This is a genomic window from Streptomyces sp. NPDC021115, assembly GCF_044333065.1.
Taxonomy (GTDB): Bacteria; Actinomycetota; Actinomycetes; order Streptomycetales; family Streptomycetaceae; genus Streptomyces.
Genome location: NZ_JBIRQF010000019.1, coordinates 57,672 through 115,342 on the forward strand (window position 1 = coordinate 57,672; position 57,671 = coordinate 115,342).

The 57,671-nt window shown below is 71.5% G+C and carries 43 protein-coding genes and 1 pseudogene (2 of these 44 cut by a window edge); 31 read left to right on the forward strand and 13 right to left on the reverse strand.

Translation table 11 applies throughout. From position 1 onward, the window contains the following. A protein-coding gene (locus ACH4TL_RS36925; protein ID WP_398327885.1) for a LacI family DNA-binding transcriptional regulator crosses the window boundary here: on the reverse strand, positions 1-812 show its 5' portion. It extends 262 nt beyond the left edge of the window; 812 of the gene's 1,074 nt are visible here — the first part of the coding sequence; it begins with the start codon at positions 810-812; its stop codon lies beyond the left edge, outside the window. Positions 813-992: 180 nt separating this feature from the next. On the opposite strand from ACH4TL_RS36925, the gene ACH4TL_RS36930 reads away from it, so the two are divergent. From ACH4TL_RS36930 to ACH4TL_RS36975, 10 genes are all read left to right on the forward strand, one after another. Then, positions 993-4,094, forward strand: a complete 3,102-nt coding sequence (locus ACH4TL_RS36930; protein WP_398327887.1) for an alpha-mannosidase — start codon at positions 993-995, stop codon at positions 4,092-4,094. A 59-nt stretch (positions 4,095-4,153) separates the two neighbouring features. After that, entirely contained in the window at positions 4,154-5,449 is a 1,296-nt protein-coding gene (locus tag ACH4TL_RS36935; protein WP_398327890.1) for an ABC transporter substrate-binding protein, read from the forward strand. Further along, positions 5,446-6,327: a carbohydrate ABC transporter permease gene (locus ACH4TL_RS36940; RefSeq protein WP_398327893.1), complete on the forward strand. Its 882-nt coding sequence runs from the start codon at positions 5,446-5,448 to the stop codon at positions 6,325-6,327. The genes ACH4TL_RS36935 and ACH4TL_RS36940 overlap by 4 nt, the downstream gene beginning before the upstream one ends. Beyond that, positions 6,327-7,196 (forward strand): carbohydrate ABC transporter permease, encoded by an 870-nt coding sequence (locus ACH4TL_RS36945; protein WP_398327896.1) that lies wholly within the window; start codon positions 6,327-6,329, stop codon positions 7,194-7,196. The genes ACH4TL_RS36940 and ACH4TL_RS36945 overlap by 1 nt, the downstream gene beginning before the upstream one ends. A 1-nt stretch (position 7,197) precedes the next feature. Continuing rightward, positions 7,198-8,499 (forward strand): glycosyl hydrolase, encoded by a 1,302-nt coding sequence (locus ACH4TL_RS36950; RefSeq protein WP_398327899.1) that lies wholly within the window; start codon positions 7,198-7,200, stop codon positions 8,497-8,499. Beyond that, positions 8,486-10,825 carry a glycoside hydrolase family 3 protein gene (locus ACH4TL_RS36955; protein WP_398327902.1) on the forward strand — a complete coding sequence of 780 codons (2,340 nt, stop codon included), beginning with the start codon at positions 8,486-8,488 and terminating at the stop codon, positions 10,823-10,825. Before ACH4TL_RS36950 ends, ACH4TL_RS36955 begins: the two co-directional genes overlap by 14 nt. Further along, the gene (locus ACH4TL_RS36960) at positions 10,741-13,419 is read left to right on the forward strand and encodes an endo-beta-N-acetylglucosaminidase (RefSeq protein WP_398327905.1); all 2,679 of its coding nucleotides are present in this window, start codon (positions 10,741-10,743) and stop codon (positions 13,417-13,419) included. The genes ACH4TL_RS36955 and ACH4TL_RS36960 overlap by 85 nt, the downstream gene beginning before the upstream one ends. A gap of 276 nt (positions 13,420-13,695) precedes the next feature. Beyond that, complete coding sequence (locus tag ACH4TL_RS36965; protein ID WP_398327909.1) at positions 13,696-15,756, forward strand: flavin monoamine oxidase family protein; 2,061 nt, start codon at positions 13,696-13,698, stop codon at positions 15,754-15,756. After that, positions 15,753-17,612: a thiamine pyrophosphate-binding protein gene (locus ACH4TL_RS36970; protein WP_398327912.1), complete on the forward strand. Its 1,860-nt coding sequence runs from the start codon at positions 15,753-15,755 to the stop codon at positions 17,610-17,612. The genes ACH4TL_RS36965 and ACH4TL_RS36970 overlap by 4 nt, the downstream gene beginning before the upstream one ends. A gap of 4 nt (positions 17,613-17,616) precedes the next feature. Next, the gene (locus ACH4TL_RS36975; RefSeq protein ID WP_398327915.1) at positions 17,617-18,120 is read left to right on the forward strand and encodes an inclusion body family protein; all 504 of its coding nucleotides are present in this window, start codon (positions 17,617-17,619) and stop codon (positions 18,118-18,120) included. 63 nt (positions 18,121-18,183) lie between these two features. On the opposite strand, the gene ACH4TL_RS36980 is transcribed toward ACH4TL_RS36975, so the two are convergent. After that, positions 18,184-18,495 (reverse strand): hypothetical protein, encoded by a 312-nt coding sequence (locus ACH4TL_RS36980; RefSeq protein ID WP_398327918.1) that lies wholly within the window; start codon positions 18,493-18,495, stop codon positions 18,184-18,186. A gap of 187 nt (positions 18,496-18,682) precedes the next feature. On the opposite strand from ACH4TL_RS36980, the gene ACH4TL_RS36985 reads away from it, so the two are divergent. Further along, positions 18,683-19,435: an MBL fold metallo-hydrolase gene (locus ACH4TL_RS36985; RefSeq protein WP_398327921.1), complete on the forward strand. Its 753-nt coding sequence runs from the start codon at positions 18,683-18,685 to the stop codon at positions 19,433-19,435. Here the strand turns inward: ACH4TL_RS36985 and ACH4TL_RS36990 are convergent. The 4 genes from ACH4TL_RS36990 to ACH4TL_RS37005 all read right to left on the reverse strand — a co-directional run bounded on the left by ACH4TL_RS36990 (position 19,413) and on the right by ACH4TL_RS37005 (position 24,725). Further along, positions 19,413-20,936 carry an aldehyde dehydrogenase family protein gene (locus ACH4TL_RS36990; RefSeq protein ID WP_398327924.1) on the reverse strand — a complete coding sequence of 508 codons (1,524 nt, stop codon included), beginning with the start codon at positions 20,934-20,936 and terminating at the stop codon, positions 19,413-19,415. The genes ACH4TL_RS36985 and ACH4TL_RS36990 overlap by 23 nt on opposite strands. Before the next feature lie 72 nt (positions 20,937-21,008). Continuing rightward, positions 21,009-21,902: a dihydrodipicolinate synthase family protein gene (locus tag ACH4TL_RS36995; protein ID WP_398327927.1), complete on the reverse strand. Its 894-nt coding sequence runs from the start codon at positions 21,900-21,902 to the stop codon at positions 21,009-21,011. A 46-nt stretch (positions 21,903-21,948) separates the two neighbouring features. Further along, complete coding sequence (locus ACH4TL_RS37000) at positions 21,949-23,340, reverse strand: protoporphyrinogen/coproporphyrinogen oxidase (protein ID WP_398327930.1); 1,392 nt, start codon at positions 23,338-23,340, stop codon at positions 21,949-21,951. A 41-nt stretch (positions 23,341-23,381) separates the two neighbouring features. Continuing rightward, positions 23,382-24,725: an MFS transporter gene (locus ACH4TL_RS37005; protein ID WP_398327933.1), complete on the reverse strand. Its 1,344-nt coding sequence runs from the start codon at positions 24,723-24,725 to the stop codon at positions 23,382-23,384. A 318-nt stretch (positions 24,726-25,043) separates the two neighbouring features. Here ACH4TL_RS37005 and ACH4TL_RS37010 point away from each other — a divergent pair, with 318 nt between their 5' ends. After that, a complete protein-coding gene (locus ACH4TL_RS37010; protein ID WP_398327936.1) occupies positions 25,044-26,891 on the forward strand; it encodes a helix-turn-helix domain-containing protein in 1,848 nt (615 codons plus the stop codon). A 53-nt stretch (positions 26,892-26,944) separates the two neighbouring features. Here ACH4TL_RS37010 and ACH4TL_RS37015 read toward each other — a convergent pair whose 3' ends face one another. Further along, positions 26,945-27,610, reverse strand: a complete 666-nt coding sequence (locus tag ACH4TL_RS37015; RefSeq protein ID WP_398327939.1) for a GntR family transcriptional regulator — start codon at positions 27,608-27,610, stop codon at positions 26,945-26,947. Positions 27,611-27,705: 95 nt separating this feature from the next. Here ACH4TL_RS37015 and glyA point away from each other — a divergent pair, with 95 nt between their 5' ends. The 6 genes from glyA (at position 27,706) to ACH4TL_RS37045 (ending at position 35,264) form a co-directional block, all read left to right on the forward strand. Then, entirely contained in the window at positions 27,706-29,028 is a 1,323-nt protein-coding gene (gene glyA, locus ACH4TL_RS37020; RefSeq protein ID WP_398327942.1) for a serine hydroxymethyltransferase, read from the forward strand. Positions 29,029-29,041: 13 nt separating this feature from the next. After that, positions 29,042-30,262 carry a sarcosine oxidase subunit beta family protein gene (locus ACH4TL_RS37025; RefSeq protein ID WP_398327945.1) on the forward strand — a complete coding sequence of 407 codons (1,221 nt, stop codon included), beginning with the start codon at positions 29,042-29,044 and terminating at the stop codon, positions 30,260-30,262. A 10-nt stretch (positions 30,263-30,272) separates the two neighbouring features. Further along, positions 30,273-30,578 carry a sarcosine oxidase subunit delta gene (locus tag ACH4TL_RS37030; protein ID WP_398327948.1) on the forward strand — a complete coding sequence of 102 codons (306 nt, stop codon included), beginning with the start codon at positions 30,273-30,275 and terminating at the stop codon, positions 30,576-30,578. Further along, complete coding sequence (locus ACH4TL_RS37035; RefSeq protein WP_398327951.1) at positions 30,575-33,472, forward strand: sarcosine oxidase subunit alpha family protein; 2,898 nt, start codon at positions 30,575-30,577, stop codon at positions 33,470-33,472. Before ACH4TL_RS37030 ends, ACH4TL_RS37035 begins: the two co-directional genes overlap by 4 nt. Then, complete coding sequence (locus ACH4TL_RS37040; protein WP_398327954.1) at positions 33,465-34,094, forward strand: sarcosine oxidase subunit gamma; 630 nt, start codon at positions 33,465-33,467, stop codon at positions 34,092-34,094. The genes ACH4TL_RS37035 and ACH4TL_RS37040 overlap by 8 nt, the downstream gene beginning before the upstream one ends. A 69-nt stretch (positions 34,095-34,163) precedes the next feature. After that, entirely contained in the window at positions 34,164-35,264 is a 1,101-nt protein-coding gene (locus ACH4TL_RS37045) for a winged helix DNA-binding domain-containing protein (RefSeq protein ID WP_398327957.1), read from the forward strand. Positions 35,265-35,273: 9 nt separating this feature from the next. Here the strand turns inward: ACH4TL_RS37045 and ACH4TL_RS37050 are convergent, their stop codons facing one another. Beyond that, complete coding sequence (locus ACH4TL_RS37050; protein ID WP_398327960.1) at positions 35,274-35,693, reverse strand: nuclear transport factor 2 family protein; 420 nt, start codon at positions 35,691-35,693, stop codon at positions 35,274-35,276. Positions 35,694-35,815: 122 nt separating this feature from the next. Between ACH4TL_RS37050 and ACH4TL_RS37055 the strand changes: the two genes are divergently transcribed. Together ACH4TL_RS37055 and ACH4TL_RS37060 are read left to right on the forward strand one after the other, a co-directional pair. Then, entirely contained in the window at positions 35,816-36,508 is a 693-nt protein-coding gene (locus ACH4TL_RS37055; RefSeq protein ID WP_398327963.1) for an HAD family hydrolase, read from the forward strand. Between the two features lie 119 nt (positions 36,509-36,627). Then, positions 36,628-37,824: an FAD-dependent monooxygenase gene (locus ACH4TL_RS37060; protein ID WP_398327966.1), complete on the forward strand. Its 1,197-nt coding sequence runs from the start codon at positions 36,628-36,630 to the stop codon at positions 37,822-37,824. A 16-nt stretch (positions 37,825-37,840) separates the two neighbouring features. Here the strand turns inward: ACH4TL_RS37060 and ACH4TL_RS37065 are convergent, their stop codons facing one another. The 3 genes from ACH4TL_RS37065 to ACH4TL_RS37075 form a co-directional block, all read right to left on the reverse strand. After that, on the reverse strand, positions 37,841-38,467 hold the full coding sequence (locus ACH4TL_RS37065; protein ID WP_398327969.1) for a hypothetical protein: 627 nt from the start codon (positions 38,465-38,467) through the stop codon (positions 37,841-37,843). 141 nt (positions 38,468-38,608) lie between these two features. Then, positions 38,609-39,799 carry an MFS transporter gene (locus tag ACH4TL_RS37070; RefSeq protein WP_398327972.1) on the reverse strand — a complete coding sequence of 397 codons (1,191 nt, stop codon included), beginning with the start codon at positions 39,797-39,799 and terminating at the stop codon, positions 38,609-38,611. A 123-nt stretch (positions 39,800-39,922) separates the two neighbouring features. Then, a complete protein-coding gene (locus tag ACH4TL_RS37075) occupies positions 39,923-40,717 on the reverse strand; it encodes an SDR family NAD(P)-dependent oxidoreductase (RefSeq protein ID WP_398327975.1) in 795 nt (264 codons plus the stop codon). Positions 40,718-40,882: 165 nt separating this feature from the next. Here ACH4TL_RS37075 and ACH4TL_RS37080 point away from each other — a divergent pair, with 165 nt between their 5' ends. Further along, the gene (locus tag ACH4TL_RS37080) at positions 40,883-42,106 is read left to right on the forward strand and encodes a PucR family transcriptional regulator (protein ID WP_398327978.1); all 1,224 of its coding nucleotides are present in this window, start codon (positions 40,883-40,885) and stop codon (positions 42,104-42,106) included. 118 nt (positions 42,107-42,224) lie between these two features. Continuing rightward, the gene (locus ACH4TL_RS37085) at positions 42,225-43,526 is read left to right on the forward strand and encodes an MFS transporter (RefSeq protein ID WP_398327981.1); all 1,302 of its coding nucleotides are present in this window, start codon (positions 42,225-42,227) and stop codon (positions 43,524-43,526) included. Between the two features lie 14 nt (positions 43,527-43,540). On the opposite strand, the gene ACH4TL_RS37090 is transcribed toward ACH4TL_RS37085, so the two are convergent. Together ACH4TL_RS37090 and ACH4TL_RS37095 are read right to left on the reverse strand one after the other, a co-directional pair. Beyond that, entirely contained in the window at positions 43,541-44,710 is a 1,170-nt protein-coding gene (locus tag ACH4TL_RS37090) for an aminotransferase (protein ID WP_398327984.1), read from the reverse strand. 111 nt (positions 44,711-44,821) lie between these two features. Next, positions 44,822-45,710 (reverse strand): annotated as a pseudogene (locus ACH4TL_RS37095) (LysR family transcriptional regulator). A 118-nt stretch (positions 45,711-45,828) separates the two neighbouring features. On the opposite strand from ACH4TL_RS37095, the gene ACH4TL_RS37100 reads away from it, so the two are divergent. The 9 genes from ACH4TL_RS37100 to ACH4TL_RS37140 all read left to right on the forward strand — a co-directional run. Further along, positions 45,829-46,224 carry a VOC family protein gene (locus tag ACH4TL_RS37100; RefSeq protein ID WP_398327987.1) on the forward strand — a complete coding sequence of 132 codons (396 nt, stop codon included), beginning with the start codon at positions 45,829-45,831 and terminating at the stop codon, positions 46,222-46,224. A gap of 496 nt (positions 46,225-46,720) precedes the next feature. Next, entirely contained in the window at positions 46,721-48,568 is a 1,848-nt protein-coding gene (locus ACH4TL_RS37105; protein ID WP_398327990.1) for a phage tail sheath family protein, read from the forward strand. Between the two features lie 7 nt (positions 48,569-48,575). After that, complete coding sequence (locus ACH4TL_RS37110) at positions 48,576-49,100, forward strand: phage tail protein (protein WP_055554563.1); 525 nt, start codon at positions 48,576-48,578, stop codon at positions 49,098-49,100. Positions 49,101-49,131: 31 nt separating this feature from the next. Further along, positions 49,132-49,884 (forward strand): hypothetical protein, encoded by a 753-nt coding sequence (locus ACH4TL_RS37115; protein WP_398327994.1) that lies wholly within the window; start codon positions 49,132-49,134, stop codon positions 49,882-49,884. Beyond that, on the forward strand, positions 49,877-50,590 hold the full coding sequence (locus ACH4TL_RS37120) for a hypothetical protein (RefSeq protein WP_398327997.1): 714 nt from the start codon (positions 49,877-49,879) through the stop codon (positions 50,588-50,590). The genes ACH4TL_RS37115 and ACH4TL_RS37120 overlap by 8 nt, the downstream gene beginning before the upstream one ends. Before the next feature lie 6 nt (positions 50,591-50,596). Next, the gene (locus ACH4TL_RS37125) at positions 50,597-51,490 is read left to right on the forward strand and encodes a DUF4255 domain-containing protein (protein WP_398328000.1); all 894 of its coding nucleotides are present in this window, start codon (positions 50,597-50,599) and stop codon (positions 51,488-51,490) included. Positions 51,491-51,526: 36 nt separating this feature from the next. Next, the gene (locus ACH4TL_RS37130) at positions 51,527-53,740 is read left to right on the forward strand and encodes an ATP-binding protein (RefSeq protein ID WP_398328003.1); all 2,214 of its coding nucleotides are present in this window, start codon (positions 51,527-51,529) and stop codon (positions 53,738-53,740) included. After that, positions 53,731-54,024, forward strand: a complete 294-nt coding sequence (locus ACH4TL_RS37135; RefSeq protein WP_398328006.1) for a hypothetical protein — start codon at positions 53,731-53,733, stop codon at positions 54,022-54,024. Before ACH4TL_RS37130 ends, ACH4TL_RS37135 begins: the two co-directional genes overlap by 10 nt. Next, positions 54,021-57,671, forward strand: the 5' portion of a protein-coding gene (locus ACH4TL_RS37140) for a DUF4157 domain-containing protein (RefSeq protein WP_398328118.1). Its footprint extends 2,967 nt past the window's final position; only the first 3,651 of its 6,618 coding nucleotides appear in the window; its start codon is at positions 54,021-54,023; its stop codon lies beyond the right edge, outside the window. Before ACH4TL_RS37135 ends, ACH4TL_RS37140 begins: the two co-directional genes overlap by 4 nt.

Below are 57,671 nucleotides of genomic sequence, written 5' to 3' on the forward strand. Positions count from 1 at the left end.
GCCATGACGTCGTTGTCGTAGACGACCGCCGTATGGCGGGGGTCGGCTTCGAGGAGACGGCGGGTCGCCGACGCGCCCTGGGCGTCGGAGTAGTCGGTGGCGATGGACGTCACGTCGATGCCGGTGGCGTCGCGTACGTCCTCGATGGCCCGCAGGCGGCGCTGGGTGTGCTGGTAGGCCACCGTGCCGCTGACGTGGCCGATGCGCCGGTGTCCGAGGGTGACCAGATGGCGCAGGATGCTGACCGCCGCCGCGTGGTCGTCCACCCAGACGCTGGTGAGCGGCAGGGGATTCCCATGGCTTCCCAGCACCACCGCGGGAATGCCCAGATCGGCGACGAGTTGAGGCCGGACGTCGTCGACCGCGAGGTCGAGCAGGACCAGGCCGTCCACGCGCTGCTCGGCCGCCCAGCGCCGGTAGACCGCCACCTGGGCCTCGATGTCCTCGACGATGAGTAACTGCGTGGCGATCCCCCGGTTGGACAGGCAGGACTGGAGACCGGAGAGGAACTGCGCGAAGAAGGGCTCCACGCCGAGCGTGCGCGCGGGACGGGCGATGACGATGCCGACCACGTCGTTGGCCGCGCCCTTGAGCGCGCGGGCGGCAAGGTGCGGGCGCCAGTTGAGCTCGTTCGCGACATCGAGGATGCGCTTGCGGGTGGCGTCGCTCAGCCCGGGGCGCCCGTTGACGGCGATGGACACCGCCGCGACGGAGACGCCAGCGAGCCGTGCGATGTCGGTGCTGCGCAGCCGGGCCGGTGACGCCTCGGCCTGGCTTCCCGCTTCTGACGAGGCATGGTTCTTCGGTGGCATCGGCCCTCCATCGTGACCCGCGTCGAACACCCGCGTGGACTTTACGCAACCGTGATGATCCGCCGCGGTGACGGGCGAACTGAAACGTATTAATCTGCGGCCACTCGCGATCCTACTAAAACGTATTAGACGCACCGTGTGAGACGACCTGTTGCTCCTCCTCCGCGATGAGGATCAGACATGCACCGTCACTTCAGCAGGACACTTGAGCGGCTGGACCGCGTACGCCGTGAGCGCATCCTTCCCCGGCTCCACAGCGGTCTGGGGGACGTCGGGATCGAGGCGTGGACGGTCGGGGACGACGGCGAACCGGTGAGCCCCGGCCACGCCCTCGGGCTGACGGCGGAGCCCGGTCGCAGCCGCCCCGACTACCGTCCCTTCGCCCTGGGCGAGGCCTGGGGGCCCGCGTGGTCCACGACCTGGTTCCGCGTCAGCGGCCGGGTCGCGCCCCGGCCGCCCGGGCCGGTCGACCTGCTGCTCGACCTGGGCTGGTTCGACCACTCCGTGGGCGGCCACTGCGAGGGGCTGGTCTTCACACCGGACGGCACCATCGTCAAGGGCCTGCACCCGCGGCAGACGGCGATCCGGCTCCACGAGGGCGACACCGGCCCCGGACTGCTCGACGCGGACGGCCACTTCATGCTCCACGTGGAGGCCGCGGCCAACCCCCTCCTGCTGGGCCTGCCGCCCTTCGTCGCCACCGAACACGGCGAGAAGGGCGCACGGGAACCGTTCGATGAGTTCCGGTTACGCCGCGCCGAAACGGCCGTGTTCTCACCGGAGGTGCACGCCCTCCTGGCCGACCTGGACGTCCTCGGCGGCCTGGCCGCCGAACTCACCGAGGACGAACCGCGCCACTGGCGCCTGCTGTACGGCATCGAGCGCGCCCTCGACATCTACGACGCCGCGGACGCCGAAACCAGTGCCCGCAGCGCCCGCGCCCACCTCGCGCCCCTGCTTGCCGCTCCCGCCCACGCCTCCGCCCACCGGATCACCGCCGTCGGACACGCCCACATGGACTCGGCGTGGCTGTGGCCGCTGCGCGAGACGGTACGCAAACTCGCCCGGACCGTCTCCAACGCCCTCGCCCTGCTCGACGCCCACCCGGACCTCGTCTACACCATGTCGGCGGCGCAGCACTTCGCCTGGCTCGAAGAGCACTACCCCGACCTCTTCGCCCGGGTACGGCAGCAAGTGGCACAAGGTCGGCTGATACCCGTCGGCGGGATGTGGGTGGAGCCGGACGGCGTCATCCCCACCGGCGAGTCCATGGTGCGCCAACTCGCCTACGGGAAGAGGTACTTCCGCAGCCGCTTCGGTCTGGAGGCGCGGGAGGTGTGGCTGCCCGACTCCTTCGGCTACTCCGGAGCGCTGCCACAGCTGGCGCGCCGCGCCGGGGCACGCTGGTTCCTGACGCAGAAGATCTCCTGGAACGACACCACCACCTTCCCCCACCACTCCTTCTGGTGGGAGGGCATCGACGGCACCCGGATCTTCACCCACTTCCCGCCCGCGGAGACCTACGCCGCCGAGGTCACCGCCCGCGAACTGCGCCACGCGGTGGCCACCTTCAAGGACAAGGCCATCGCCTCCCACTCGCTCCTGCCCTACGGCTACGGCGACGGCGGCGGTGGCCCCACCCGGGAGATGGCCGAGCGGCTCCACCGCTTCGCCGATCTGGAAGGCGCGCCGCGCGTGGTGTCCCGCACTCCGGCGGAGTTCTTCGAGGACGCCGAGGCGGAGCTGCGCGAGGTCGAGTCGGTCGCCCGGCCACTGGCGCCCGTCCACAGCGGCGAGCTGTACCTCGAACTGCACCGCGGCACCCTGACGTCCCAGGTGGCCATGAAGCGGCACAACCGGGCTTGCGAATCGCTGCTCAGGGCGGCCGAATACCTCAGCGCTGCGGCCACGGTCCTGCGCGGAGAGCCCTACCCGGGGGAGACCCTGGACGACATCTGGCGCACCGTGCTGCTGCACCAGTTCCACGACATCCTGCCGGGCACCTCGATCAGCTGGGTGCACCGCGAGGCCCGCGACACCTACCGGGCCACCGAGTCCCGGCTGCGCGCTCTCATCGAGCGGGCGGTCAAGGCGCTGGACACTCCGGCCGAGGGCCGGACGGCAGGGCTGCTCCCTCCGTTCGTCCCCGTGCGGGAGCGGGACACGAATGCCGTCCGCGTCACCGACGGGGAGGCCGGTGCCACCGTGCTGGACGACGGCCTGCTGCGGGTCGTCATCGATGCCGACGGCCATGTCAGCTCGCTCCACGATCTGCCCGGTGGCCGGGAGGTGGTGCCGCCCGGCCACCGCGCCAACGTGTTGCAGCTGTTCCGCGACGAGCCGGTGCGATGGGACGCATGGGACGTGGACCGCCACACCCTGCGCGACTTCCAGGTGATCGACGAGGTCACCAGCCGGACCGTGGTCCATGACGGACTCGATGCCGGTGTCCGGGTCGTCCGGCGGTTCGGCGCGTCGACCGTCACGCTCACGATGTGGCTGAGGGCGGGCACCGGCCGGTTCGAGACGGAGTGCGCGGTGGACTGGCGGGAGCGCGAGCGCCTGCTCAAGGTCGCCCTGCCGGTCCACGTCATGGCGCGCACGGCACGGTTCGAGACCCAGTACGGGTACGTCGAGCGGCCGCTGCTGGTGAACACCGAGGCGCAGGACGCGATGTACGAGGCCGCCATGCACCGCTACATCCAGGTGAGCGACGGCGCCTACGGTGTGGCCGTCCTCAACGACACCATGTACGGCGCCGACGCGCGCGCCGACCGCGACGCCACCGTCGTCCGGCTGTCGCTGCTGCGCGGCAGCCGCTTCCCCGACCCCGAAGCCGACGCGGGAACCCACCACTTCCGCTGGGCGCTGCTTCCCGGCGCGGACGTCCCCGCCGCGGTCGAGGCCGCGTACGCCTTCAACGCGCCCGGCATCCCGCCGCTTCCGCCACTCGAACCCCTGGCGGGAATCGAGCTGCTGCAAGGGCATGCGGCCGTCGACTGGATCAAGCTCGCCGACGACGGTTCGGGGGACGTCGTCGTACGGATCTACGAGACGCAGGGCAGCCGGGCGAAGGCCCTGCTCCGCCCCTGCGCGGAACTCGGCGCGGGCGCCGTCGTAGCGGAGACCGACCTGCTGGAACGCGCGCTCGCGCCCGAGGACGACCTGCCCACCGCCCTGCCCCGGACACCGTCCGGTACGCCCCGTCCCGCCGACGGCGCGGCCCTGAGCCTCGGCCCCTTCCAGGTGGCGACCCTGCGGATCGCCACCGGCACGCGGTAGACGTGCGGCCCCGCCGCATGCGAAGACGCCACCCCACACCCCAGATGAGGAGACGACGAATGACGCCAGCGGGAAGACGCACCGCGCTCGTCGCGGGACTCGCTGCTGGATCCCTGATGCTGTCCGCCTGTGTGATGGGCGGCGGCGAGACGAAGAAGGCACAGGACGGAAAGGTGTCCGGCAAGATCACCTTCCAGACCTGGAACCTGAAGAACGACAAGTTCACCTCGTACTTCAACGGCCTCATCGCCTCGTTCGAGAAGACCCACCCGGGCACCGACATCAAGTGGGTCGACCAGCCCGCGGAGGGCTACCAGGACAAGCTGTCGGCCGACGCCGCGGCCGGGTCCCTCCCCGATGTGGTCGACATGGGCCCGGAGTCCGCCTACACCCTGGCCAAGGCGGGTGTCCTGCTCGATGTGAACAAGGCCGACCCGAAGGCCAAGGGAAAGTACGCCGGCAAGGCGTGGGAGGCCATGACCTTCAAGGCTCTGGACGGCGGCACCTACGGCTACCCGTGGTATCTGAACACCGGACCGTCCTTCTTCAACAAGGCTCTGTTCACCAAGTGCGGCCTGAACCCCGGCAAGCTGCCCGCCACCTACGACGAGCTGTTCGACCAGGCGGAAACCATGGCCGAGAAGTGCTCGGACACGATGATGATCGCCAGGATGCCCGCCATCGAGACCTTCGGCGAGTACGGCGTGCCGCTCATGGACGCGCACGGAGCCAAGTTCACGTACAACAACGCCAAGGGCGTGGAGTACGTCGAACGGTTCCGCAAGCTCTACGCCAAGAAGGGCATCGGCGAGGAGGCGCTGAACAACCTCCAGACGAAGGAGGTGGAGGAATTCAAGGCGGGCCGCCTGGCCTATCTGCCCGGCAGCTCCTACACCCTGGACGACCTGAAGGCCACCGCTCCGGACGTCTACAAGAACCTGGGCATCGGGCCGCGCATCAGCAACAGCGCCCCCAACATGTACCTGGAGTCCCTGGTCGTCAACGCCGCGAGCAAGAACCAGACCCTGGCCACCGCCTTCGCCACCTATGTGACGAACTCCGCCAACCAGCTCGGCTTCGCCAAGAAGGCTTCCGTCTTCCCCTCGTCCGCCGGGACGCTGGACGACCCGTACTTCACCAAGGACGACGGGAGCCCGGCCACCAAGGTGCGGCGGGAGAGCGCCGACCAGGTGAGGAAGGCCGTGGTGTGGTGGCCGCCCGCGTTCTCCGGGGCGGCCGACAGCCAGACACTGCGGGAGCAGATCGCCCAGGCCCTGCTGGGCAAGAAGTCGGTGAAGGCGGCGCTGGACGCCTCCGTCCGCTACTCCAACGAGCGACTGAAAGCGGACAAGTGACCACTACGCACCGCTGGCGCCTGACCCCGTGGCTGTTCCTGCTGCCGGGACTGACCGTCATCGTCTCGATGGTCCTGGTGCCGTTCGCGAACACCCTGGGGCTGTCGTTCACGGACTCCACCCTGCTGCGGCAGGGGGAGTTCGTCGGCTGGGACAACTTCCGCCGGATGTTCGCCGACGAGCGCTTCACCACCGCCCTGCTGAACTCCACGCTCTACACCCTGTGCGTGGTGCCCTGCATGGTGGTCCTCCCGCTCATCCTCGCCACGTTGGTGAGCAGCGCGGGGCGGCTGTCCGGCTTCTTCCGCACCACCATGTATCTGCCCGTGGTCATGTCGCCCGTGGTCGTCGGCCTGATCTGGACGAACATGCTCGACAAACGAGGTCTGGTCAACGCCCTGTTCGCCACGCTCGACATGGTGGCCGAGCCCGTTCCCTTCCTCACCGACCGATGGCTGCTGCTCTTCAGCGCCATGTTCGTCACCGTGTGGACCGGCCTCGGCTACTACATGGTCATCTACCTGGCCGCCCTGGCCAACATCGACAAGAGCCTGTACGACGCGGCCGCGATGGACGGCGCCGGTGCGGTGCGCAGCTTCCTGGCCGTCACGGTCCCGGGTGTGCGGTCCACGATGACACTCATCGCCGTGCTGTCCTCCGTGGCGGCCTTCCGCGTATTCGGCGAGGTCTACGTCCTCACCGGCGGCACCGGGGGAGTGGGCGGCGGCGACCTCACCATGACCATGCTGATCCAGCGGGAGGGCACCGGGTTGCAGGCGCGCACCGGGTACGCGGGCGCCATCAGCCTCTTCATGTTCGTGATCCTCGGCGGGATGCTGCTCGCGCAACTCGCCCTCCAGCGCAAGAGGAGTTCCTGATGCCCCGGCCCTCTTCGGGTACGCGCGGTGTCGCCGCCCGGCGGCGCAGGGCCTCGCCGGGCTCCGTCGCCCGCTGTCTCATCCTTCTGCTGATGGCCGTGCTCCTGGCGGGACCGCTGGTGTGGCAGCTGTCGCTGTCCCTCAAGGGCGCCGGGGAACCGCTGTACACCCGGCCGCCCGAGCTGATCCCCGAACACCCCACGCTCGACCACTTCGCCACCGTGCTCGACCGCATCCCCGTGCCGCGCTATCTGCTGAACTCCCTGGCGGTGGCGGCCATGGCCGTGGTGGGCAACGTCGTCGGCGCCACCTGCGCCGGATACGCGCTGGGCACGCTGCGCTTCCGCGGCCGGGGCGTGGCCACCGCGATCTGCGTCGCCGCCCTGCTGGTGCCGTCCGAGACCGTCCTGATCGCGCAATTCCTCACCGTCAGGGCCACCGGGCTGGTGAACACGCTGTTCGGGGTCGCCCTGCCGACCCTGGTGGCGGCGCTGAACGTCCTGCTCATGCGCAACGCCTTCCGCAACCTGCCCCGCGAGCTGGAAGAGGCCGCCGTCGTCGACGGCGCCAACGCCTGGCAGCGCTTCATCCGGATCTCCGTGCCCCAGGTCAAGGGCGTGATCGCGGTGGTGGCGATCTTCGCGTTCGTCGGCTCGTGGAACGACTTCCTGTGGCCCCTCATCGTCCTGTCCGACGAACAGAACTACACCCTCACCGTCGGCCTGAACCGGCTGCGCGGCACCTTCTACGAGGACCCGCGCCTCATCGCGGCGGGCACCATCATCGCCCTGGTGCCCATCGTGGCGTTCTTCGCCGTCCTCCAGCGCTACTTCTTCCGCGGGCTGGAAGCCGGCGGCCTGAAAGGTTGAGATGCTGAGGTTTGGAGTCAACTACACCCCCTCCCAGGACTGGTTCTACTCCTGGCTGGCCCCGGACCCGGAGAGCACCCGCCGTGACATGGCGGCCCTGGCGGGGCTGGGGATCGACCATGTGCGCGTCCTGCCGCTGTGGCCCGTCGTCCAGCCGAACCGCACCCTGATCCGCCACCGCGCGCTGCGGGACATCCGTACGGTCGTGGAGATAGCCGGTGAGGCCGGTCTCGACGCGAGCGTCGACGTCCTCCAGGGGCATCTGTCCGGCTTCGACTTCGTGCCCAGCTGGCTGACGGACTGGCACCGGCGCAGCATGTTCACCGACCCCGACGCCATCGCCGCCCAGGCCCGGCTCGTGGAGGCGTTCGAGGAGCAGCTGCACGACCTGCCCAACTTCCTCGGGCTGACCCTGGGCAACGAGGTCAACCAGTTCACCTCGGCCGTCCACCCCAGCCCGATGGCCGCCACCCCGCACCAGGTGACCGCCTGGCTCGACGCCCTGCACGGCACCGGGCCGCGCGACCCCCGCCACTTCCGGCTCAACGCCGAATACGACGCGGTCTGGTACGCCGACGGCCACGCCTTCGTCCCGGCCCACTCCGCACGCCACGGCCACATGAGCGTCGTCCACTCGTGGATCTTCAACGGCACGGCGCAGGGGTACGGTGCCCTGTCCCACGAGAGCGTCCACCACGCCGCGTACCTCATCGAGCTGTCCCGCGCCTTCGCCGCCGACCCCGCCCGCCCGGTGTGGCTCCAGGAGGTCGGCGCACCGCTCAACCACCTCACCGAGGACCAGGCGCCCGACTTCCTCGAACGGACCGTACGGGCGGCGGCCGACAGCGAGGCGCTGTGGGGCGTCACCTGGTGGTGCTCCCACGACGTGGACCGGCGGCTCGGGGACTTCCCGGACCTCGAACACAGCCTCGGCCTGATCGACGCCGATGGCGCGGTGAAGCCGATCGGACGGCGCTTCGCCGCACTCGCCGCCGAACTCCGCGACCGGCCCCGCCCCGCACCCCGGCGCGAGGCGGTCGTGGTCCCGGTCGACGGCGAGGACGTCCCCGTGTACCGCGCCGAACTCTCCCCGGGCGGCGGGGTGTTCGAGACCTGGATGCGACGCGCCCGCGCAGGGGCGCGCCCCGCCCTGGCCACGTCCACGACCGCCGCCGACCCGGGCGCGCTGAGCGCCCGCGGCATCACCTCCCTCATCCACGCAGAGCCGACCGGGCACACCTTCTACACCTCGGTCAGCGACGCGGACGTACTGAACCGGAAACGCACCCATGCAGAACACTGACCACGCGGAGGCCCCGGCGCCCGCCACCACCGTCGAACGCCTTCTCACCGAGCTGTCGCCGAGGGAGAAGGTCGGCCAGCTCAACCAGCGCCTGTACGGCTGGCAGGCCGTCGAACGCGGCCCCCGGGGCGGCTTCCGGCTCACCCGCCGGGCCCGCGCCGAAATCGAGCGCTGGGGCGGCCTCGGCGCCCTGTACGGGCTGTTCCGCGCCGACGCCTGGTCGGGCCGCTCGTGGCACGACGGCATCCGGCCCGAGGAGCGCGCCGAGGTCGCGGCCCTGGTCCAGGAGGAAGTGGCCGCGGGCGGACGCCACCGCATCGGGGTGCTCCTCTCCGAGGAGGCGCCCCACGGCCACCAGGCCCTCGGCGGCACGCTGCTGCCCACCAACCTGGCCGTCGCCGCCGGATGGGACCCGGCCCTGCTGACCGAGGCGGCGGCGGCCGTCGCCGCGGAACTGGCGGCGAGCGGAGTGCATCTGGCGCTGGTGTCGGCTCTGGACCTGCTGCGCGACCCGCGCTGGGGGCGGGCCGAGGAGTGCTTCGGGGAGGACCCGCTGCTCGCCGCCGAACTCACCCGCGCCGTGGTGACCGGGATGCAGGGCGGCCACGACGGCGCGAGCGGTGTCGCCGTCGTACTCAAGCATCTGGCCGCCCAGGGCGAGGCGGTCGGCGGCCGCAACGGCCAGTCCTCCGTCATCGGCCCCCGCGACCTGCGCGAACTGCATCTGCCGAGTGTCCGTGCGGCGGTCGAGGCGGGGGCGCTCGGCTTCATGGCCGCCTACAACGACATCGACGGCGTGCCCTGCTGCGCCAACCGCGACCTGCTCACCGCCTTCCTGCGCGCCGAGTGCGGATTCGACGGCATCGTCATGGCGGACGGCCGGGCGGTGGACCGTCTGACCGCGATGGCCGGAAGCCCGGAGGCCGCGGCCGTGGCCGCGCTCGACGCCGGGGTGGACCTCTCGCTGTGGGACGAGTCCTTCGCCCTGCTGGAATCCGCCGCGGCCGAGGACCCCCGCGTCGCCGAGCTGGTCGACGCCGCCTGCCGCCGGGTGCTCACCCTCAAACACCGCCTGGGCCTGCTGCCGGACACGGGCACGGGCACGGGCACGGACACCGGCCATGCCCTACCCGCACCCGGGCGCGATCGGCTCACCCTGGCCGCCCGCACCACGGACCGGCTGTCCCGGCGCCTGGCCCGACAGTCCCTCGTCCTGCTGCACAACGCGGACCACACGCTGCCGCTCACCCCGCAATCACTCACCAAGGTGGTGCTCGCCGGGCCCAACGCCCACGACGCCACCGCGATGCTGGGCGACTACGTACCGCCGCTCCCCGCGTCGTCGCCCGCAGTCCCCCTGGGACACGCGCTGCGTCGGGCGCTGCCCCATGCCGAGATCGTGTGCCCGCCAGGACTGCCGTCCCGGGCCGAGCTGAGCGGCGCCGACGTCGTGATCCTCGCCCTCGGCGGGACCAGCCACCGCGCCTACGACGACGCCTTCGCCGACAACGGGGCCGTCGCGGGACCCGCCACGGTGGCGACCTGCGGAGAGGGCGTCGACCTCGCGGACGTGTCGCTGCCCGGAGGCCAGGACGACCTGGTCACCGCCGTACGCGCCCGGTCCGCATGCCCCGTCGTCGCCGTGGTCGTCGCGGGCAGGCCGCACGTCCTCACCACCGTGGCGGACCACACGGACGCCGTGCTGTGGGCCGGATACCCCGGCCCCCACGGCGCCGACGCCATCACCGCCGCGCTGCTCGGCGGCCACGAGCCCGTCGGCCTGCTGCCGTTCACCGCGCCACGCCACTCCGGGGCCGTGCCCGTGCGGTACAACGACCGTCACTCGGCCACCGACGTCTACCGGGACGCGCCGGACCCGGTGCTGTTCCCCTTCGGCTTCGGCCTGCGCTACGGGACCGTCACCTTCGACCACCTCACCGCCGACGTCACCGGGCGGTCCGTACGCGTCGACGTGGGTCTCACCAACCCCGCCCCCACCGGGACCGAGGTCGTCGTCCCGCTGTTCGGCCACCGCACCGGCGGGGCGGTCCTGCCCCGGCGACGGGAACTCCTCGCCTTCCGCCGGGTCACCGTCCCGCCGCGCAGCCGCATCGCCGTCGTCTGGGAGCTGCCCGCCGCGCGCTGCTTCGCCGAGGGCGCCACCGCACGGGCCCGCACCGAGCTGTACGTGAGGGATCTGAGCACCACGATCCGCCCCCACCAGGGAAGCGAGGACATGGCATGGCACGACAACGGCCACCACGACGACACCACACCACCGGAAGACGCCCCCGCACCGGTGTGCTGGCAGCGGTCCTGGCCCTGACCCTGGGCGCCGGAACCGCCCTGGCGAGCGACACCCTCCCCTGGCCGGGGGAGAGCGCCGTCGGCGCCCACCAGCCCTACCAGCACGGCTACTCCTCCACCGATCTGCTGCGGTGGAACCCCGCGGACGACACCGACGCCGAACTGCTGCGCGCCAAGGTGCCCCTCCAGACCCGCATAGCCCCCGACGCCGCGACCCAGCGCACACCGGCGCTGCCGTCCGACACCCAGATGCTCACCCTCGCGGGCGACTACGGCAACGCGTTCTTCGAGAGCCACCCCTACACCAATGAGTTCAGCCAGTACCTCTTCAACTACTGGCAGTACGCCGATGTGTACGCGTCCTGGCACGGCATGCCCACCGAGGGCGTGCCCGTGGATTACTACGACCCCGACCTCGACTGGAAGGAGAAGTGGTTCGAGTTCGGGGCGGTCAACCTCCCCAACCCCGGCTACACCAACGCAGCGCACGCCAACGGAGTGCGCTCGCTCGGCTGCGTGTTCTTCTCCCCGAACGACCGCGGCGACCAGACGTACTCCGAACTGCTCCAGCGGGACGCCAGCGGCCGCTTTCCCGCCGCCGCGAAACTCATCGAGGTCGCCCAGTACTACGGCTTCGACGGCTACTTCATCAACCAGGAGGACGCGGTCGCCCCGGCCGACATCCCCGCCTACAAGAAATTCCTCAAGCAGCTGCGCGACGGCGGCATGTACCTCCAGTGGTACGACTCCATCGACAACTCCAGCGGCAGGGTCTCGTACCAGAACGAGTTCAACGCGGTGAACGCCCCGTTCGTCCGGGACACCACCGAGGGCGATGTGTCCGACTCCATCTTCCTCAACTACTGGTGGAACAAGACCAAGCTCACCCGCTCCAAGACCCAGGCCAAAAGCCTGGGTCTCGATCCGCGCAAGAGCGTCTTCGCCGGTGTCGAGGCGGGCATGTACCAGTTCGACCAGCCGTACAACCTCGACGACAACCTCGATGCCGACGGCGCGCCGATGAACGGCATCGCCACGCTCGGCGCCGACTTCGTCTCCTCCGACTACGCCAAGAAGACCGACGACAAGGCCCAGTCGGCCGTCTTCGACCGGGAACGCCGCTGGTGGACCGGCTCCTCCCAGGGGACCACCGCACCGGAGGGCACCTGGAAGGGCATGGCGAAGTACATCGCCGAGCGCTCCGTCATCAAGGGCAGCACCTTCGCCACGTCCTTCAACACCGGACACGGCCTGTCGACGTGGAGCGACGGCAAGCTGTCCAATGACGCCGAGTGGGGCAACATCAACCTCCAGGACATCCCGGTGACCTGGCAGTGGTGGATCGACGCCGCACGCTCGCCCCTCAAGGCCGACTTCGACTACGGCCCGGAATACACGCCCGCCGACCGCTTCTCCTACCGACAAATCGGCGGCTACAACGGGGGCAGCTCCCTGGTCCTCAGCGGCACGCTCGACAGCGACAACACCGTACGCCTCTACAAGAGCGACCTGAGTGTCACTTCCGCGTCGACGCTCGCCCTGACGTACAACAAGCCCTCCGCGGACGACGACTCCCAGCTCCGGCTCGCGCTGGTGCTCGCCTCCGATCCGGGCAGGGTGGTGCAGGTGCCGCTGTCCGGATCCGGCAAGCGCACCGACGGCTGGACCACCGTCTCCGCCGATCTGTCGAAGTACGCCGGGCAGCGCATCGCCTCCCTCGGCCTCGTCGTGGCCGCGGGGGCCCAGCCGATCAAGGACTACCAGGTCAACGTGGGCGCCCTGGCCCTGCACGACGGCGTCGACCGCACCCCGGCGACACCGAAGAAGCTGCGCATCGACCAACTGCTGCCCGGAAGCGACGAGCTGTTCCTGTCCTGGCAGCGCAGCGGCTACGACACGGTGCGCCGCTACGACGTCTACCTCGACGACACCTACCTCGGCGGCATCTACGACGACGTGTACTACGTCAAGCGGTTCACCGCCACCTCCGGGACGATCAAGCTCGTCGCCGTCGGCCCCGACGGCACCCGGAGCAAGCCAGCGACCGTGCCGTTCGACCTGTCCACCGCCCCGTCCGAGGTGACCGCGAAGGCCGCACCGGACGGCACCCTGAAGGCGACATGGTCCCCGGGACGGACCAGCGGGCCCGTCACCGTAACCGTCCGCAGCCTCGACACCTCCAAGCCCTTCACCAAGGAGGTCACCGTGCCGGGCAAGCGATCGGATGTCACCCTCACCGATGTGCCGGTCAACGGGGACAAGTACCTCCTCACCGCGAAGACCGCCGACGGCACGGCCACCGGCGTACGCGGCACCTTCGCCGACGCCGACATCAGCGCCTATCCCAAGTCCGCCGTGAAGATCGCGGGGAACACCTTCACCTTCTCCCGCCCCACCCTCCCGGACTGGCACACGCTGACGGTCCTCGAGGACGGCAAGCCGAAGTCCTTCGCCACGACCTATGGATCGGGCAGCAAGCCGTACATTGTCCGCGGCCGCACGACCCTTCCGGCGATGACGGTGACCATGTCGGGCCCGAGCAGCAAGGTCGTCGCGGTGCTGGAGGACTACGCCGGGAACAAGGCCACCACGGTGCTGCGCGGCACTCCCTGAGCTTCGCGCTGAATTCTCGTTCGACCCGGCGATAACGCGTCGTATGACGGTTGATATTCGCTGTCCAGTTCGAAGAACCGGCAGGTGAGCGGGTATGGTGGCCCCGGTGCCGCTTAATTTTCCCATCCGCCCCTGCCGGATCTTCGGTCCCTCCTCGAAAAATATCGGCAAGCGGGAATTGCGCCAACCGGGTGTTCGATATTTTTAGGACTTTGCCAATGCATTACCTGGTGGAATAATCGGTAAATCGTTTCTGCATATCTACGATCGCAGGCTATGACCGACACTCCACGCGGCAACTCCGCCACCCGTGCGCGCTGGCAGACGTGTCTCAGGCTGGCCCGTGAACTTCTTCTCGTCGGGCCCGACAACAGCGATCTCAAGCTCGGTTATCTCCACACGCTGATCGACTCGGGTGGCCTCGGCTCCACCCCGCACCCGCGCAAGAAGATCCTCATCATCGGTGCCGGTGTCACCGGTCTCGTCGCCGGCCGGCTGCTCAAGGACGCCGGTCACGACGTCACCATCCTGGAGGCCAACGCCAGCCGCGTCGGCGGACGCGTCAAGACCTTCCGCTCCACCAAGCACCACCAGCCCTTCGACGACTCCGCCCAGTACGCCGAGGCCGGGGCGATGCGGCTGCCCGACTTCCACCCGCTCGTCCTCGCCCTGGTCGACAAGCTCGGGCTCGGCCGCCGCCAGTTCTACAACGTGGACATCGACCCCGCGACCGGCAGCGGCTCCGACGTCCCCGTCCCGCCGGTCACCTACACCTCGTTCACCGGCCACACCTGGACGTACGGCGCCGACAGCCCCGGTTTCCGCGAGCCCGACAAGCGCGGCAACTCCTGGATCCGCGCCAACCGCGTCCAAGTGCGGCGCGCCGACTACGGCACCGCGCCCGAACGCGTCAACGAGGAATTCCACCTCACCGGCGACGAGGTCCGCGCCCCCGTCGTGAAGATGGTGGACGACGCGCTGGAGACGGTCCGCGACTACTACTCCGACATCGTCGGCGGGAAGCGCGTCAACAAGCCGTTCGACCAGTGGGTCGAGGGCTGGGCCCGGGTGATCCGCGACTTCGACGGCTACTCCATGGGCGGCTTCCTGCGCGACGTCGGCGGGCTCAGCGACGAGGCGATCGAGGCCGTCGGCACCCTGGAGAACATGTCCTCGCGGCTGCACCTCTCCTTCTTCCACAGCTTCCTCAGCCGCAGCGACATCAACCCCGGGGTGCGCTACTGGGAGATCCCCGGCGGCAGTTGGCGGCTGCCGCACGCCCTCCACCAGAACCTGCGCGACGAGGTGAAGCTCGGCCACCGCATGATCCGCCTCGAATACCGCGATCCCAGCCGCGACGCCGACCCCGAGGGCACCGGCGCCGTCGGGCCCGACGGATGGGGCGTGGCCGTGCAGACGGTCGCCGAGAACGCCCCGCAGGCCCCGCCGCGCCTGTGGACCGCGGACCTGGCGATCGTCACGATCCCGTTCTCCGCCCTGCGCTTCGTGGAGATCGTCCCCTCGATGTCGTACAAGAAGCGCCGCGCCATCATCGAGACCCACTACGACCAGGCCACCAAGGTGCTGCTGGAGTTCAGCCACCGGTGGTGGGAGTTCACCGAGGAAGACTGGCGCGACGAACTGGAGCGCATCGCCCCGGGCCTCTACGAGCAGTACCAGCTGAGCGGCGCACAGGCCATCGATACCGGCACCGAAGCCGCCGCCTCCGCCCTCGCGTTCGCCGGGGCGGGCGCCGGCGATCTGCTGGGCGCCGCGGTCAAGGACAGCAGCGTCACCGAGGACATGCGGAAGCTCAACAGCGGCATGCCGCTGCGCGGCCCCGCCGTCCGTCCCGCCTCCCACTGCTTCGGAGGGGGCTCCGCCACCGACAACCCCAACCGGTTCATGTACTACCCCTCGCACCGGGTCGAGGGCAGCACCGGCGGAGTGGTGCTCGCCGCGTACTCCTGGTCCGACGACGCCGCGCGCTGGGACTCCATGCGCGACGACGAGCGCTACGTCTACGCCCTGCGCAACCTCCAGGCCGTGCACGGTCGCCGCATCGAAGTGTTCTTCACCGGCCGGGGCGCCACCAAGAGCTGGGCCCGCGACCCGTACGCGTTCGGCGAGGCCGCCATCTACACCGCGCACCAGATGACCAGCTTCCACCTCGACGTCTCCCGCCCCGAGGGCCCCGTCCACTTCGCCGGAGAGCACACCTCCCTCAAGCACGCCTGGATCGAGGGCGCCCTGGAGAGCGCCGTCCGCGCCGCCACCGCCGTCCACCAGGCCCCGCCGGTCACCACCCCGGGCCCGGACCAGAAGGGCCGTTCATGACCGCGATCAACCCCGAGTGCACGGTCGCCCGCTATCTGGCCACCCGGCTGTCCGAGCTGGGCATCACCCATCTGTTCGGCGTCCCCGGCAACCACCTGGGCCCGTTCCTCACCACCCTGCGGGCCGAGGGCGACATCGAGTGGGTCGGCACCCCCACCGAGGGCGGCGCGGGCCAGGCCGCCGACGCCTACGCCCGCATCCACGGCATCGGCGCGGCCGCGGTCACCTACAGCGTCGGCGCGTTCAACCTGCTCAACGCCTGCGGCGGCGCGTACGTCGAGCACATACCGCTCGTCGCCATCAACGCCTGCCCGCCTTACGAGCAGTGGCAGAACTACCGCGCCATCGGCCTGCTCACCTCCCATATGAGCCCGCGCCGCGAAAGCAACCTGGACGTCTACCGGCAGGTCACCGTGGAAGCGCAGGTCGTCTCCAACCCGGGCCTCGCCCCCGGCCAGATCGACGCCGCGCTCACCGCCTGCCTGTCCGAGCGCAGGCCCGTCTATCTGGAGGTCATGGAGGACCTGTGGGACGAGCCCTGCGTAAGCCCCTCGCAGCCCCTGCTCCGCCGTGAGCGCCCGTTCAGCACCCGCAACCAGAACATGCTGGACAACGCGGTGGACGCCGTCCTCACCCTGATCGACGAGCATCCCGGCCCGGACGGCAGGCCACGCCCGATCATCTGGGCCGGTGAGGAGATCGGCCGGTTCCGCCTCGGCGAGCAGCTCATCGACCTGACGGAAGCCACCGGAGTGCCCTTCTGCACCACCGTCGGCGCCAAGGCCGTCGTGGACGAGGAACTGCGGCAGTTCCACGGCGTCTACAACGGCGGGGCCAGCCACCCTGATGTGCGCTGGATCTTCAAGGAGTGGGCCACCTGCCGGATCGGCCTCGGCGCCTGGTCCACGTCGAAGAACCTCGGTGGGGAGCAGTGCGTCGGCACCGACTGGGTGATGGCCGCCCAGGGCGGCGTCAGCGTCGGCACCCGCTACTTCCCCGACGTCCAGCTGGAGCGGCTGCTGCCCGCCCTCCAGGACGCGCTGGTCAAGCGGTTCGGCTCCGGGGGCCTGACCGCCGACTACTACGCCGAGGCCCACGCCCACCACGGCGCGCCCGAGGACCGCCCCGCGAGCCTGCGGAGCCACCGCGCCACGCTCAGCACCGGCGGTTCGCGGTCCCGCCGCTCCGACACTTCCGAACGGCTCACCTACGACGGGGTGTTCGACCGGATCAACCACTTCCTGGGCCATGAGACGCGGACGAACTGGACGGTCGTCTCCGACGCCGCGTTCTCCCTCATCGGCTCGATGAACCTGAGCCTGCCGGCGGGCGGGTTCCTGTCGCAGATCAGCTGGCTGTCCATCGGCTGGTCCGTCGGCGCGGCCACCGGCGCCGCGCTCGCCCCCGAGCGCGAGCACGCCCGCCCGATGGTGTTCGTCGGCGACGGCGCCTTCCAGGAGACCTGCCAGGAGATCTCCACCCACACCAGGCTCGGCCTGCGGTCGGTGGTGTTCGTCATGGACAACGGGCACTTCTACGGCATCGAGCAGATGCTGGTGCACCCGTCCTACTACGCCGACCGGGACTCGCACGACGGGGACGCTACGGACGAGGCCGACTTCTACAACGTCCTCCACCCGTGGCACTACGACCGCCTCGCCGATGTCTTCTCCGGCAAGAAGACCCCGGTCAACGGGATCAGCATCGCCCACGCCGCCGACCTGGACGAGCTGCTGACCCGCCTCGCCGACCCCACCGACCCGCTCAACGCCGGACCACTGCTGGTCCGCGTCCGCCTGCACCGGCACGACTACCCGCGGGCGATGGCCTACAAGGTGCCAGAGAAAAGGGGTTAGGAACATGTCCGAGTTCATCAACGTGATGATCGCGTTCGACGCGGTCTCCATCGCCAAGCGCTACCCCGACGCATCGAAGAACCCCGACCAGCCCACCTATTGCGACCAGAGCCTGATCTACATGACGACGCGGCAGGACCGCGTCGTCGGCACCTCGGGGGCCGAGCTGAACTTCCGCGCCAACCCCCGGGACATCATCCGCTGGCGCGAGACGACGCTGTCGCTCAACAGCGAGTACTGCGCCCTGCTGTACCGGTACGTCAGCAACGACCACCTCATCAGCAAGCCGCGGGTCGTGATCGGTGACGGCACCTATCCGATGCCGAAGGACGGGAGCGTCGACCAGCCGGACTTCGTCACCCAGGACTACGAGGACCACTACTGGGAGGCGGACGTCGAAAAGACCGGGCAGGTCACCTACCACTTCTACTTCCAGATCCTGGACAGCGAGCAGAATCTGGTGGGCTACTTCCAATGGGACCCGTTCATCACCATCGACAAGCGCTGACGGCCGCCGACGCGGTCGGGTAGCAGCGGCGGGGCCGGGCCCCTGGCCCGGCCCCGCCGTTCGTCAGTTGATCCAGACGGCTCGGCCCAGAACGGCGATCGCGCCTCCTTGGGACTGGCCACCGGGCGGGATCACATCGATGACCGGCCCGGTGCAGTTGCTGTTCTGGTAGGCGAGAGCGTATTCGTTGGTCTGGTTGTAGACGTGGAACCTGTTGCTCTCCAGCGGTACGGCGACGCAGCCGCTGGGGTTGGTGACGCGCCAGGTGCTGTTGAAGAGGTCGCCGTGGGCGGCGGAGGCCGAGGGGGCCATGCCGAGGACGAGGGCTCCCGCGGCGGCCAGGATTCCTGCTGTGGTGGTGAGGCGGCGCATCATGCCTGACTCCTTCGGAGTGCTGCGGTCGGTGTGGCAGTTCCAGACCGACTGACCACCTCTCTGGATACCTGACCCCGCACGATTTTCGGTGGAGCGGCCGGCGGGCGTGAGGTGACCCCCTGACTCCCCGCCTCTGCCCAGGGCAGAGGCGGGCGCCGGGCCGCGGTGGGTCTGCCACGCTGGGGCCATGGCGAACGACATCCGGATCCGGCGGCTCGGCCTCGGCTGCTTCATCCGCCCGTCCGCCGAGACGGGCGGCCCGCACCCGAGGGTCGAACCGGTCCTCGGCTATCTGGTGCGGCACGAGCGGGGTCTCCTCCTCTTCGACACGGGCATCGGCAGCGGCAGCCCCGAGACCGACGCCCACTACCGCCCCCACCGCCGCGCACTCCCGGCCGCCCTGGCGGCGGCCGGTGCCGCCCTCGCCGACATCACCCTCGTGGTGAACTGCCACCTCCACTTCGACCACTGCGGCGGCAACCTCCTGCTGCCCGGCACCCCCGTCCTCGTCCAGGCCACGGAACTGGCCACCGCCCGCCGGGGCGGTCACACCATCGACGAGCTGATCGACTTCCCGGGCGCGACGTATACGGAACTCACCGGCGAGGCCGAGGTCTGGCCCGGCGTCCACATCGTCCCCACCCCCGGCCACACCGACGGCCACCAGTCCCTCGTCGTCCTTCGGCCGGGCGGCACGGTAGTCCTGGCGGGCCAGGCCCACGACACCGCCTCCGAGTTCGGTGCCGAGCACCTGGCCCGCCACGCCGCCCGCACCGGTCTGACGCCGCCTCTTCCTCCGTACCGGCCCTGGCTGGACCGCCTCGCCGACTTCGCACCGCGCCGTGTGCTCTTCGCCCACGACCACGCCGTCTGGGAGGCGCCGGAGCAGCCGGGGGACCATGTGGCCAGGGGCGGGATCAGCGCCCGTGGTGGTGCATGACGTGCTTGGTGCGCGAGTAGTCCTCCAGTGCGTAGACCGACAGGTCCCGGCCGTAGCCGGAGCCCTTGAAGCCGCCCCAGGGGACTTCGGCGGCCAGCACGAGGTGTGAGTTCACCCAGACCGTTCCGCTGTCGAGGCGGGCGGCCACGGCGTGGCTGCGGCGGGCGTTCTCGGTCCACACCGACGCGGACAGGCCGAGGGGGATGTCGTTGGCCCGGCGTACCGCCTCGTCCTCGTCGGCGAAGGTCTCGACGGTGACCACCGGGCCGAAGATCTCCTGACGGGTGGCCTCGGCGCCCTCGGGGAGGTCGACCAGCACGGTCGGGGCGATGAAGTAGCCGGGTCCTTCGAGGGCTTCGCCTCCCGCCGCCGCGCGGGCGCCTTCGGCCTTGGCGCGCTCCAGGTATCCGGTGACGCGGTCGAAGTGGGCCTTGGAGACCATGGGGCCGACCTCGATGTCCTCGCCGGAGAGCGGATCGCCGACGGCCAGCGTCCGTACCTCCGCCACGAGACGGTCGACGAACTGCCCGGCGACCGACTCATGGACGAGGATGCGGCAGGCGGCCCCGCATTCCTGGCCCGCGTTCCAGAAGCTCGCGGTGCGCAGGGACGACGCGACGGCCGCGAGGTCGGCGTCCGGGAAGACCAGCACCGGGGCCTTGCCGCCGAGTTCGAGGTGTACCCGCTTGAGGTTGTCGGCGGCGGCCCGGGCCACGGCGCGGCCGCTGGGGACCGAGCCGGTCAGGGCGATCATGTCCACGTCCGGGTGTTCGGCGAGCCGCGCACCGGCCTCCGGGCCGTAGCCGGTGACCACGTTCAGCACACCGGGCGGCAGCAGGTCGGCGACGAGTTCGGCGAACTTCAGCGTGGTCAGCGGGGTCTGCTCGGACGGCTTGATGACCAGGGTGTTTCCGGCGGCGAGAATGGGCGCGAGCTTCCAGGCCGCCATGAGCAGGGGATAGTTCCACGGTGTGATGACGCCGATGACCCCGAGGGGTTCCCGCAGAATGACCGACAGATGGTCCTCGACGTAGTCACCGGCGGCCATCGAGGTGGCCGAGCGCACCGCACCGGCCATGAAACGGAAGGTGTCGACGGTCATGTCGACGTCGTCCCGCGACACCGCGAGCGGCTTGCCGGTGTTCGCCGACTCCAGCCGGACGAGGAGGTCGGCGTTCCCGGCCAGCCGGTCGGCGATGGCGTGCAGTACGTCCGCGCGGTCCTTGGGGACCAGCCGCGCCCACCGGTCCTTGGCCCCGACGGCGGCGGCCACCGCTCGGTCGATGTCCCCGGCGGTGCCCTCGGGGGTCCGGGCGATGACGTTCTCGGTGCTCGGGTCGACCACGTCGATGACGCGCTCGGGCGAAGCCGATCCGTCGAGGAACGTCCCGTCCACGAAGTGGCGGGCCGGGGGAAGGTCGGCCTCGGAGATCAGAGGCCGGGCGTCTGCTGCGGCGCGTCGAACGGTGACGGTCGTGCGACCGGCGGCGGCAGTGGTCATGATCAGTGGCTCCCTGGGTGGTGGTGGCAATTCAGCCGGGATGCGAGGGGCGAGGCGGGCGCCGGGGGTGCGTCACGCCGTCCGTCGCGGCAGCTCCTCGATCAGGGCGGAGATCCTGGCGGCCGTGGCGGCGTCGAGGGGGAGCACCGGCTCCCGGGGACTGCCGACGGGGAAGCCGGACGCCTCCAGCGCGGCCTTGACCGCCGGGATGAAGGGCGCGGACATCATGGTGTCCATCAGCGGGTAGATCCGTGCCCACTCGGCCCGCGCGCGCCCGAGGTCGCCGTCGCGCAACGCGCGGTGGATCGAGACGAGTTCGGCCGGTATCACGTTCGCCGTCCCGGCCATGACACCGGCGGCACCCTCGGCGATGGCGGTCAGCAGGAGGCTGTCCCAGCCGATGAAGGTGGAGATGACGTCGCCGTACCGGTGGATCAGCTGCCCGGCCTGAGCCATGTCGGCGCTGGTGTCCTTGATGTACTGGATGTTCTCGACCTCGCGGGCGAGCTGTCCGACGATGTCCGGTGGAAGCGGGACACCGGTGGCGTCGGGCAGGTTGTAGAGCATGATCGGGATGTTCACGGCATCGGCCACGGTCCGCAGATAGCGCAGCGTTTCGTCGAGGGTGAGCGGCTCGTAGAACGGGGCCACCACCATCAGCACCGAGGCCCCGGCGGACTCCGCGTGGCGGGACAGCGCGACCGCTTCCTTCGTGCTGAGCGCCCCGGTCTGCGCGACCACCGGCAGTCGTCCGGCCGCCTGGTCGACGACGGTCTCGACCACCTGGCGCCGCTCCGCGCCGCTCATCGCCGCGAACTCACCGGTGGATCCGCAGGCCACGACGCCGTCGACGCCGCCGTCGACGCTGCGGTCCACCAGACGGCGCAGGGTCTTCTCGTCGAGCTGTCCGTCCGGTGCGAACGGCGAGGCAAGGGCGGTCAGGACACCGCTCAGCTGTGACGACATTCTTCACTCTCCTCGGATGGGGTCGGGATGTGACGGGGCGATGGGCTCAGGTGACGGCGTGCAGGGGCGCCAGGCCGCCGTGCGGGGTGGTCTGCCGGTCGGTGGCCAGCAGGCTCTGGGCCTCCTGGGCCGCGGACAGACCGGTCTGGATCGCGGTCTCGGTGTAGAGGGTGCCGAGGTAGTCACCGGCCAGGAGCACCCGGCCGCCGCGGCGGGTCAGCGTCGACTGGAGCCTCCCGCGGCCGGGGAAGCAGTAGGGCGCGCCGGTGGGCCAGCGCTGCACCTCGGCCTCGACGACCTTGTCGGGGAAGCCGGGCAGGACCTGGCCGAGGTCGTCCAGGTAGGTGCGGCGGACCTCGTCGTCGTCGCGTTCGAGGAGCGCCCGCGCCAGACTGCCCGGCGAGAAGGTCATGATGCTGCTGCCGGGCCGGCGTTCCGGCTCCAGACCGCGGGCGATGTTGGACATGTTGAGCACGACGTTGAAGGACCGCTTCGGCGTCGCGATGGCGTAGGCGCCGTCCCACACCTGACGCTCCGTCTCATCGGTGAGGAACGCCGCGCTCACATACGGGCCGTAGACCACCTTCGACAGGGCCTCCCGGACGTCACGGTCGAGGTCGACAGCGATCCGGTGGCTGACGGTCGCGGGGGTGGCCAGGACCACGCAGCGTGCCTCGACCTCCTGCTCGACCCCGTCCTGCCGGTAGCGGACGACGACCGAGTCCTTCTTGTGCACGATCTCGTCGACGGCCGCGTTCAGCCGCACCCGGTCCGCCAGGGCCGCGGCGATGCCCCCGGTGAGAGTGGAAGGCCCGCCGAGGATGCTCTGGTTGAGGCCACCGCCGATGTTCCACACCAGGCTGAAGTAGCCGACACCGGCACCGGCGGAGATCTGGTCGATGTCGGCGGCGGAGCGGGTCACCGTGGGCTTGAACAGCGCTTCGGCGTCTTCGGGGAGGTTTCCCACGAAGTCGGAGAAGCTGCGGTCGTTCATGAAGTCGTAGATCCGCTGCTGCCGGGCGGCCTCGTCCTCGCCGCGCCGCAGCCGCACGATCCGCGCGTACTGGGCGACGGCCAGGGCCACCTTGGCCCCGGCCTTCACCATCCCGGTGCGGGCGGACCACGGCATGGGAATGCGGAACGGATAGCTCTCCACCCGCCCGTTGAGCAGGAGCTTGCCGTTCATGTGCAGCCCGGCCAGCGATCCCGTCACCGGCGTCGAATCGATGCCGGTGTCGCGCAGGAGCCACGCCGTGGAGGAGTTCCCCCCGGCGTAGACGTGACCGCCCCAGTTGAGCCAGTACGGTCCGCGGCGCTCGGAGCGGATGCGCCCGCCGACGCGGCCCTCCGACTCCAGCAGCAGCGTGTCCCAGTGCCGCAGTCGCCAGCCCGCGGACAGTCCCGCGATGCCGCCTCCGACGATCACTACGTCCTTCATCGATACCCTCCTGCACCCGAAGCGGGTGACGGTCGCGGTGGTCAGACTCCGGCCGGGCGCTCGGCGGGCTCTGCTGCGGCCCGCGGATGCAGCGCGGCGGCTTCGTGGAGGGCCATGTCCCGGGTCTCGGGTGCCCACACGACGGACACGGCGGCGCCGGCGAGGCTGATCGCGGCAGCGGCGATCATGGTGCCGCCGATGCCCCAACTGGACAGGGCCAGTGGGACGAGATAGGTGCCGACGGCGGCGCCGATACGGCTGACGGAGGAGGCCAGCCCGACGGCGGAGCCGCGTACCTCGGTCGGGAACAGCTCGTTCGGGTAGATCCACTGGAGGATCTGGGTGCCGCCGATGATGATTGCGTACAGGGCGAACAGGGTCATGATCACGCCGGAGGGGGCGTGGGGGAAGATGCCGAGCACCAGCAGGGCCAGGCCCGACCAGACGAAGCTGTGGATGACCAGGGTGCGGCGGCCCATCCGGTTCACCCCGAGCAGGGCGATCACACAGCCGACCAGGAACATGACGGTGATCAGCGCCTCCCCGATGTTGGCGAGGCCGCCTTTGAGCTGAAGCGCGTCCAGGATCCTCGGGCCGAAGGCGTAGATGGCGAACAGCGGCACGACCGAACAGGTCCAGAACACACAGATGTACAGCATCCGCCCGCCGTAGCCGGAGCGCAGGATCGCCTTGACGTCGACGTCCTCGTGCTCCTCCGCCGACAGGTCGGCGATGGTCGCCTCGGGACCGTAGACCTTCTTCAGGATGGCCTCGGCCTCGTCGGTGCGGCCCTTGTTCGCCAGCCAGCGCGGGGACTCGGGCGTGCCATGGCGCAGCAGCACGATGATCGTGGCGGGCAGCGTGGCGCTGGCGAGCATCCACCGCCACCCGTCGTCGCCGACCGACAGCAGGATCTCGCCGACGACGTACGCGGTGGCGGCGCCCACGAACCACATGACGACCAGGCCGCCGAGCAGCGGCCCCCGGTAGCGGCGCGGCGTGAACTCGGCCAGCAGGGAGGTGGCGATGGGGTAGTCCGCGCCGACCGCCATGCCGATCAGCAGGCGCAGGATGAACAGCCACACCGGATCGGCGGCCCAGAACTGGGCGACCGAGCAGACGATGATGGCGATCAGGTCGATGGTGTACAGGAGCTGCCGGCCGAATTTGTCGGTCAGCCAGCCACCCACGAAGGCACCGAGGAAGATGCCGATGAGTGCCGAGGCGCCGATGAGGCCCTGGGCGGAGTCGGACAGGTCCAGCTGCGGCGTGATCTGCACCATGGCGACGCCGATGATGCTCAGCACGTAGCCGTCGAGGAACGGGCCTCCGGAGGAGTACAGCGCCAGTTTCTTGTGGAAGCCCGAGAGGGGCGCGTCGTCCACTCGGTTTCCTGCGTTTGCGGTCATCACAGCCTCCGGGAGCGGTTCCCGGACGTGCCCGAGGCGGGGCCGTCCGGTCCAGGTCGGGGTTGATGTCGTGGCGTCGGTGCCGGACGCCCGGTCGCCGCGCCGGTGGGGGCGGCCCGGGCCCGGCACACCGCGGTTCCGGGGTCGCGGACTCACGGTTTCCTGGGGACACCGGCAGCGTGGCCGCCGGCTGGCATCGAAGTATGTGAACGCCACAGGCGGCCAACAATGCCTCCGGCATCCACTCCGGCCCGGGGGTACACCTGAATCAGAAGTTCGGCTACGGTTCCCGCCATGGCAGGCCGCCCCCGCGACGCCGTGGTCCTCACCGAGGACGAACGGGCCGCACTCCGCACGTGGACCCGCAGCCGCAGCTGCTCACAGGCCCGGGCGCTGCGCGCGCGCATCGTGCTGGCCTGCGAGGACGAGCCCACCAACCTGGGCGTGGCCAGACGCCTCGGCATCTCCCGCGACATGGTGGGCAAGTGGCGCGCCCGCTTCCTCGCCGAGCGGCTGGCGGGACTGGACGAGCAGCCACGTCCCGGGCGGCCTCCCGCAGCGGACGACGACACGGTGGCGCACGTCCTCGTCCGCACCCTCACCCCACCGCCGCCCGGTGCCGGACACGTTTGGTCGACCCGTTCCATGGCCGCCGAAACCGGCCTGAGCCAGAGCACCGTGAGCCGGATCTGGCGGGCCTACCGCGTGCAGCCGGGGGCGGGCGGCACGGCCGGGCCGCGCCGGGCGTGGTCCCTGCCGGAGCGCGCCGACGAGGTGGTCGGGCTGTTCATCGCGCCACCGGTGTGCGTGCTCGCCGTGGCGGCCCGGACGGGCCGTGGCACGGCCGCGGGCACCGCCGCTGGCGCCACCGCCGCGGCGTCCGCGGCCCGGCTCTTCGGCCAGGAGCGGGATGTGGCCCATGTCCTGGCCGTTGCCTGCGCGTTCGCGGCGCTGCGCGGTCCGGGGCCTGCGGACCACACCGCCCTGCGCGCCTTCCTGGACCAGGCGCGGTCGGCGGCGGACACCGGGGGAGTGGTGCACCTGCTCGCGTACGGCCTCCCGGAGGAGGACGGCGCCGGCCCCGAGTCGCCGTACGCTGCCGCCTCCCCGCGGCTGCGCGTGCACCACGTGCCCGGCCCGGAGGCGTGGACCGACGAGGTCCGGCGCCTCTTCGCCACCGACGCCCAGGTCCCTCAGGAGGCCGCGCCCGGTGTGCCGCGCCTGCGTGCCGCGCTGCTGACCTGGTCCACCACATGGGTCCCCTCCGCCGAACCCTTCACCCGGATCGCCGCCCCGCGCCCCGCGTACGGCATTCCGGCCATCTGCGGCCCTGACAATGACTCGCACCCCCGGGGCGGCCGCGCACCCGACCGTGCCATCGCCCCCGGAGCGACCCGGATCACATCGCCCGACGGTCCGCCCGGCGCCCCCGTCACGACCGACCCCGCCGTCGGCCTGCTGCGCGAGGCCGTACTCGCCGGTCGACTCCGGCCCGGTGGCCGCGTACGCGAGGCGCCGCTCGCGAGCCGTCTCGGCCTCTCGCGCCGGGCCGTCCGCGCGGGGCTGCGGGCGCTGGCCGAGGAGGGCATGCTCGACCTGCTCCCGGGCGGCGCGACCGCCGTCCCGGCCGTCACGGCGAAGGACGTCCTGGACCTGTACGCCCTGCGCGCCAGCCTGGGCGCGCTGCTCATCCGGCGCGTCGCCATGCTCGGGCGCGAACCCCTGGCCGTGGCCTCGGCGGCCCTGGCGGAGGTCCGCGACGCCGCCCGGGACGGCGATCACGTCCGGGTGCGGGAAGTCGACTTGCGGTTCCAGGACGCCGTCGCCCGCACCGCGGACCTTCCGCAGGCGGCCCGGACCTTCGAACGGCTCACGGCCCGGCTGCGCATGTTCGTCGCGGTGCTGGAGATGAACTACAGCCGGGCGTGCGACACCATCACCGACGAGGACACCGCCGTCTACGAGGCGTTGCGCAACGCCGACGGGAACGAGGCGGCCCGGCTGTGGCGGGTCAAGATCGAGCGGTGCGTCCGCTTCATGATCGCCCAACTCCCGGAGGACGACGTGGCACCGCATCTGTGGACCACCCTGGCGGGCAGGCCGCGCATGCGCCGGGACGATTCCCGGGAGGCCGCGCACTGACGCGTACGGTGCTCCAACTGACGCCTACGGCACTTGAGTTGACGCCCGGCGCCTCAGATCGCGGCGCGAATGGCCCGCTCGAAGCCCTCGACGTGATCGCGGGCGAGCTGTGCCGCCTTCTCGGCGTCACCGGCCACGACCGCCTCGATCAGCGGCCCGTGCTCCTCGATGTGGCCCGCCATGTCCGACAGCCGGTCGATGAACAGGCACCAGATGCGGGTGGCCAGGTTGTCGTGGCGGACGAGGGTGTCCTCCAGGTACGGGTTGTGGGTGGCGGCGTAGATGGCGCGGTGGACCTGGAGGTCCAGACGCATCAGCTCGTCGGCGTCGCGGCGGCGCGCATGCCCGCTCTCCAGCTCCCGTAGCGCGGCCGTCAGGTCCGCCCGGTCGGTGTCCGTGGCGCGCCGCGCGGCCTGGGCGGCGGCCAGCGGCTCCAGCTCCTGGCGCACCTCGGAGATATGCGCCAGGTCGGTGATGTTGACCTCGGTGGCGAAGGTGCCGCGCCGCGGATAGGTGGTGATCAGGCGCTCGTACTGGAGCCGCTTGAGCGCCTCGCGCACCGGTGTCCGCCCGACGCCGAGCGACTGCGCCAGCTGGTCCTCGTTGATCGGCGCGCCCGGGCGGATCTCGAGCATGACCAGCCGGTCGCGGATGGCGCGGTAGGCGCGCTCAGCGAGGGACAGCTCCTCGCCCCTCGGCTCGGTCGCCACGTGCTGCATGAAGCCCCCTTGACCTGTCCCGGCGAGCTCCCATACCTTACCGCACAGGCTGATATATCAGTTGCCCATTAGTTGGCTCTCAGGATGGTGCACAGATGGCAACCACCCCGTCGCTCACCACGGACACCTCCCTCACCTCCCAACTCTCCTTTCCGCTTCGCACCCTCGACCCGGATGTGGCCGCCGCGGTGGACGCCGAGCTGCACCGTCAGCAGTCCACCCTGGAGATGATCGCCTCGGAGAACTTCGCTCCGTCCGCGGTCATGGAGGCGCAGGGCTCGGTCCTGACCAACAAGTACGCGGAGGGCTACCCCGGCCGCCGCTACTACGGTGGCTGCGAGCACGTCGACATCGTGGAGCGGCTGGCCATCGCCCGGGTGAAGGAGCTCTTCGGCGCGGAGGCCGCCAACGTCCAGCCGCACTCGGGAGCCCAGGCCAACGCGGCCGCGATGTTCGCGCTGCTGGAGCCCGGCGACACGATCCTCGGCCTCGATCTGGCGCACGGCGGTCATCTGACCCACGGCATGCGCATCAACTACTCCGGCAAGCTGTACAACGTCGTGCCGTACCACGTGCGCGAATCCGACATGCGCGTCGACATGGACGAGGTCGAGCAGCTCGCTCTCGCACACCGGCCCAAGATGATCGTCGCCGGGTGGTCGGCCTACCCCCGGCGGCTGGACTTCGCCGCGTTCCGGCGCATCGCCGACCAGGTGGGCGCGTATCTGCTGGTGGACATGGCGCACTTCGCCGGGCTGGTGGCCGCGGGGCTCCACCCGAGCCCGGTGCCGTACGCCGACGTCGTGACGACCACCACGCACAAGACCCTCGGTGGTCCGCGCGGCGGGGTGATCCTCAGCCGCGCCGACCTGGCCAAGAAGATCAACTCCGCGGTCTTCCCCGGCCAGCAGGGCGGCCCGCTGGAGCACGTGGTCGCCGCGAAGGCGGTGGCCTTCAAGGTGGCGGCGAGCGAGGAGTTCGCCGAGCGCCAGCAGCGCACCCTGGCCGGTGCCCGCATCCTCGCCGGGCGGCTGCTGGCCGACGACGTCGCCGAGGCCGGGATCACGGTGCTGACCGGTGGCACCGAAGTCCATCTGGTCCTGGTCGACCTGCGGGCCTCCGCCCTCGACGGGCAGCAGGCCGAGGACCGGCTGCACCGCATCGGCATCACCGTCAACCGAAACGCTGTGCCGTTCGACCCACGCCCGCCGATGGTGTCCTCGGGGCTGCGGATCGGCACCCCGGCGCTGGCCGCCCGGGGCTTCGGCGAGACGGAGTTCCGCGAGGTCGCCGACATCATCGCCCAGGCCCTGAAGGACGAGCGGTTCGGCGACGAGCAGGCGGACCTGCTGCGCGACCGGGTCGACAAGCTCGCCGGCGCGTTCCCCCTCTACGCCCACCTGAACCTCCCCAGCTGAACGGAGACGCGGCATGACCACCCAGCCGCTGCCGGAGCATCCGGACTTCCTCTGGCGCAACCCGGAGCCGCGCTCCTCGTACGACGTCGTCATCGTCGGCGCGGGAGGCCACGGCCTGGCCACCGCCTACTACCTCGCCAAGAACCACGGCATCACCAATGTGGCCGTCCTGGAAAAGGGCTGGCTGGCCGGTGGCAACATGGCGCGCAACACCACGATCATCCGCTCGAACTACCTGTGGGACGAGAGTTCCGCGATGTACGAGCACGCGCTGAAACTGTGGGAGGTGCTCCCCGAGGAGCTGGAGTACGACTTCCTCTTCAGCCAGCGCGGCGTCCTCAACCTCGCGCACACCCTCCAGGACGTCCGCGACAGCGTGCGCCGGGTCAACGCCAACCGGCTCAACGGAGTCGACGCCGAGTGGCTGGAGCCGGACGAGGTCGCCGAGGTCTGCCCCATCCTCAACGTCTCACCCCGCACCCGCTATCCGGTCCTCGGCGCCACCTTCCAGCCGCGGGCCGGTATCGCCAAGCACGACCACGTCGCCTGGGCGCTGGCGCGCAAGGCCGACGAGATGGGCGTGGACCTGATCCAGGGCTGCGAGGTCACCGGCTTCGTCAAGGACGGCGACCGGGTCGTGGGCGTGGAGACCAACCGCGGGCGCGTCCTCGCGGGCCGGGTCGGCCTCGCGGCCGCCGGGCACAGCAGCGTCCTGGCCGAGCTGGCCGGATTCCGGCTGCCGATCCAGTCCCACCCGCTCCAGGCGCTGGTGTCCGAGCTGCACGAGCCGGTCCACCCCACCGTGGTGATGTCGAACCATGTGCACGTCTACGTGTCCCAGGCGCACAAGGGCGAGCTGGTGATGGGCGCGGGCGTCGACTCGTACAACGGCTACGGACAGCGCGGCTCGTTCCACGTCATCGAGCAGCAGATGGCCGCCGCCGTCGAACTGTTCCCCATCTTCGCCCGTGCCCATGTGCTGCGGACCTGGGGCGGCATCGTCGACGTCACCCCGGACGCCTCTCCCATCGTCGGCGCCACGCCGATCGAGAACCTCTACGTCAACTGCGGCTGGGGCACCGGCGGTTTCAAGGGCATGCCGGCCGCCGGCCTGACCTTCGCCCACACCATCGCCACCGGCGAGCCGCATCCGCTGAACGCCCCCTTCGCCCTCGAACGCTTCACGACGGGCGCACTGATCGACGAACACGGCGCCGCGGCCGTGGCCCACTGAGGAGAACACCGTGCTGCTGATCACCTGCCCATGGTGCGGTCCTCGCGACGAGGCCGAGTACCACTACGGGGGACAGGCCCACGTCCCCTACCCCGGGAACACCGGAAACACCGCGGACGTCACCGACGAGGAGTGGGCCGCGTACGTCTTCTACCGCGACAACCCCAAGGGGCCCTTCGCCGAGCGGTGGATGCACAGCGCCGGATGCCGCCGCTGGTTCAACGCCCTGCGCGACACCGTGAGTTACGAGCTGCTGGCCACCTACCGGCTCGACGAGCCCCGCCCCGCGACTCCCCAGGCCGGAGGGAACCGATGACCGACCAGCCATTCCGGCTCCCGCACGGAGGCCGCGTCGACCGCGGGACCGTGCTGCGCTTCACCGTCGACGGCCGCGAGCTGACCGGGCACCCCGGAGACACCGTCGCCTCCGCGATGCTCGCGGGCGGGCTCGTGGAGGTCGCTCCGTCGATCTACCGCGGCCGCCCGCGCGGCATCCTCGCCGCGGGCCCCGAGGAGCCCAACGCCCTGGTGCAGATCGACGGGCCGTGCTCGGAGGGCATGCTGCCCGCGACCACGGCGGAGCTGTACGACGGCCTGTCCGCCACCACGCTCTCCGGGATGGGGCGGCTCGACCCGACGCCCGACCCCGACGTGTACGACAAGAAGTTCGTCCACACCGATGTCCTCGTCGTCGGCGCCGGACCGGCCGGGCTCGCCGCCGCCACCGCCGCCGCGGGCTCCGGCGCCCGTGTGATCCTCCTCGACGAGCGGTCCGAACCGGGCGGCGCGCTGCTCTCCGGGCGCACCGAGACGGTCGGCGCGCAGACCGCCCTCGAATGGGCCGCCGAGGTCCGCGCGGCGCTCGACGCCGCCCCCGAGGTCGTCGTCCTGCGGCGCACCACGGCGGTCGGCTCCTACGACGACAACTATGTGCTGGCCCTCCAGCGGCGCACCGACCACCTCGGCGCCGACGCCCCCCGGCCGTCCGACGGCGTCTCGCGCCAGCGGCTGTGGCACATCAGGGCCCGCCAGGTGGTCCTGGCCACCGGCGCGCACGAGCGTCCGCTGGTCTTCGCGGGCAACGACCGCCCCGGGGTGATGCTCGCCGGGGCCGTACGTACGTACCTCAACCGGTACGGCGTCGCCCCCGGCTCGCGGGCCGTGGTCAGCACCACCAACGACAGCGCCTACGACACGGTCGCCGATCTGCACGCCGCCGGGGTCGGCATCGCCGCCGTCGTGGACGCGCGCCCCGAGCTGACCCACCGGGCCGCCGAGGTGGCCGTGGCCACCGGGGTGCGGGTGCTGACGGGCAGCGCGGTGGCCGCCACCGCGGGCGAGGGCCGCCTGACCGGTGTCACCGTGCGGGCCCTCGACGGCGACGGACACCTCACCGGCGCCCCGGAGTCGTTCGACTGCGACCTGCTGGCCGTCTCGGGCGGCTGGAGCCCGGTGGTGCATCTGCACAGCCAGCGCCAGGGGAAGCTGCGCTGGGACCAGGACCTGACGGCCTTCGTGCCCGACGGCGCCGTGCGGGACCAGCAGGTCGTCGGCGCCGCCCGCGGGACGTACGGCCTCGACGGCGCTCTGGCCGAAGGGGCGCGGGCCGGTGCGCGGGCCGCCACGGACGCCGGGTTCCCGGTGCCCGTGCCCTCGTCGTCCGACGACGCGGGGTCCGGCGCCGCTCCGGTGCGCGCACTGTGGCTCGTCCCCGCGAGCGAGGGCGAACCCGGCAGCTGGGACACCCACTTCGTGGACCTCCAGCGCGATGTGACGGTCGCCGACGTCTGGCGGTCGGTCGGCTCCGGTATGCGCGGTGTCGAGCACATCAAGCGCTACACCTCGCTCGGCACGGCGAACGACCAGGGCAAGACGTCCGGCGTCAACGCCATCGGTGTGATCGCCGAGGCGCTCGGCGCGGGCGCGTCCCCCGGCGAGATCGGCACCACCTCCTACCGGGCGCCGTACACCCCGGTCGCCTTCGCCGCCCTGGCCGGGCGCGAGCGCGGCGAGCTGTTCGACCCCGAGCGGACCACGTCCATCCACGGCTGGCACGTGGCGCACGGCGCGGTGTTCGAGGACGTCGGTCAGTGGAAGCGCCCCCGGTACTTCCCCCGGCCCGGCGAGGACATGGACGCGGCCGTGGCCCGCGAGTGCCGCGCGGCCCGTGAGGGGGTGGCGTTCATGGACGCCACCACCCTCGGCAAGATCGAGATCTGGGGCGCGGACGCGGGGGAGTTCCTGAACCGCGTCTACACCAACGGCTTCAAGAAGCTGAAGCCGGGCATGGCCCGCTACGGCGTGATGTGCAAGTCCGACGGGATGATCTTCGACGACGGTGTGACGCTGCGCCTGGCGGACGACCGCTACTTCATGACCACCACGACCGGCGGTGCCGCCGGGGTCCTGGACTGGCTGGAGGAGTGGCTGCAGACCGAGTGGCCCGAACTCGACGTCCACTGCACCTCGGTGACCGAGCAGTGGTCGACGATCGCCGTCGTCGGCCCGCAGTCCCGCGAGGTCGTCGCCCATCTCGCGCCCGACGTCGACCTGTCCGCCGAGGCGTTCCCCTTCATGGCCTTCCGCGAGACCACCCTGGCCTCCGGTGTCCCGGCCCGCATCTGCCGGATCTCCTTCTCCGGCGAACTCGCCTACGAGATCAACGTGTCCGCGTGGTACGGCCAGGCGGTGTGGGAGGAGGTGTACGCGATCGGACGGCCGTACGGCATCACCCCGTACGGCACCGAGACCATGCACGTCCTGCGGGCCGAGAAGGGCTACATCATCGTCGGCCAGGACACCGACGGCACCGTGACCCCGCAGGACGCGGGCATGTCCTGGGTGGTCTCCAAGCAGAAGGACTTCGTCGGAAAGCGGTCCTACGCCCGCGCCGACACCTCCCGTACCGACCGCAAGCAACTGGTCGGCCTGCTGCCGAGCGACGGCAGGACCCGGCTGCCCGAGGGCGCCCAGCTCGTCGCCCCCGGTGTGCCGATCACCCCCGAGGCCGGGCCGGTGCCGATGCTCGGCCACGTCACCTCCAGCTACCACAGCCCGGCCCTCGGCCGCCCCTTCGCCCTCGCCCTCGTGGCCGACGGGCGGGCCAGGATCGGCGAGACCCTGCTCGCCCCGGTGGGCGAGGAGCTGGTGCCCGTCGAGGTGGCCGACACCGTCCTGTACGACCCCGAAGGGACCAAGCGCGATGGCTGAGCCGACGAACGACGCGGGCGCGGGCCCGGTGGCACTGCGCACCAGCCCGCTGGCCCATCTGGAGGAGCCGATGCGTGATGCCGCCGTCACCGGCGCGCGCGGCGTACGGCTCGCCGAATGGCCGTTCATCACCATGGTGAACGTGCGTGTCGACCCCGCCTCCGAAGCGGCCGACCGCATCGCGAAGACCCTGGGCGCGCCCCTTCCGCGCAGTTGCGGCCACACCACCACATCCGGCCCCCATACGGTGTTGTGGCTCGGCCCCGACGAATGGCTCGTGCTGTGCCATGCCGACGGGACCGCCGTGGCGGTCGATTTGCGGGAGGCGCTCGCCGGGGACCCGGGGTCGGTGGTGGACGTCTCGGCGAACCGCACCACGCTGGAGCTGAGGGGCCCCGCCGCCCGGCAGGTGCTGGAGAAGGGCTGCCCCCTGGACCTGCACCCGCGGGCCTTCGGCCCCGGGCGGGCGGTGTCCACCACGGTCGGCCCGGTAGCGGTGCTGCTCTGGCAGTTGGACGAGGCACCGACGTACCGCCTCTTCCCGCGCTCCTCGTTCGCCGACTATCTGGCGCGCTGGCTCATCGACGCGATGAGCGAGTACCGGGGCCCGCGGGTGCCGTGACGCACACCGGTGGCGGCCGAACCGGGGATGCGGTCACAACCTGACCGCATCCCCGGTGATCGTGTCCCCATGACCGTTCTCGACAACCGGGCGCTGGGCCGCGCCACGCTGGCCCGGCAGCTGCTGCTCGACCGCGCCGACCTACCGGTCCTCGACGCCGTCGCCCACCTCGGCGGGCTGCAAGCGCAGGAGCCGCAGGCACCGTTCACCGGCCTCTGGTCGCGGCTGCGCGCCTTCGACCCGGCGGCGCTGGACGGCCTGCTGACCGGGCGGCGCGTGGTGCGCACCCACCTCATGCGGCGCACCGTCCACCTCGTCACCGCCGCCGACGCCCTGGCCTGGCGAGCGCGCCACGACGCCATGCTGCGCCAGCGGGTGACGGGCGTCTACCGTCGCGAGCTGGCCGGGGTGGACCTCGCCGAACTCGCCGCCGCGACCCGAGCGGTGCTGGCCGATGGCGAGCCCCGCTCGATGCCCGAGGTCGCGCGGGCGCTCGCCGACCGCTGGCCCGCGCCGGGCCCGAAGGCCCTGGGGGAGATGGCGATCGCCGCCCTCGTCCCGGCCGTACAACTGCCGCCGCGCGGGCTGTGGCGCAGGGCGTCGGGGGTGCGCTACACCCCGTACGCCCGCTGGCTGGGCCGCGACATCGACCCGCCCGCCCCACCGGGCACCGACCCGGTCGGCGCGGCGCTGGTGCGCCGCTATCTGGCCGGGTTCGGCCCCGCCGCCTCGGCCGACCTGCGCGCCTGGTGCGGCCTCGCCGGACTGCCCGCCGCGGTGGCCGCCGTCCGCGGGGAGCTGGTCACCTTCCGCGACACACGCGGCCGTGAACTGCTCGACCTGCCCGACGCCCCGCGCCCCGACCCCGGCACACCCGCCCCGGTGCGGTTCCTGCCCGCGTTCGACAACGCGATCCTCGGCTACCACGACCGCGGCCGGATCATCGACGACGCCCACCGCGGCCTGTCCGTCGCGGGCGCCCGCGTGGTGCTGGTCGACGGCCGGGCCGCCGCGACCTGGACCGCCGACGCGGGCACCGTGGCCGTCACCCCGCTGCGCGGCCTCTCCCGGGCCGAGCGCACGGCCGTCGCCGAGGAGGGCCGGAGCGTGTCGTCGTTCCTGTCCGACGGCGACAGCGACCGCGTACGGATCGCCGACCCGTCCCGCTGAGCCGGGGCCTCACCCCTGGGCGCAGGCCGCGGCGATCGACAGGCTGTTCTCGTAGAGGTGGTGCCGGGTGATCCGTCCGTCCTCGACGGTGAGACGCAGCGCGAACGGGCCCTCGAAGGACTTCCCCGTCGCGCGTACGGTCCCCGACAGATGCCCTGTCAGCACGGCGTCGGTGCCGTCGACGAGGAACGCGTCGACGGAGGCGCGCGCGTCCTCGGCCACGGTGTGCTCCATCAGCTCCGTGAACTGCGCGGCGCATTCGGCGGCGGTGGAGCGCGGGCGGATCCACGGCACCGTGGGGTTCTCGGCGAGCAGCCAGTCGACCTCGTCGGCGAAGAGCCCGGTGAGCCGCCGGACGTCCCCGGCCGCCCGGGCCGCGAGGAACTCCCGCACTACGGCGCGGGTGGTCTCGGTGGACGTGATGGTCATGGCGCTCTCCTCACACTGTGCGTCCGATACGGGTGATCCTGCCGGGGGAGGGGAGCGAACGTCGATTACCTCAGGCGTAAAGAGCGGCGCACGCGGGTGGCGGCGGGGCTACGATCGCGGACATGGTCAACGGGGTGATGTTCGACTTCTCGGGAACGCTGATGCGCATCGAGTCGGTCGAGGAGTGGCTCGCCGCGGCGCTGGCTGAGGCGGCCGTCCCCGCGGACGGTGAGGAGTTCGCCGACTGGGTGCGGCGGCTGACCGACTGCGGGGCACTCCCGGGCGGACCGGAGCCCCGGCACATTCCCGCGCATCTCGAACAGCGATGGCGCGAACGGGACTTGAGTGCCGATCAGCATCGGGCGGCCTATACGGCGTTGATCGAGGAGGCCCGGTTGCCGGGCGCCGAGCTGACGCGGGCGCTGTACGACCGCCACCGCACGCCCGCCGCCTGGCGGCCCTACCCGGACACCGAGGCCACGTTGCGGGAGCTGCGCCGACGTGGCATCAAGGTGGCGGTGGTCAGCAACATCGGCTGGGACCTGCGGCCTGTCTTCCGGGCCCATGAGCTGGACGGGCTGGTGGACGCCTATGTGCTCTCCTACGAGCTGAACGTCCAGAAGCCCGCGCCCGCCATCTTCCGCGCCGCGTGCGACGCGCTCGGGCTGCCTCCCTCCGAAGTGCTGATGGTCGGCGACAGCCGCGTCGCGGACGGCGGCGCGGCGGCGCTGGGCTGTCCGGTGCACTTCGTGGACCATCTGCCGGCCGACCAGCGCCCGGCGGGGCTCGCACCCCTCATGGACCTGCTCGGCTGAGGGGCGGACCTGACCGCACTTGCTTACCTAACGTAGGTATCTGTAGCATCACGACCGTTCCCAAAAAAGATACCTACAGTACGTAAATAAGCGGGCGTCCCACGGAAGGAACCCCCCAGATGACCCACCCCACGCACCGCAGGATCCTCATCTCCGGCGCGAGCATCGCCGGGCCGACCCTCGCCTACTGGCTCGATCACTACGGCTTCGAGGTCACCGTCGTCGAGAAGGCGGCCGCGATCCGCAGCGGCGGCTATCCCATCGACGTCCGCGGCCCGGCCCGCGACGTGGCGGACCGCATGGGACTGCTCCCGCGGCTGCGCGAGGCCCATGTCGACAGCCGCAAGATCTCCTTCGTGGACCGCGACGGACACCTCGTCGGTTTCGTCCGCCCCGAAGTCATCACCGGCAGCGTGGAGGGCCTGGACCTCGAAGTGCGGCGCGGCGACCTCGCGGACGCCCTCTACGCCCCGGTCCGTGACCGGGTCGAGTTCCTCTTCGGCGACTCCATCGCCACCCTGGACGACCGCGGGGACCGCGTCGAGATCACCTTCGACAGCGGCGCCCACCGCACCTTCGACCTGGTCATCGGCGCGGACGGGCTGCACTCCCACACCCGCCGCCTGGTGTTCGGCCCCGAGGAGCGGTTCCACCGCTACCTCGGCCATGCCTTCGCCGGGTTCACCCTCGCAGGCGACTTCGGCCTCGCACACGAGGCGGTCCAGTGGAACACCCCCGGCCGGGCGGCCGTCCTCTACGCCCACGAGTCCGGTGACCGTGTGCACGGGTTCCTCATCTTCCGGCAGGAGGAGCCGCCCTTCGACGCCTTCCGCGACCCCGAGGCCCAACGCGACCTCGTCGCCGCCACGTTCCCCGAGCCCGCCTGGCACCTCCCGCGCCTGGTGGCCGCCATGCGCGGGGCCGACGACCTGTTCTTCGACATCATCAGTCAGATCCACATGCCCGCCTGGTCGCACGGCCGTGTCGCCCTCGTCGGCGACGCCGCCCACGCCGCCTCGTTCCTCACCGGCCAGGGCACCAGCGTCGCCCTCGTGGACGCGTACATCCTGGCCGGGGAACTGGCCACCCACGCCGACCACGCGGACGCCTTCGCCGCCTACGAGCGGACGGTGCGCCCCTTCGTCGAGCAGAACCAGGCCCTGGCCGCCCCGGGCGCCGCCACCATGCTCCCCGGCACCCAGGAAGCGCTCGACGCCCGCAACGAGGCCCTGCTCAATCCCGCCGCACTGTCGGGCGAGGAGTTCCGCGCCGCCAACACCAGCCTGGTCCTGCCCGACTACAGCCCTGCCGCATGACGGGCCACCGGGCCCGCTACAGGCCGTCCCGTACCATCGCGGCGACGATGTTGACGTGCCGGTCGGCGGCGGTCTGGGAGAACTCGTTCTCGTAGTTCAGGCCGTACGGCCAGAAGTGGCCACCTCCGGCGGACAGCGCGGCGCCGGACCCGTCGTACTGCTTGACGAGCCGGGTGGCCTCGGCGCCACGCCAGGTGCCGCCACTGGTGAGCGAGGCCCAACGGCCGCTGGTGCCGACGCCGATGGTGTGGGCTATCTCGTGCAGCGCGGTGCGTTCGGTCATATAGGAGCGGTTGCCGAACCGGATGGTCCCGTTGATGTTGCCGTCCGCGGTGGGAACACCCGGGTCGTACTGCACGGTGATGCTCTTGCCCAGGTCGCTGAGGTTGTTGTACCGGGCCACCGCGGCGTTCATGGCCGCGGTGATGCGGTTGTACGCGTCCTGCTGGTCCGGGGTGGGATTGGTGGCCCGCTGGAGCGTCCACGTGATGGTCGCCAACGGGGCCTGCGCCGACCGCTGTTGGGTGGCCACGGGGGCTTTCGCGGGCGCGGCTGCCTGGGCCGCTACCGGCGCGGCCACGGTGAACGTGACGGCCGCCAGGGCGGCGGCCATGGCCCGGCGTCTGGGGCGGGGTAATGTCATGCGCGTACTCCTCGTAGTCCGTGCGTTGCTGTGCGGAGGCGTTCGACTTTGTGCGGGTATTACGACAAGGCACGGGTGACGAGGTGTCAAGGTGGTGCGTGAGTTTGCGAAAATGTTGCTCCGGCGCCACAGCGCCCGGCTCTAACCGATAACGTCGCTCGCCGTACCGGTCGTGGCCAGGACCGGGCGCACCAGCAACGACACCGCCGAAGCCAGGCCCGCCGCTGCGGCGGCGCCGATGAACGCCCAGGTGTGGGAACCGCCGTTCGCGCTGACGAGCTGCCCGGAGAGCGACGTGCCGAGCGCGTAACCGGCCCACATGAAGGTGCTCATCCAGGCGAACGCCTCGGTGCGGTACTCCTCCGGCGCGGCCTCGCCCAGCACGACCTGGTGCAGGGTGTCCCGGGGGCCACCGACCGCGCCCACCACCAGCAGGATCAGAGCGGCCCACACCAGATGGGACACCTGCGCGCCGATCAGGAGCAGGGCCGTCGACGCGGCGTGGTACAGGGCGAGTTGGGGCCCTGGACGTCCGTTGCGTTCGCGCGCCCCGTAGATCAGCGCGCTGATCACCGTGCCCAGCGACAGGACGCTCAACAGCACACCGGACGCACCGCCCGAGCCGTCCCCGCCGCCCAGCGCCGCGACCGCCACGACGATTCCGCCGTACGCGACGGTGTCACAGACGACGATGCCGAGCAGCACCCGGACCTGCCCGTGGGACAGCGGACCGAGGAGACGCCGCTCGGCACGCTCCGCCTTCGGCGGCGGCAAGGACACCGTCATCAGCAGCAGGACTCCGGCGGTCGTGGCGCACGCCGCGAACACCACCGCGGCGTCCGGGGACGCGAACGCCACCAGGCCCGAGACGATCAGTGGGCCGGTGACGAACATGACCTCGTTGAGCACCGCGTCGAGGGCGAACGCCGTCTTCAGCTGCTCCCCGGACACCAGAACCGGCCAGCTGGAGCGCACCACCGGGCCCGAGGGCGGGGTGGTGGCGCCGAGCGCCGCCGCGCTCGCGATCAGCACCCCCACCGGGGCGTGCCGGGTGAGGGCCCACAGCAGCACCGCGTACGCGGCCAGGTTCGCCAGCAGACAGCAGGCCAGGACCCGGCGGGGCCGCAGCCGGTCCACGAGCCGGCCGGCCACCGGAACGGCCACGGCCAGGGCCCCGGCGTACCCCGAGAGCACCCCGGCGGCCGAACCGTACGAGCCGAGGGAGGAGTTCACCGCCAGCAGCAGCCCCAGGCTCAGCAACGGCGCGGTGATGCGGGTCGTCACGGCCGAGACGGCCAGGCGGGCCACTTCCGGCCGGCGCAGAAGGGTCACGTATGCGCGTATGTCCAGCCTCCCCGAGCGAACATGCCGTGCGACATCGCCGGTCATACTCGCACAGACCATCACCGTTGCGTCAGGGGCGGGATCGTCAATCAGCCGCCTGTGGAGGGGAGTTCAGCAGCGCGCCGTGAGACCGCCGTCCACCGGAAGGCACACGCCGTTGATGTACGCCGCCTCGTCGGAGGCGAGGAAGACGGCGGCCGCCGCGACATCCCACGGGGTGCCCATGCGTCCGGTAGGGCTCGCCGCGTGACGGGCCGCGAGCGCGGCCTCGGGGTCGTCGGCATCGGCCACGATCTGCCGGGCCACCAGCGGGGTCTCGATCAGGCCCGGCAGGACGGCGTTGACCCGGATGCCGTCGGCCGCGTGGCGCAGCGCCAGGGCGACCGTGAGCTGGTTGACGGCCGCCTTCGCCGCGCTGTAGCTGGGGTACGGATAGCCGGTGTCGCGTATCGCGGCGATCGACGACACGTTGACGACCGCGCCACCACCTGCCGCCACCATCCGGGGCAGCACATGCTTACAGGCCAGAAACACACCGTCCACGTTGACCGCGAGGGCGGACCGCCACGTGGCGAGATCGAGCGCCGTGACATCGCCCAAGCGGGCCACGCCGACGTTGTTGTGCAACACCGTCGGGGCGCCGAAGGCGCGCTCGGCCGCCACGACGGCGGCGGTCACCTGCTCCTCCACCGTCACATCGGCCGTCAGGGGCAGCGCCTCACCGCCCTCGGCCGTGATCGCCTCGGCCGTACGGCGCGCCTGGTCCGCGTCGATGTCGATCGCCGCGACACGCGCGCCCTCCCGGGCGAACGCGAGCGCGGCCGCCTGGCCGTTGCTCACTCCGCCACCGCTCGAACCGGCCCCGAAGACGAGCGCGGTGCGGCCCTCCAGTCGTCCCCTGCGCATGGCCCGATCGTGGGCCTCGCGAGGCGTCCGGACCACCGACGACCGTCGCAAACCTGCCGTACCGGATCCTCGATCTGTAGAAAACGCCAGGTCATAACCCTTCACCTGGCGGCGGACATGCGTAATGATCTTCCAAGGGCAGCGTCCGGCGGGAGGTGATGCGCGATGCCCGGAGGACGACTCCAGGACGTCGTGGACGACTTGGCGGAGCGCATAGGCCGCTCCGTCGCGGTCAACGATCCACGCGTTCACATTCTTTGCGCCAGCCGCCACTTCGGCGACGAGGACCAGGTGCGGGTGCGCGCCGTGTTGCAGCGTGACGCGGGAAGCGCCGCCGCCGGACACATCCTCGCCCAGGGCGTCGACCGCTGGACCGAGCCCGGTGTCATCCCGCCACGCGCCGACCTCGGCATGCGGGCCCGGCTGTGCGCACCCATCCGGTGGCGCCACCACCTGCTGGGCCTGCTCGTCGTCATCGACCCCGACGGCACGCTCCCGCGCTCCAGCATCGACGCCGTCACCGCCGCCACGCGCACCCTCGCGTCCCTGATGTACCAGGACTTCGCCGCCGACGACACCGAACGCATGGCCCGCGAACGAGCGCTGCGCCAGCTGCTGGACCCCTCGGCCACCGTGCGCGAAACCGGGCGGGACGCGCTCGCACACGGCGGTTGGCTGCCGTCGTCCCGCTGTGCCACCGTCACCGTCGCGCGGATCGCCGGTGATCCACCGGCCGGCCATGGGGGAGCGGTGGAGGTGGCGCTGCGTACGGCGCTGGAGCGGGTCGCGGCCGACCGGTCGTGGCGGACCGAGTTCTGCCTCCTCGGCCCGCACGGCGTGTTGCTGACCTTCTCCGACCGCCCCCTGCCGCACGAGCCGCTGCGCGCCCGCGCGTCGGCCCTCCTCGAACAGGCACGGTCGGTGCTGGCCGGGGCGGGGAAGTGCGTCGCGGGGATCGGCGAGACCGTGGACGGCGGCGCCGACGCGGCGTGGATGTCGTACGAGCAGGCCGTCGGCGCCGCACGGGCAGCCGGTGTGCGGCCCGGCGGCGACGGCATCGTCCGTTGGGAGGAACTCGGCGCGCTGGCCCCCCTGTCGCTGCTCCCGCCCGATCGCCTGACCTCCGCGCTGCTGCCCGGGCCGCTGCGTACCCTCCTCGCGCGGGACCCGTCGGGCCGCCTCACCGAAACCCTCACCGCCTACCTCGACCACGGCGGCTCGGCCCCGCGCACCGCGCACGCCCTCCACCTCCACCGCACCTCGCTCTACTACCGGCTCCAGCGCATCACGGAACTCACCGGCCTTGACCTGGCCGACGGCGACCACCGGCTCGCCCTCCACCTCGGGCTCCGCCTCCACGCGCTGATGCGGAACACGGACCACGGGTGAGTCACCTTCGACAAAGCGAGGAAAGCACCCGGCCGATTCCCGACAGCAGGCGGTGGCGTGCCCCGCCGCCGCGCCCCATACTCCGACCGCAGTCCAAGGTCACCCGGGAGCCGCCGCCATGTCCACCATCGCCCCACCCGCCGTCCGTACGGTGTCCGCCACACGGATCGCGGTCGCCAGTTTCGTCGGAACGGCCATCGAGTTCTACGACTTCTACATCTACGGAACGGCCGCCGCGCTCGTCCTCGGCAAGCTGTTCTTCCCCACCTTCTCCGCGCTCGCGGGCACCCTGGCCGCGTTCGCCACCTTCGGGGTCGGCTTCGTGGCCCGCCCGATCGGCGCAGTGATCTTCGGCCACTTCGGCGACCGCACCGGCCGCAAGACGATGCTGGTCACCTCCCTGCTCGTGATGGGCACGGGCACGGTCGCCATCGGACTGCTGCCCACCTACCGGGATGTCGGGATCCTGGCCCCGGTGCTGCTGGTCCTGTGCCGGTTCCTGCAAGGGGTGGGTCTGGGCGGCGAGTGGGGCGGCGCGGTGCTGCTGGCCACCGAGTACGCGCCCCGCGACAAGCGCGGGCTGTGGTCGAGTTTCCCGCAGATGGGCCCCGCCATCGGCTTCATCGCCGCGGGCGGCTCGTTCCTGCTGCTGGGCCGGGTGATGGACGACGCGGCCTTCGAATCCTGGGGGTGGCGGATCCCCTTCCTCGCCAGCGCGGCGCTGGTGGTCGTCGGCTTCTACATCCGGATGCGGATCGCCGAGACACCGGTGTTCCGGAAGGCGATGGAACAGCACGAGCGGGCCAAGGCGCCCATCGTCGAGGTGATCCGCCGTCAGGGCGCCACCCTGGCCCTGGCGACCTGCGCGTTCATCCTGGCGCACACGCTCTTCTACACCATCACCACCTTCGCGCTCTCCTACGGCACCACGGTGCTGGACCTCGACAAGGACATGCTGCTGCTGTGCGCGATGGCCGCGGCGCTCGTCCTGGGCGTTGCCACCCCGCTGCTGGCCGTCCTCTCCGACCGGGTCGGCCGCCGCAACGTCTGCCTGAGCGCGGGGGTGCTGGCCGCGCTGTGGGCGTACCCGATGTTCGCCCTGATCAACACGGGGGAGCCCCTGCTCATCGGGCTCGCGATGGCCGTCGGCATGCTCGCCTTCGCCGCGCTGTACGGCCCGATGGGCGCGTTCCTCCCCGAGATGTTCGCCACCCGCTACCGCTACACCGGCGCGTCCGTGGCGTACAACGCGAGCGGCATCGTCGGCGGTGGCGTCACCCCGCTCCTCGCCACCCAGCTCGTCGCCTCCACCGGCTCGTCGGTGCCGGTGTCCGGCTACATCGTGGTGGTCGCCCTGGCCTCAGCACTGTGCGTGTGGTTCCTGAAGGAGACCCACACCAGCGACCTGGAGACCGCCTGACGGGTCGCTCCGGGTCAGCCGAGGACGTCCTTGGCCATCAGCCGGAGCCGCCCGGCGAAGTCGGTGAGCCCGGCCCGGTCGACGTTGCCGAAGCTGACCCGGAACACCTGCCGGTCGTCGGGCAGGAAGGCGGTGCCGGGGATGACCAGCGTGTCGTAGCGGGTCACGAGGTCGCGCACGACATCCTCGGTGCCGCGCCCGGCGAACGGGTGGCGTACCCAGCCGAAGAACCCACCGCAGCTCAGCAGCTCGAAACCGCCCGGCCGGTCGGCCATCACGCTCTCCAGCCAGCGCCGCTTCCCCGTCATCTCCTCCGCCCGCTCCGCCCGCCACCCCTGGGCCGCGGTCAGTCCGGCCCAGGCGGCCTCCTGCCCGACCCGCGGAGGGCAGATCGCCACGCAGTCGAGCAGCTTCATCACCTCGCGGTTCAGCTCCGGGGACGCGACGACAGCGCCCACCCGGTAGCCGGGGATGGCGAGGTCCTTGGAGAAGCTGTGCAGGCTCACCAGGGTCCCCGCCCAGTCCGGCTCGCCGAACAGCTCGTGTGCCGGGTGCGCGGTGTCCCGGAACGAGCGGTACGTCTCGTCCACGACCAGCGCGATGTCGTGCCGCTTCGCCACCTCGTAGAACCCCGCCAGCACCTCGGGCGGAAGGGTGACACCGCTCGGATTGCCCGGGGTGACCAGCACGATCGCCCGGGTGCGCGGCGTGATGAGCGCTTCGGCCGCGTCCGGAGTGGGCACCAGCCCGGGCCCGGGGTCGAGGTAGCGCGGCACGACGCCGTTCATGCGCAGCCACATGTCGTAGTTGAAGTAGTACGGCAGGACTTCGATGACCTCGTCACCCGGCTCGGTGAGCGCCTGGGTGACGAGGCAGAACGCCTGGTTGCACCCCGCCGTGACGACCATCTGGTCCGCCCCCACCGGGCTCCCGTACGCCCGGCCGAGATCCGCGGCGAACGCCTCCCGCAGCCGGGGCAGCCCGGGCGCCGGGACATAGGCGGCGCCGTTGGGCTCGTGCGCCACCGTGGCGACGTGCTCGACCATCTCCGCCGCCGGCGGGTAACTCGGCGCGGCCTGCGCCAGATCGAGCAGAGGCCGCTCGCCACTGCGCCCCGCCAGCAGGGCGTACGTCGCACCCATCGGCGAATCGATCTCGCGCACGGTTCGCGGGCTGAGTCGCACGTCGGCACTCCTTCACGGGCTGGCTGACTGCTGCCGGTTCACCGCGATGCTACCGACCCCCTCCTTCCGCCACGTACGAGCGGCGCGGGGCGGACCTGACGCGGCGGGCGGTCATGCGGCGGGAGACGACGCGTCCATGCCCAGCAGGTCGAGGAAGGCGGCGGCCGCGGGGGACGGGGTGAACCGGCTCCAGACCAGGCGCTCCACCCGTACAGGACCGCCAGTGACCGGCACACTCCGCAGGCCGGGCAGTTCGGCGGCGAACGCCGCGGGCAGCAGGGCGATGCCCAGGCCATGGCGGACCATCCGGGCCATCAGCTCGACGCCGGACACCTCGAAGGCGACCTCGCGCCGCAGACCGGCCGCCGCGAACGCCTCGTCCGACTGGGCGCGCGCGGCGCTGCCGTCGGCGAAGTCCACGAACACTTCCTCGGCGAGGCGGTGGATGTCCACCTCGTGTTCCGTGGCGAGCGTGTGGTCCGGGGCGACCACGGCGACGTGCTGCCCCTGGGCGAGCTCCCGGTCACGGACCCCCTGCGGCCGGAATCCGGGCTGTACGCCGAGGAACGCCGCGTCCAGCCCGCCGTCGCGCACCTGCTCGACGAGCTGCTCGCTGGAGTCGACCCGCAGGCTGATCCGCACCCTGGGGACAGCGCGCGCGGTAGTCCCGCAGCGCCGCCGGAAGGTCGACGGCCGCCACGGTGGGGATCGACCCCACGGCCAGCCTGCCCCGTATCTCCCCGGTGGCCGCCGTCACCTCCGCCCGGGCCCGCTCGGCCGCCTCCAGGGCCTGGCGGGCGGCGGGCAGGAACGCCTCCCCGGCGGTGGTCAGCCACCCCCGGCGGCTGGTCCGCTCGAACAGCCGGGCGCCCAATTCCTTCTCCAGCCGGGCCACTTGGTGGCTGAGCACGGACTGGACGATGTGGCATCGTTCGGCGGCGCGGGTGAAGCCCGCGGTCTCCACCACCGCGAGGACGTAGCGCATCTGCTGGAGGTCCAGCGATCCATCGTGAAACACGATGGATCGCATGACAAGTATGTGTTGGACCGATGGATGTCTGCTCGGTGATGCTGAAGTCCCCGGCGCCTTCCGGTGCCCCTGAACTGCGGAGATACCCATGCGCGTGATCGCCTTCGACCACCTCGTCCTGAACGTCGCCGACATCGGGCGCTCGCTCGCCTTCTACACCGGCCCGCTGGGGCTGGAACCGGTACGGGTGGAGGAGTGGAGGGCCGGCAAGACCTCCTTCCCGTCCGTGCGGGTGAGCCCCACCACCATCATCGACCTCGTCGAGGCGCCCGGCGGTGACGGGCGGCCGGAGGACTCCAATGTCGACCACATCTGCCTGGTGGTCGAGCCGCTCGACTGGCAGCAGGTCATCGATTCCGGCGTCTTCACGGTGCTGGGCGGTCCCGGCGAGCGCTTCGGCGCCCGGGGCACCGCGGTCTCGGTCTATGTGCGGGACCCGGACGGCAACACCGTGGAACTGCGCTGGTACCCGCAGGACGCCTGAGGGGTATCTCCGCTATGCCATTGGTCGGACCACCGGGCGCGTTCCGCTTCTCTGAATCGCGAGCTATCATGATCCTTTAGAGGGTGTTATCTCGGGCGCCTTCATGGTCACAAATTGGCGCGCCGATGGGCGAGTTATTCGGCTTGATTCTTTCGTCCCGGCGCTCCCGTCAATTAATTGATCATGTCTGGCGAGGTGGGATACGTCAGGCTATATGGCTCTCGTTCGGTCGACATCGGCCGAGAATCCTCCGCGTCTCCCCGCTGTATCAGATGGCCGGAAAGTCTGCTTGACCCTCATTCAGCCTCGTTCGAAACTCCAAGAGGCACTCATGCATCAGGGGCAGCAAGCAACGTGCTGGGCCTCGCGATGCCGATTTCGCGAGGGGTGTGCGACGGGGGAACCAATGGAGGAAGTGTGTGCATGACGGCACCGTGCTTGCGCTTTCTTCACTTCCTCTCCTCATCTCTTGATGCGCGCAGAGAATGGAGGGGGAATGCCGACACAAGCGAGCTATCCCGGCGTGTACGTCGAAGAACTTCCCAGCAGCGTACGTACCGTCGCCTCGGTCACCACATCGGTCACCGCATTCGTAGGGCACACCCGCCGGGGCCCGTTGAACACACCCGTGCGGATCACCAGTTTCGCCGACTTCGAACGCCGCTTCGGTGGGCTCACCTCGCAGAGCGCGGTCGGCTACGCCGTGCACCAGTTCTTCGGTAACGGCGGGACCGTCGCCGTCATCGTGCGCGTGGCCAAGGCGGGCACCGGCAAGGCGGCCTGCGTCACGCTCGACTCCACCGAAGGGCACAGCGAGTGCCCCGTACTCGAAGTGCACGCCAAAGAGCCCGGAGTATGGGGTTCCGGACTGCGGCTGGCCGTCGACTATGACACCGGGTGCCCCGAGGAGACCTTCAACCTCCACGTCCTCGACGCACGCGGCACCGCCCGCGAGACCTTCTCGGGCCTGTCCATGGACCCGGGGCACGGCCGCTACGTCGAGACGGTCGTGGGCTCCGGCTCCGGCCTGATCCGCGTCAAGGCCGTCGGCGAGGGCCGCCCGGACCCGTCCGGCACCGTGTCCAAGAGGTTCGCCGCCGAACTCCCCGACCTGAACGTCGAACTGACCGTCAAGATCGGCGACGTCGAGCGCGCGTTCACGCTCTACGACCCCGACTGCGACGGCGAGGCGCCCTGCGACATCACCGAACTCGCCCTGCTCCTCGAACACAAGCTGCGCGCGCTGCCGGACGCCCCCGGCAAGCACGCCTACGCGGGAGCGCAGGTCACCGCGTTCGGCCGCCGCCTCCAGGTCGTCGCCGGGTCCGTCGACCCCGACGACGTCGTGCGCTTCCTGGGGGAGTGCGCCAACGACCTCGGCCTCGAAGCCTCCGTCAATCCGCCCGTCTTCCCGCTCACCGGCGGCGAGGACGGCGGCCTGCCAGGCCCCGGCGACCTCATCGGAAGCGAGGCCCGCAAGACCGGCCTCCAGGCGCTGCGCGACATCGAGGACGTCAACCTGCTGTCGCTGCCGGAGCTCGCCTCGTACGAGTCCGTCGACGACATGGTCACCGTCATCTCGGCCGCCCAGCGGCTCTGCCAGGAACGCCGCATCTTCCTGCTCGTCGACTCGCCATCGGCTTGGGGCAGCGTGGACGCCGCGCGCGCCGGGATCGGTGCCTTCGAGCCCGTACGCAACAACTACGCGGGCCTGTACTTCCCGCACCTCCAGCTCACCGACCCGCTCACCGGACGGCTGCGGTCCTTCCCGCCGTCCGGCGCGCTCGCGGGCGTCATCGCCCGCACGGACGGCGAGCGCGGAGTCTGGAAGGCACCGGCCGGCACCGAGGCGCGGCTCGCCGGGGTGCGCTCGCTCACCGTCAAGCTGACCGACCGCGAGAACGGGCTGCTGAGCCCCCTCGGCATCAACTGCCTGCGCACCTTCCCCCTGGTCGGCCCGCTGGTGTGGGGCACGCGCACGCTGGAGGGCTCGGACGCGTCCGACAGCGAGTGGAAGTACGTACCGGTCAGGCGGCTCGCCCTGCACATCGAGGAGAGCCTGCGCCGCGGGCTGCAATGGGTCGTCTTCGAACCCAACAACGAGCAGCTGTGGCAGCAGATCAGGCTCAACGCCTCGGCGTATCTGCACACGCTCTTCGAGAAGGGCGCCTTCAAGGGCACCACCCCGCGCCAGGCGTATTTCGTGAAGTGCGACAAGGACACGACGACCGACGAGGACATCGCGGGCGGCATCGTCAACGTCGTCGTCGGCATCGCGCCCGTCAAGCCCGCGGAGTTCGTGATCGTCAAGATCCAGCAGATGGCCGGACAGTTCGAGATTTAGGAATGTGATGGCAGAGTTTCAGATCAACGCCCATCGCTTCGACCCGTACAAGAACTTCAAGTTTCTGGTCCTCTGGGACGGTCGTACGGTCGCTGGCATCAGCAAGATCAGTCCGCTGAAGCGCACCACCGAGGTGGTCAAACACCGGCACGGCGGCGACCCCAGCTCACCCCGGAAGTCCCCGGGCCGCTCCGAATTCGAGGGAGTGACCCTGGAACGCGGCGTCACCCACGACCCCGAATTCGACCGCTGGGCCAACAAGGTCTGGCAGGTCGGCGCCGGACTCGGCTCCGAGGTCTCGCTCGCCGACTTCCGCAAGGACATCGTGGTCCAGGTCCTCAACGAGGCGGGCCAGGTCGCCGTCTCGCACAAGCTCTACCGGGCCTGGCCCAGCGAATACCAGGTGCTCGGCGAGCTGGACGCCAACGCCAACGCGGTCGCCATTCAGAGCCTCAAGCTCGAATGCGAGGGCTGGGAACGGGATTACGAGGTTCCGGAGCCGGAGGAGCCCTCCTTCACCCACCCCGCGTAAGGCGACAACGGAACGGAACGGGCTTTCAGGGATGGTGAACACGGGGACCGGGCCCGCGGAACTGCTGGCCCTCTGGGAGGCGGGCCTGGCACACCACGGCCCGGGCCGCACCCTGCTGCTGCACCGGGCGGCCCGCCCGGAGTCCGGTACCGACGCCTTGCGCGCGGTTCCGGTGGGGGAGCGGGAGGCAGATCTCCTCGCGCTGCGCCGCGCGCTCTTCGGCGAGCGGATGCAGACCCGCGTGGAGTGCGGCGCGTGCGGCGAGGCGATGGAGTTCGACCTCGACGCACACGACCTGGCGGCCCGGCCGGAGAGCCCGCTGGGCGGCAGTCCCCTCGTGGTGGAGGAAGGCGAGTGGGTGGTGGAGTTCCGGCTGCCCACCGTCGCCGACGTCGAGGCGGCGGCCGCGGCCGGGCCCGAGGCCCCGCACCATCTGCTGGCCCGCTGCACCCTCTCCGCCGTACGGGCAGGGCAGCCGGTCCCCGCCGACCGGCTGCCGTCAGCCCTCCCCGAGCCCGTACGGCGGCGGCTCGCCGACGCCGCGGAAGCCGCCGACCCGGCCGCCGACGTGACGCTCAACGTGTCCTGCCCCGAGTGCGGCGAGGCCACCCGGGCGGACCTGGACATCGCCTCCTACCTCTGGACCGAACTCGACTCCTGGGCACGGGACCTGCTGCTCGACGTCCACCTGCTCGCCACCGCCTACGGCTGGAGCGAGCCGGAGATCCTGGCGCTCAGCCCGCTGCGGCGCCGCTACTACCTGGAGCTTTGCGCAGATGGCTGACTACTTCGAGAGGCTGATCGCGCGACACGCCCCCGCCGCCACCCACGGCCCGGCGACGACGCGCGTACGGCCCCGGCTGCCCGGGCCGTACGAACGGATCGAGGCGCTACGGGCCACCGAACCGCTCCTCGACGAACCCGCGCCCCCGTTCGCGGCACCGCCTCCCGTCGTACCCGCGCCGGAGAGGCACGTCGTGCGGGAGATCAGAACCGACCGTGAGACCGTCGTACGCCACACCGACCCCGCCCCGCGCGCCGAGGCGGACCACCCCGGCGAGCCCGCGGTCCCCGCCCCGCTGCTGCGCCCCGCCACCCCGCTCACCCCCGGGCCGCGCCACATCATCCCTGACGCCCCGCGCCCCGCACGGCGTACCGCCGCACCCGGTGACGCCCTCGACGGGCCGCGGCACACGGCGGCGCCGACTCCCCGTCCCACGGACCCGGCAACCGCCCGCCCGGCCCCCGGCGTACCGCTGCCGACGCACCCCGCCGCCGGACCGGACCGCGCCGCGACCCTCACGGCCGCCGCCGGACGGCGCCGGTCCAAGGCCGCCGAGCGCGTCGTCCACGTACAGATCGGGCGACTGGAGGTCAGCGCCGCCGACCCGTCCGGCTCCCGCCCGGCGCCGCGGCCCGAGCGGACCGGCCGCCGCGCGCCCGCACTCGGCCTGGACGACTACTTGTCGCGCGGCGAGAGGAGGGGCTGACGACCCATGAGCAACGGACTCGCCTTCGCGACGGTCACCAAGGCCCTGGCACGTCTGATCGCCGACAACCTGCGCCCCGAGATCGACATAGCGGTCGCGGTCGAAACGAAGAAGCCCCCGGCCGAACCGCCCCTCGACCCCACCATCAACGTCTTCCTCTACCAGGTCACGCCCAACGCCTCCATGCGCTCCAGCGACCTGCCGACGCGCGCCTCGGACGGCACCCTGCTCAAGCGGCCCGCGGCGGCGATGGACCTGCACTACCTGATCAGCGCCTACGGAGACGAGGCCGAGCTGGTCGGGCAGCGCCTGATCGGGTGCGTGGTGCGCACGCTGCACGAAATCCCCGTACTGCCGAAGGACGTGATCGAGGAGGCCGCCCAGGCCCCATACCTGGAGGGCAGCGACCTGGCCGAGTCGATCCAGCGGGTGCGGTTCACGCCCACGCAGATGGACGTGGACGAGACCTCGAAGCTCTGGGGCATGCTGTACCAGACGCCGTACAGCCTCTCGGTCTGCTACCAGGGCGCGCTGGTCCTGATCGAGGGCCGCGAGAAGCCGGTCCCGGCGAAGCCGGTGGAACGGCACACGGTGCGGGTGGCCCCGTTCGGCGCCCCGGGCGCCCCGGAACCGCCGGGGCCGGGGCCCACCGATGAGCCCGATCCGCCTGCCGCCGAGTCACCCCCCTCCGCGCCCACGGAGGGCGAGAGTGCGGCCGCCGAGGCCGGAGCGCGGCTGCCCGCGAAGAAGCGCGCCGGAACGAAGACCGGCGGCGCCAAGCCCGCCGCCTCACCCGCCCGCACCCGCAAGGCGACCGGCCGCGGCAGGCCGCGCGGCGGCAGCCGGGGCGGCTCGGACGGACCGGGCACGGCCGGGTCCCCCGACGGCACGGAGAGCTGAGGCGCGGTGCGACGAGGGACGGGGGCAGGGGAGGCCATGGGCACGACGCACGACACCCGCACGGCGGGCGCCGCAGTGGACGACGGCCTGGCGCTGGCCGCCGCAGTCCAGTCCGTCCTGGCCCGCGTCGACGCCCACGCCCGCCGCGCCGCCACCGCGTCGGCCGAGGCACCGGCCGGCGAGCAGACCACCACGAGCGCGCAACACGCGGCCCCCCGGGGCCCCGTCGGCGCAACGCCCCCTGAGCAGCGAGGGCTTGAGGACGCGGCGACGCCCGTCGACCACTCCGACGTGACGGGCGCCGCCCCCCGGCCGCACCCGCACCCCGCCGCCGCAACACCCCCCGGAGACCACGACCCCGACGGCGCAGCGACGCCCGCCGACCGTCCCCACACCCCCGCCGTACCGCCACCTCTCGGCGCAACCCTCGCCACGCCACCCACACCCACCACCCTCGACGCACTCGTCACCTGCTTCAGCCTCACCCCCTTCGAGCGCGACATCGTCCTCCTGGCCGCCGCCGCCGAGCTGGAGCCGACCGCCGCCGCCCGCTGCGCCGCCGCGAGCGGCGACCCGGCGCGTACGTACCCCACCTTCTCCCTCGCCCTCGCCGCGCTCCCCGCCCCCCACTGGAGCGCGCTCACCCCCGTCGCCCCGCTGCGCCGCTGGCGGCTGATCGAGCTGGAGGACGACACCCGGCTGACCACCACCCGCCTCCGCATCGACGAGCGCATCCTGCACTTCCTCGCCGGTTCGCCCTACCTCGACGCCCGCCTGCACGGACTGCTGCGCCGCGCCCCCGCCCCGCAGGCCCTCCCCGCCTCCTACGACCGCGCCGCGAGCCACGTCGCCGCCGGTTGGGCCGAGTCCCGCCCCGACGCCCCGCTCCGCGTCGAGCTGGTCGGCGCCGACCAGCGCAGCCGTACGGACATCGCCGCGGCCGCAGCCCACCGCTCCGGGCTCGGCCTGTACGCGATGGCGGCCGAAGACGTCCCCACCGACCCCGCCGAACGCGACCGCCTCGCCCGCCTCTGGCAGCGGGAGGCGATCCTGCTGCCCGCCGCGCTGCTCCTCGAAACCGGCTACACCGGCGATATGGACCGCGAACAGGCCGCCGCCACCGACGCGTTCCTCGCCTCAGCCGCCGTCCCCCTCGTCGTCGCCGGCCAGGATCCGCGCCGGACCGACCAGCCACGCGGCGAGCGGGTCACCGTTCCCCCGCTCGGCGACGAGGAGCAGTACGGACTCTGGGCGGACGAGTTCGCCGACGTACCCGGGGTCGAGGAGCCCCACCTCCGCTCCCTGGTCGCACAGTTCCAGCTGCCGCCCCACGTCATCCGCTCCGCCGCCGCGTCCGTACGCCGCGACCTGTCCGGCGAGGACGACCTGAACGCCACCGAACTCGCCTGGCGCGCCGGGCTCACCGAGGCCCGCATCGGCCTCGACGAACTGGGCCGCCGCATCGAGCCGGACGCGGCCTGGAGCGACCTCGTCCTTGCCGAACGGCAGCTGCGCATCCTGCGCGAGATCGTCGCCCACGTACGCCAGCGCGGCACCGTCTACCAGGAGTGGGGCTTCGCCGAGACGCTGCGCCGCGGCCTCGGCGTCACCGCCCTCTTCGCGGGCGGCTCCGGCACAGGAAAAACCCTCGCGGCCGAGGTGATGGCGAAGGAACTGGGCCTGGACCTCTTCATCATCGATCTCTCCCAGGTCGTCAGCAAATACATCGGCGAGACCGAGAAGAACCTCCGCAAGGTCTTCGACGCCGCCGAACGCGGCGGCGCACTGCTCCTCTTCGACGAGGCCGACGCCCTCTTCGGCAAGCGCAGCGAGGTCAAGGACAGCCACGACCGCTACGCCAACCTGGAGGTCAGCTACCTGCTGATGCGGATGGAGGCCTACCGGGGCCTGGCCATCCTCACCACCAATATGAAGAAGGCCCTCGACCCGGCCTTCATGCGCCGCATCCGCTTCGTCGTCGACTTCCCCTTCCCCGGCGAGACCGAACGCGCCGAGATCTGGCGCCGCGTCCTGCCCGCCCGGGCCCCCGTGAAGGACATCGACGCCGAACGCCTCGCCCAACTCACCGTCGCGGGCGGCTCGATCCGCAACATCGCGCTCTCCGGCGCCTTCCTCGCGGCGGAGGAGGGCGACCGCCTCCAGATGCGCCACATGCTGGCGGCGGCCCGTACGGAGTACCTGAAGCTGGACCGTTCGCTCACGCCCTCGGAGGTCCACGGATGGGTCTGAACGAGACACCGCGCACCTCCGCGATCCGCGTCGACATCGGCGAACTGGTCCTGGACGGCTTCGACGCCCGCATGGACCCGGACCGGGTCTCGGCGGCGTTCCAGGCGGAGCTGACCCGGCTCGTACGAGAGCGGGGTGTACCGCTCGCGTCCTCCGACAACGGCGCGGTCGTGGACACCCTGTCCGGCCTCCCGCCCCTGCCCCGAACAACCTCCCCGGCCCGACTGGGCGAGGCGCTGGCACGGGCGGTACACGCGGGTCTCGCGGGACGGGGGGAGCGATGACGGCCCAAGCCACGACCCAGGACAACGACTCGGCGGCGAAGGACAGGCGCCGCAAACGCAAGGAACGCGCCGCCAAGTCCCGCACCCCCGAACCCAAGGCCATCGTCAGCGGCGCGGGCCAGCCACTCGACCTCAGCGTCCGCCGCGAGCTGGAGGAACAGCTCGGCCACGACTTCAGCCAGGTCCGTCTGCACACCGACCGCGATGCCGGGCAGCTCACCGAGATGCTGGGAGCGGACGCGGTGGCGGTAGGCCAGGACATCTTCTTCCGCGAGGGCACCTACCGCCCCGGCACCACCGACGGCCGCCGCCTCCTCGCCCACGAGCTGCTGCACACCGTCCAGAACCCGCACGGCCTGGGCGCCCTCCGCGCGGGCCGCGACCTGGGCGCGGTGAGCCTGCCGCAGGAGCCCATCGAGCGGGAGGCGGAGGGCACGGCACAGGAGTCCGTACGCGGCACCGAACCGCAGCCGGGCACGGACGTGGAACCGGCCCAGTCCACCCCCGGCTGGCTCCGCTACGCCACGGTCGACGCCGACCGCTCCCGCGCCGAGCGGCTGGACCCGGCGACCCTGGTGGACCGCCTGGCGAACAACGTGCTGCGCTCGCTGCGCGGCGACCCGGCCGACCTCTCCGGCCGCGTACGCATGCAACTCGCCCGGATGGCACCGCAATTACAGGACTCCGTGCTGGACCGGCTGGAGGTGCGGCTGCTCACCTCCGAGTACGACCGGGTGCTGGACCTGGTCGAACAGGCCGAACAGCTCCCCATGGGCCTACAGCCCGCCACTGTGCCCGAACCGGTGCCGGACGCGGTCGAACTGCTGGAGGACGAGCGCGCCTCGACCCGCCGGGACGAGGAGGGCGAGCGGGAGGCCGAGGAGCGCAAGGGCCGGGACGAGCGCGAGGAGAAGCGCGACCAGGCGAAAGCGCCGGCCAAGGCCCCGAAGACCCTCGCGGAGCGCCGGGCGGCGGACGCGGCCGACGAGAAGAAGGACGCAAAGGAGGACCGGGCCCGCAAGGACGAACGGGCCAAGGAACGGCAGGACTTCGCGCAGGAGCAGCAGCGGAACGACGAGCAGCAGGCCGAGGAGCGGGAGAAGACCGACCGAGCCGACGAGGAGCAGGCCGAGGACCAGCAGGGGGACACCGAACGCCAGAAGGACGAGCGCAAGGAGCAGCGCGAACGGGAGGAAGCGGATCCCGAGCAAGCCAACGCCCCCGGTGCCGACAAACGCAAGCGCAAGGACGACGAGAAGAAGCCCGCCGACGGCTCCAAGCAGGAGGAGGTCGACCCGAGGGCGAAGGGCCAGCCGGGCCCGGTACGCCCGGAGAAGGTCGACGAACGCGCCGACCAGCGCGACAGCGCCCTGTCCGCACACGGCCTGGACGAGCAGGACGAGGACGAGGGCGAACCGCGCGAGGAGGAGCAGCCGCTCGGCCTGGAAGCGGGCGCGGACAAGGACATCGCCGGGGCGGAACAGGACGAGGGCAAGGGCGGAGGCACCGGCGGCGAGCCCGAACTCAAGCCCGAGGACTATCTGCCGGAGACCGACCTCGACCTCTCGTCGGTGCCGACGGCCGACCAGATGGTGCCCGGCGGAGCCCAGCTCGCCATCCCCACCTTCCCCTCACCTCCCCCGACCAAGGCCGAGCAGATCGAGCAGGAGCGCGAGAACGAGGCCGAGTCCGAGGAGGACGAGGACGAGCCGGAGGCGGAGACCAAGGCCCCGGGCCAGGAACAGGGACCGGTCGAGGGCGAGGCACCGCAGCCGGAGGGCAACCCGGCGGCGGACGCCGGGGACCGTACCGAGAAGGACCTTCAGCCGGAGAAACCGGTGGACCAGGAGGTCGGCCCGGACCCGGAGACCGACGACAAGCAGGACCCCGGGCCTGAGGCGGAGGAGAAAAGGGACCCCGAGCAGCAGCAGGACACCGACGACAAGGACGCGGACTCCGGCGACGGCGAGGAACAGCCCGACGCCAAGGAGGCCCAGGAAGAACAGCAGGACCGCAAGGACAGGGACGAGCAGGCCGAGCGGCAGGACGCCAAGGGCAGCCCCGCGGGCGCGGCCGCCGACAAACCCGCGGAATCCGGCGCGACCTCCCCGGCCACCGCGGCATCCGCGACCCCTCCCGCGGGCGCCCGTACGGAGCAGACACCGACCGAGGACCGCACCCCCTCCCCGGCCTCGCGGCGCGCCGCGGACTCGCCCAAGGGCGAGCGGGAAGCGGCGGCACCGAAGAGCCGGATCCCCAAGGAGCAGGGCCCGGGTGCCGCCCCGGGCGGAGCGGTGGGCAGCAGCGAACCGGCCGCCGCACCCTCGGCCGCGGCGGGCCCGGGCGGAGCCCCGTCCGCCCGGCAGGCAGCCGTCAGCCCCGTGGGCGAACAGGCGGAGGCTCCGGGGAAGTTGGGCGCGCCCGAGGGGGCGAAGGCGGCACCCGAGGCGTCCCTGGAGAAGGACGGCGGCGGCTGCGCCCCGCCGGAACCGGCGGCGGAACAGGACGGAGCCGGTGCCGGATGCGGCGGTGGCGGCGGGCAACAGGGCGCGCAGAAGAAGCAGCAGGAGCCGCCGGATGTCTCGGGCCAGGACCCGAAGACGGCCCTCAACACGGTCAGCCAGCTCCCTCCCGACCAGGCCACGGCCGCGCTGCCGGGCGTGGACGGCGCGGCCGACAAGAAGATCAACGAGGAGCAGCAGCGCCTCGACGCCAACCCCCCGACGCGCGAACGCCCCTCGGGCGCGCCGCAGACGCAGTCCGGCGCGCCGCCGACGGAGGCGGCGGAAGCGCCGGTGACGGGGAAGGTCGAGGAGGTCACACCGGAGGACCAGGCCGCGAAGCAGCGCGCCAAGGACGTCGACAAGGCGGAAGGCGACAAGCCCGCGCAAGGCGCGGAGAAACCGGCCATCACCTCCAGCCCCGACGGCAAGGCCGACGAACACGACGCGGCCAACATCGAAGCCGCCGCGGACAGCGTTCCCACGACCGACCCGGCGCTGAACCGTACGGTCGGCCCGGCGCCCAAGATCAAGCTTGAGGGCGAGAGCGACCCGGAGCGTACGGACAGGCAGGCCGAGAAGCTCAAGGACAAGCAGGCAAAGATCCAGGAGACCGGCCGCGCGGACACCACCAAGAACCTGGGCGAGGACCGGATCTACCCGGATGTGCCCGGCGAACGCCTGCGCGGCAAGGCGGTGGGCGGCCGCCGCCGCGGTGGCGGAGCCGGGGCGGCGGGCGGTCCGGCCCCGGACGAGGGCGTCGCGGCGGTCACCCAGCAGGAGCGCGGGCCGCAGATCCGGGCGGGCGCGAGTCAGGCCCACGGCCAGATGGTGGCCAAGGAGCAGGAACAGCGCCAAGGCGAGCAGCAGGCCAAGCGCGAGAAGCAGACCGAGATCGACCAGGAGGTCGCCCGGAACGCCGAGCAGCAGACCGGCGAACGGGGCAGGGCCGCCGAGGAAGCCCAGCGTCAGCGGGACACCTGGCGCACGGAACAGGACCGCCAGATCGAGGACGCGGACAAGGAGACGGAGAAGGAACACAAGGGCAAGAACGACGAGATCACGAAGGAGAAGGACAAGCAGGACAAGGAGATCGGCAAGAGGAAGGACACGGACAACCAGCAGATCGACGACGAACGGGAGAAG

Coding starts and splice junctions, on each gene's coding strand:
- ACH4TL_RS36930 (WP_398327887.1), top strand. CDS start 993: ATGCACCGTCACTTCAGCAGGACACTTGAGCGGCTGGACCGCGTACGC.
- ACH4TL_RS36935 (WP_398327890.1), top strand. CDS start 4,154: ATGACGCCAGCGGGAAGACGCACCGCGCTCGTCGCGGGACTCGCTGCT.
- ACH4TL_RS36945 (WP_398327896.1), top strand. CDS start 6,327: ATGCCCCGGCCCTCTTCGGGTACGCGCGGTGTCGCCGCCCGGCGGCGC.
- ACH4TL_RS36950 (WP_398327899.1), top strand. CDS start 7,198: ATGCTGAGGTTTGGAGTCAACTACACCCCCTCCCAGGACTGGTTCTAC.
- ACH4TL_RS36955 (WP_398327902.1), top strand. CDS start 8,486: ATGCAGAACACTGACCACGCGGAGGCCCCGGCGCCCGCCACCACCGTC.
- ACH4TL_RS36960 (WP_398327905.1), top strand. CDS start 10,741: ATGGCACGACAACGGCCACCACGACGACACCACACCACCGGAAGACGC.
- ACH4TL_RS36965 (WP_398327909.1), top strand. CDS start 13,696: ATGACCGACACTCCACGCGGCAACTCCGCCACCCGTGCGCGCTGGCAG.
- ACH4TL_RS36970 (WP_398327912.1), top strand. CDS start 15,753: ATGACCGCGATCAACCCCGAGTGCACGGTCGCCCGCTATCTGGCCACC.
- ACH4TL_RS36975 (WP_398327915.1), top strand. CDS start 17,617: ATGTCCGAGTTCATCAACGTGATGATCGCGTTCGACGCGGTCTCCATC.
- ACH4TL_RS36980 (WP_398327918.1), bottom strand. CDS start 18,495: ATGATGCGCCGCCTCACCACCACAGCAGGAATCCTGGCCGCCGCGGGA.
- ACH4TL_RS36985 (WP_398327921.1), top strand. CDS start 18,683: ATGGCGAACGACATCCGGATCCGGCGGCTCGGCCTCGGCTGCTTCATC.
- ACH4TL_RS36990 (WP_398327924.1), bottom strand. CDS start 20,936: ATGACCACTGCCGCCGCCGGTCGCACGACCGTCACCGTTCGACGCGCC.
- ACH4TL_RS36995 (WP_398327927.1), bottom strand. CDS start 21,902: ATGTCGTCACAGCTGAGCGGTGTCCTGACCGCCCTTGCCTCGCCGTTC.
- ACH4TL_RS37000 (WP_398327930.1), bottom strand. CDS start 23,340: ATGAAGGACGTAGTGATCGTCGGAGGCGGCATCGCGGGACTGTCCGCG.
- ACH4TL_RS37010 (WP_398327936.1), top strand. CDS start 25,044: ATGGCAGGCCGCCCCCGCGACGCCGTGGTCCTCACCGAGGACGAACGG.
- ACH4TL_RS37015 (WP_398327939.1), bottom strand. CDS start 27,610: ATGCAGCACGTGGCGACCGAGCCGAGGGGCGAGGAGCTGTCCCTCGCT.
- glyA (WP_398327942.1), top strand. CDS start 27,706: ATGGCAACCACCCCGTCGCTCACCACGGACACCTCCCTCACCTCCCAA.
- ACH4TL_RS37025 (WP_398327945.1), top strand. CDS start 29,042: ATGACCACCCAGCCGCTGCCGGAGCATCCGGACTTCCTCTGGCGCAAC.
- ACH4TL_RS37035 (WP_398327951.1), top strand. CDS start 30,575: ATGACCGACCAGCCATTCCGGCTCCCGCACGGAGGCCGCGTCGACCGC.
- ACH4TL_RS37040 (WP_398327954.1), top strand. CDS start 33,465: ATGGCTGAGCCGACGAACGACGCGGGCGCGGGCCCGGTGGCACTGCGC.
- ACH4TL_RS37045 (WP_398327957.1), top strand. CDS start 34,164: ATGACCGTTCTCGACAACCGGGCGCTGGGCCGCGCCACGCTGGCCCGG.
- ACH4TL_RS37050 (WP_398327960.1), bottom strand. CDS start 35,693: ATGACCATCACGTCCACCGAGACCACCCGCGCCGTAGTGCGGGAGTTC.
- ACH4TL_RS37055 (WP_398327963.1), top strand. CDS start 35,816: ATGGTCAACGGGGTGATGTTCGACTTCTCGGGAACGCTGATGCGCATC.
- ACH4TL_RS37060 (WP_398327966.1), top strand. CDS start 36,628: ATGACCCACCCCACGCACCGCAGGATCCTCATCTCCGGCGCGAGCATC.
- ACH4TL_RS37065 (WP_398327969.1), bottom strand. CDS start 38,467: ATGACATTACCCCGCCCCAGACGCCGGGCCATGGCCGCCGCCCTGGCG.
- ACH4TL_RS37075 (WP_398327975.1), bottom strand. CDS start 40,717: ATGCGCAGGGGACGACTGGAGGGCCGCACCGCGCTCGTCTTCGGGGCC.
- ACH4TL_RS37080 (WP_398327978.1), top strand. CDS start 40,883: ATGCCCGGAGGACGACTCCAGGACGTCGTGGACGACTTGGCGGAGCGC.
- ACH4TL_RS37085 (WP_398327981.1), top strand. CDS start 42,225: ATGTCCACCATCGCCCCACCCGCCGTCCGTACGGTGTCCGCCACACGG.
- ACH4TL_RS37100 (WP_398327987.1), top strand. CDS start 45,829: ATGCGCGTGATCGCCTTCGACCACCTCGTCCTGAACGTCGCCGACATC.
- ACH4TL_RS37105 (WP_398327990.1), top strand. CDS start 46,721: ATGCCGACACAAGCGAGCTATCCCGGCGTGTACGTCGAAGAACTTCCC.
- ACH4TL_RS37110 (WP_055554563.1), top strand. CDS start 48,576: ATGGCAGAGTTTCAGATCAACGCCCATCGCTTCGACCCGTACAAGAAC.
- ACH4TL_RS37115 (WP_398327994.1), top strand. CDS start 49,132: ATGGTGAACACGGGGACCGGGCCCGCGGAACTGCTGGCCCTCTGGGAG.
- ACH4TL_RS37120 (WP_398327997.1), top strand. CDS start 49,877: ATGGCTGACTACTTCGAGAGGCTGATCGCGCGACACGCCCCCGCCGCC.
- ACH4TL_RS37125 (WP_398328000.1), top strand. CDS start 50,597: ATGAGCAACGGACTCGCCTTCGCGACGGTCACCAAGGCCCTGGCACGT.
- ACH4TL_RS37130 (WP_398328003.1), top strand. CDS start 51,527: ATGGGCACGACGCACGACACCCGCACGGCGGGCGCCGCAGTGGACGAC.
- ACH4TL_RS37135 (WP_398328006.1), top strand. CDS start 53,731: ATGGGTCTGAACGAGACACCGCGCACCTCCGCGATCCGCGTCGACATC.